Source organism: Ferdinandcohnia sp. SAFN-114 (assembly GCF_059415045.1).
In genome coordinates this window covers 1-55,466 of the sequence record NZ_JBPFDQ010000020.1, presented here as the reverse complement: position 1 = coordinate 55,466, position 55,466 = coordinate 1, and the positions used below count along the sequence as shown (strand labels likewise).

Annotated in this window: 74 protein-coding genes and 1 other annotated feature (1 of these 75 running past the window's edge); of the genes, 67 read left to right on the top strand and 7 right to left on the bottom strand. The window is 39.1% G+C overall.

Translation table 11 applies throughout. The features are described from left to right. The 61 genes from gltX to fni all read left to right on the top strand — a co-directional run. On the top strand, nt 1-143 hold the end of the coding sequence (gene gltX, locus ACR65M_RS08775; RefSeq protein WP_341329607.1) for a glutamate--tRNA ligase. Its footprint begins 1,315 nt before the window's first position; the window shows 143 of its 1,458 coding nt (coding positions 1,316-1,458); its start codon lies beyond the left edge, outside the window; the stop codon is at nt 141-143. Nucleotides 144-368: 225 nt separating this feature from the next. Further along, nucleotides 369-596, top strand: a complete 228-nt coding sequence (locus tag ACR65M_RS08770) for a hypothetical protein (protein WP_341329608.1) — start codon at nt 369-371, stop codon at nt 594-596. Nucleotides 597-785: 189 nt separating this feature from the next. After that, nucleotides 786-1,454, top strand: a complete 669-nt coding sequence (gene epsC / locus ACR65M_RS08765; RefSeq protein ID WP_341329609.1) for a serine O-acetyltransferase EpsC — start codon at nt 786-788, stop codon at nt 1,452-1,454. Beyond that, nucleotides 1,435-2,832, top strand: coding sequence for a cysteine--tRNA ligase (gene cysS / locus ACR65M_RS08760; protein ID WP_341329610.1), 1,398 nt, complete (start codon nt 1,435-1,437; stop codon nt 2,830-2,832). Before epsC ends, cysS begins: the two co-directional genes overlap by 20 nt. Before the next feature lie 3 nt (nt 2,833-2,835). Next, nucleotides 2,836-3,243: a Mini-ribonuclease 3 gene (locus ACR65M_RS08755; protein WP_341329611.1), complete on the top strand. Its 408-nt coding sequence runs from the start codon at nt 2,836-2,838 to the stop codon at nt 3,241-3,243. Between the two features lie 17 nt (nt 3,244-3,260). Continuing rightward, on the top strand, nt 3,261-4,004 hold the full coding sequence (gene rlmB, locus ACR65M_RS08750) for a 23S rRNA (guanosine(2251)-2'-O)-methyltransferase RlmB (RefSeq protein WP_440273108.1): 744 nt from the start codon (nt 3,261-3,263) through the stop codon (nt 4,002-4,004). A 5-nt stretch (nt 4,005-4,009) separates the two neighbouring features. Further along, nucleotides 4,010-4,519 (top strand): NYN domain-containing protein, encoded by a 510-nt coding sequence (locus tag ACR65M_RS08745; RefSeq protein WP_121448811.1) that lies wholly within the window; start codon nt 4,010-4,012, stop codon nt 4,517-4,519. Between the two features lie 292 nt (nt 4,520-4,811). Further along, nucleotides 4,812-5,465 carry an RNA polymerase sporulation sigma factor SigH gene (gene sigH / locus ACR65M_RS08740; protein WP_121448810.1) on the top strand — a complete coding sequence of 218 codons (654 nt, stop codon included), beginning with the start codon at nt 4,812-4,814 and terminating at the stop codon, nt 5,463-5,465. Between the two features lie 294 nt (nt 5,466-5,759). Next, on the top strand, nt 5,760-5,906 hold the full coding sequence (gene rpmG, locus ACR65M_RS08735) for a 50S ribosomal protein L33 (RefSeq protein ID WP_121448809.1): 147 nt from the start codon (nt 5,760-5,762) through the stop codon (nt 5,904-5,906). Between the two features lie 36 nt (nt 5,907-5,942). Next, nucleotides 5,943-6,125 (top strand): preprotein translocase subunit SecE, encoded by a 183-nt coding sequence (gene secE, locus ACR65M_RS08730; RefSeq protein WP_099364807.1) that lies wholly within the window; start codon nt 5,943-5,945, stop codon nt 6,123-6,125. A 146-nt stretch (nt 6,126-6,271) separates the two neighbouring features. Next, nucleotides 6,272-6,805, top strand: a complete 534-nt coding sequence (gene nusG, locus ACR65M_RS08725; protein ID WP_121448808.1) for a transcription termination/antitermination protein NusG — start codon at nt 6,272-6,274, stop codon at nt 6,803-6,805. 168 nt (nt 6,806-6,973) lie between these two features. Beyond that, on the top strand, nt 6,974-7,399 hold the full coding sequence (gene rplK / locus ACR65M_RS08720) for a 50S ribosomal protein L11 (protein ID WP_010285014.1): 426 nt from the start codon (nt 6,974-6,976) through the stop codon (nt 7,397-7,399). Between the two features lie 157 nt (nt 7,400-7,556). Further along, nucleotides 7,557-8,246 (top strand): 50S ribosomal protein L1, encoded by a 690-nt coding sequence (gene rplA / locus ACR65M_RS08715; RefSeq protein ID WP_341329613.1) that lies wholly within the window; start codon nt 7,557-7,559, stop codon nt 8,244-8,246. A gap of 62 nt (nt 8,247-8,308) precedes the next feature. After that, nucleotides 8,309-8,438, top strand: a sequence feature (ribosomal protein L10 leader region). Between the two features lie 76 nt (nt 8,439-8,514). After that, nucleotides 8,515-9,015: a 50S ribosomal protein L10 gene (gene rplJ, locus ACR65M_RS08710; protein ID WP_341329614.1), complete on the top strand. Its 501-nt coding sequence runs from the start codon at nt 8,515-8,517 to the stop codon at nt 9,013-9,015. A gap of 61 nt (nt 9,016-9,076) precedes the next feature. Next, nucleotides 9,077-9,439: a 50S ribosomal protein L7/L12 gene (gene rplL, locus ACR65M_RS08705; RefSeq protein ID WP_121448805.1), complete on the top strand. Its 363-nt coding sequence runs from the start codon at nt 9,077-9,079 to the stop codon at nt 9,437-9,439. Nucleotides 9,440-9,544: 105 nt separating this feature from the next. Next, on the top strand, nt 9,545-10,150 hold the full coding sequence (locus ACR65M_RS08700; protein WP_121448804.1) for a class I SAM-dependent methyltransferase: 606 nt from the start codon (nt 9,545-9,547) through the stop codon (nt 10,148-10,150). 451 nt (nt 10,151-10,601) lie between these two features. Further along, nucleotides 10,602-14,171 (top strand): DNA-directed RNA polymerase subunit beta, encoded by a 3,570-nt coding sequence (rpoB, locus tag ACR65M_RS08695; RefSeq protein WP_341329616.1) that lies wholly within the window; start codon nt 10,602-10,604, stop codon nt 14,169-14,171. A gap of 198 nt (nt 14,172-14,369) precedes the next feature. Next, on the top strand, nt 14,370-17,966 hold the full coding sequence (rpoC, locus tag ACR65M_RS08690; protein ID WP_341329617.1) for a DNA-directed RNA polymerase subunit beta': 3,597 nt from the start codon (nt 14,370-14,372) through the stop codon (nt 17,964-17,966). 142 nt (nt 17,967-18,108) lie between these two features. Then, nucleotides 18,109-18,357 (top strand): 50S ribosomal protein L7ae-like protein, encoded by a 249-nt coding sequence (locus tag ACR65M_RS08685; protein ID WP_121448801.1) that lies wholly within the window; start codon nt 18,109-18,111, stop codon nt 18,355-18,357. 106 nt (nt 18,358-18,463) lie between these two features. Then, a complete protein-coding gene (gene rpsL, locus ACR65M_RS08680; protein WP_099352736.1) occupies nt 18,464-18,886 on the top strand; it encodes a 30S ribosomal protein S12 in 423 nt (140 codons plus the stop codon). Between the two features lie 38 nt (nt 18,887-18,924). After that, nucleotides 18,925-19,395 (top strand): 30S ribosomal protein S7, encoded by a 471-nt coding sequence (rpsG, locus tag ACR65M_RS08675; protein ID WP_121448800.1) that lies wholly within the window; start codon nt 18,925-18,927, stop codon nt 19,393-19,395. Nucleotides 19,396-19,535: 140 nt separating this feature from the next. Then, nucleotides 19,536-21,614, top strand: a complete 2,079-nt coding sequence (fusA, locus tag ACR65M_RS08670; protein WP_341329618.1) for an elongation factor G — start codon at nt 19,536-19,538, stop codon at nt 21,612-21,614. A 119-nt stretch (nt 21,615-21,733) separates the two neighbouring features. After that, nucleotides 21,734-22,924 carry an elongation factor Tu gene (tuf, locus tag ACR65M_RS08665; protein ID WP_341329619.1) on the top strand — a complete coding sequence of 397 codons (1,191 nt, stop codon included), beginning with the start codon at nt 21,734-21,736 and terminating at the stop codon, nt 22,922-22,924. 363 nt (nt 22,925-23,287) lie between these two features. Then, entirely contained in the window at nt 23,288-23,596 is a 309-nt protein-coding gene (gene rpsJ, locus ACR65M_RS08660; RefSeq protein ID WP_003354783.1) for a 30S ribosomal protein S10, read from the top strand. A gap of 44 nt (nt 23,597-23,640) precedes the next feature. After that, a complete protein-coding gene (gene rplC / locus ACR65M_RS08655; protein ID WP_121448797.1) occupies nt 23,641-24,270 on the top strand; it encodes a 50S ribosomal protein L3 in 630 nt (209 codons plus the stop codon). Between the two features lie 25 nt (nt 24,271-24,295). After that, a complete protein-coding gene (rplD, locus tag ACR65M_RS08650; protein ID WP_121448796.1) occupies nt 24,296-24,919 on the top strand; it encodes a 50S ribosomal protein L4 in 624 nt (207 codons plus the stop codon). Further along, entirely contained in the window at nt 24,919-25,206 is a 288-nt protein-coding gene (rplW, locus tag ACR65M_RS08645; RefSeq protein ID WP_099352742.1) for a 50S ribosomal protein L23, read from the top strand. The genes rplD and rplW overlap by 1 nt, the downstream gene beginning before the upstream one ends. A gap of 26 nt (nt 25,207-25,232) precedes the next feature. Further along, nucleotides 25,233-26,063, top strand: a complete 831-nt coding sequence (gene rplB, locus ACR65M_RS08640; protein WP_341329620.1) for a 50S ribosomal protein L2 — start codon at nt 25,233-25,235, stop codon at nt 26,061-26,063. A gap of 57 nt (nt 26,064-26,120) precedes the next feature. Then, the gene (gene rpsS / locus ACR65M_RS08635) at nt 26,121-26,399 is read left to right on the top strand and encodes a 30S ribosomal protein S19 (RefSeq protein ID WP_121448794.1); all 279 of its coding nucleotides are present in this window, start codon (nt 26,121-26,123) and stop codon (nt 26,397-26,399) included. A gap of 17 nt (nt 26,400-26,416) precedes the next feature. Further along, nucleotides 26,417-26,758 carry a 50S ribosomal protein L22 gene (rplV, locus tag ACR65M_RS08630; protein WP_010285059.1) on the top strand — a complete coding sequence of 114 codons (342 nt, stop codon included), beginning with the start codon at nt 26,417-26,419 and terminating at the stop codon, nt 26,756-26,758. 3 nt (nt 26,759-26,761) lie between these two features. Then, nucleotides 26,762-27,418 (top strand): 30S ribosomal protein S3, encoded by a 657-nt coding sequence (rpsC, locus tag ACR65M_RS08625; RefSeq protein ID WP_121448793.1) that lies wholly within the window; start codon nt 26,762-26,764, stop codon nt 27,416-27,418. A gap of 1 nt (nt 27,419) precedes the next feature. After that, nucleotides 27,420-27,854, top strand: coding sequence for a 50S ribosomal protein L16 (rplP, locus tag ACR65M_RS08620; protein ID WP_010285062.1), 435 nt, complete (start codon nt 27,420-27,422; stop codon nt 27,852-27,854). After that, a complete protein-coding gene (gene rpmC, locus ACR65M_RS08615) occupies nt 27,844-28,041 on the top strand; it encodes a 50S ribosomal protein L29 (protein ID WP_010285065.1) in 198 nt (65 codons plus the stop codon). Before rplP ends, rpmC begins: the two co-directional genes overlap by 11 nt. 28 nt (nt 28,042-28,069) lie before the next feature. Further along, nucleotides 28,070-28,333 carry a 30S ribosomal protein S17 gene (gene rpsQ, locus ACR65M_RS08610; RefSeq protein WP_341329621.1) on the top strand — a complete coding sequence of 88 codons (264 nt, stop codon included), beginning with the start codon at nt 28,070-28,072 and terminating at the stop codon, nt 28,331-28,333. A 47-nt stretch (nt 28,334-28,380) separates the two neighbouring features. Beyond that, nucleotides 28,381-28,749 (top strand): 50S ribosomal protein L14, encoded by a 369-nt coding sequence (rplN, locus tag ACR65M_RS08605; protein WP_058000134.1) that lies wholly within the window; start codon nt 28,381-28,383, stop codon nt 28,747-28,749. Between the two features lie 37 nt (nt 28,750-28,786). Continuing rightward, on the top strand, nt 28,787-29,098 hold the full coding sequence (rplX, locus tag ACR65M_RS08600) for a 50S ribosomal protein L24 (protein WP_341329622.1): 312 nt from the start codon (nt 28,787-28,789) through the stop codon (nt 29,096-29,098). Nucleotides 29,099-29,122: 24 nt separating this feature from the next. After that, nucleotides 29,123-29,662: a 50S ribosomal protein L5 gene (gene rplE / locus ACR65M_RS08595; RefSeq protein WP_099352749.1), complete on the top strand. Its 540-nt coding sequence runs from the start codon at nt 29,123-29,125 to the stop codon at nt 29,660-29,662. 13 nt (nt 29,663-29,675) lie between these two features. Beyond that, nucleotides 29,676-29,861, top strand: coding sequence for a 30S ribosomal protein S14 (rpsN, locus tag ACR65M_RS08590; RefSeq protein WP_010285078.1), 186 nt, complete (start codon nt 29,676-29,678; stop codon nt 29,859-29,861). A gap of 30 nt (nt 29,862-29,891) precedes the next feature. After that, on the top strand, nt 29,892-30,290 hold the full coding sequence (rpsH, locus tag ACR65M_RS08585; protein WP_099352750.1) for a 30S ribosomal protein S8: 399 nt from the start codon (nt 29,892-29,894) through the stop codon (nt 30,288-30,290). A gap of 28 nt (nt 30,291-30,318) precedes the next feature. After that, nucleotides 30,319-30,855: a 50S ribosomal protein L6 gene (gene rplF, locus ACR65M_RS08580; RefSeq protein ID WP_121448792.1), complete on the top strand. Its 537-nt coding sequence runs from the start codon at nt 30,319-30,321 to the stop codon at nt 30,853-30,855. A 32-nt stretch (nt 30,856-30,887) separates the two neighbouring features. Then, complete coding sequence (gene rplR, locus ACR65M_RS08575) at nt 30,888-31,250, top strand: 50S ribosomal protein L18 (RefSeq protein WP_099364827.1); 363 nt, start codon at nt 30,888-30,890, stop codon at nt 31,248-31,250. Between the two features lie 22 nt (nt 31,251-31,272). Then, complete coding sequence (gene rpsE / locus ACR65M_RS08570) at nt 31,273-31,773, top strand: 30S ribosomal protein S5 (RefSeq protein ID WP_121448791.1); 501 nt, start codon at nt 31,273-31,275, stop codon at nt 31,771-31,773. Between the two features lie 12 nt (nt 31,774-31,785). Beyond that, the gene (gene rpmD, locus ACR65M_RS08565) at nt 31,786-31,968 is read left to right on the top strand and encodes a 50S ribosomal protein L30 (RefSeq protein ID WP_010285086.1); all 183 of its coding nucleotides are present in this window, start codon (nt 31,786-31,788) and stop codon (nt 31,966-31,968) included. Nucleotides 31,969-32,001: 33 nt separating this feature from the next. Then, nucleotides 32,002-32,442, top strand: coding sequence for a 50S ribosomal protein L15 (rplO, locus tag ACR65M_RS08560; RefSeq protein ID WP_099352754.1), 441 nt, complete (start codon nt 32,002-32,004; stop codon nt 32,440-32,442). After that, nucleotides 32,442-33,734, top strand: a complete 1,293-nt coding sequence (gene secY, locus ACR65M_RS08555; protein WP_121448790.1) for a preprotein translocase subunit SecY — start codon at nt 32,442-32,444, stop codon at nt 33,732-33,734. Before rplO ends, secY begins: the two co-directional genes overlap by 1 nt. A 59-nt stretch (nt 33,735-33,793) precedes the next feature. After that, nucleotides 33,794-34,444: an adenylate kinase gene (locus ACR65M_RS08550; protein WP_341329623.1), complete on the top strand. Its 651-nt coding sequence runs from the start codon at nt 33,794-33,796 to the stop codon at nt 34,442-34,444. Beyond that, nucleotides 34,445-35,191 carry a type I methionyl aminopeptidase gene (map, locus tag ACR65M_RS08545; RefSeq protein WP_341329624.1) on the top strand — a complete coding sequence of 249 codons (747 nt, stop codon included), beginning with the start codon at nt 34,445-34,447 and terminating at the stop codon, nt 35,189-35,191. A 170-nt stretch (nt 35,192-35,361) separates the two neighbouring features. Beyond that, entirely contained in the window at nt 35,362-35,580 is a 219-nt protein-coding gene (infA, locus tag ACR65M_RS08540) for a translation initiation factor IF-1 (protein WP_010285101.1), read from the top strand. Between the two features lie 32 nt (nt 35,581-35,612). Next, nucleotides 35,613-35,726, top strand: a complete 114-nt coding sequence (rpmJ, locus tag ACR65M_RS08535; RefSeq protein ID WP_003156543.1) for a 50S ribosomal protein L36 — start codon at nt 35,613-35,615, stop codon at nt 35,724-35,726. Between the two features lie 23 nt (nt 35,727-35,749). Further along, entirely contained in the window at nt 35,750-36,115 is a 366-nt protein-coding gene (gene rpsM, locus ACR65M_RS08530; RefSeq protein WP_010285107.1) for a 30S ribosomal protein S13, read from the top strand. 18 nt (nt 36,116-36,133) lie between these two features. Continuing rightward, nucleotides 36,134-36,523: a 30S ribosomal protein S11 gene (rpsK, locus tag ACR65M_RS08525; RefSeq protein WP_099352759.1), complete on the top strand. Its 390-nt coding sequence runs from the start codon at nt 36,134-36,136 to the stop codon at nt 36,521-36,523. A 313-nt stretch (nt 36,524-36,836) separates the two neighbouring features. After that, nucleotides 36,837-37,781, top strand: coding sequence for a DNA-directed RNA polymerase subunit alpha (locus tag ACR65M_RS08520; RefSeq protein WP_099352760.1), 945 nt, complete (start codon nt 36,837-36,839; stop codon nt 37,779-37,781). A gap of 119 nt (nt 37,782-37,900) precedes the next feature. Next, a complete protein-coding gene (gene rplQ / locus ACR65M_RS08515; protein WP_099352761.1) occupies nt 37,901-38,263 on the top strand; it encodes a 50S ribosomal protein L17 in 363 nt (120 codons plus the stop codon). 397 nt (nt 38,264-38,660) lie between these two features. After that, complete coding sequence (locus tag ACR65M_RS08510) at nt 38,661-39,500, top strand: energy-coupling factor ABC transporter ATP-binding protein (RefSeq protein WP_341329625.1); 840 nt, start codon at nt 38,661-38,663, stop codon at nt 39,498-39,500. Continuing rightward, nucleotides 39,476-40,351, top strand: coding sequence for an energy-coupling factor ABC transporter ATP-binding protein (locus ACR65M_RS08505; protein WP_341329626.1), 876 nt, complete (start codon nt 39,476-39,478; stop codon nt 40,349-40,351). The genes ACR65M_RS08510 and ACR65M_RS08505 overlap by 25 nt, the downstream gene beginning before the upstream one ends. After that, a complete protein-coding gene (locus tag ACR65M_RS08500; RefSeq protein WP_341329627.1) occupies nt 40,348-41,139 on the top strand; it encodes an energy-coupling factor transporter transmembrane component T family protein in 792 nt (263 codons plus the stop codon). The genes ACR65M_RS08505 and ACR65M_RS08500 overlap by 4 nt, the downstream gene beginning before the upstream one ends. An 11-nt stretch (nt 41,140-41,150) precedes the next feature. Then, nucleotides 41,151-41,912 (top strand): tRNA pseudouridine(38-40) synthase TruA, encoded by a 762-nt coding sequence (truA, locus tag ACR65M_RS08495; RefSeq protein ID WP_341329628.1) that lies wholly within the window; start codon nt 41,151-41,153, stop codon nt 41,910-41,912. A 163-nt stretch (nt 41,913-42,075) separates the two neighbouring features. After that, entirely contained in the window at nt 42,076-42,513 is a 438-nt protein-coding gene (gene rplM, locus ACR65M_RS08490; protein WP_341329629.1) for a 50S ribosomal protein L13, read from the top strand. A 20-nt stretch (nt 42,514-42,533) separates the two neighbouring features. After that, nucleotides 42,534-42,926 carry a 30S ribosomal protein S9 gene (gene rpsI / locus ACR65M_RS08485; protein WP_099352767.1) on the top strand — a complete coding sequence of 131 codons (393 nt, stop codon included), beginning with the start codon at nt 42,534-42,536 and terminating at the stop codon, nt 42,924-42,926. Between the two features lie 760 nt (nt 42,927-43,686). Beyond that, complete coding sequence (locus ACR65M_RS08480) at nt 43,687-44,499, top strand: squalene/phytoene synthase family protein (RefSeq protein ID WP_341329630.1); 813 nt, start codon at nt 43,687-43,689, stop codon at nt 44,497-44,499. 92 nt (nt 44,500-44,591) lie between these two features. After that, nucleotides 44,592-45,620: a type 2 isopentenyl-diphosphate Delta-isomerase gene (gene fni / locus ACR65M_RS08475; protein ID WP_341329631.1), complete on the top strand. Its 1,029-nt coding sequence runs from the start codon at nt 44,592-44,594 to the stop codon at nt 45,618-45,620. 105 nt (nt 45,621-45,725) lie between these two features. Here the strand turns inward: fni and ACR65M_RS08470 are convergent, their stop codons facing one another. The 5 genes from ACR65M_RS08470 to ACR65M_RS08450 form a co-directional block, all read right to left on the bottom strand. Beyond that, nucleotides 45,726-46,367: a response regulator gene (locus ACR65M_RS08470; RefSeq protein ID WP_341329632.1), complete on the bottom strand. Its 642-nt coding sequence runs from the start codon at nt 46,365-46,367 to the stop codon at nt 45,726-45,728. Nucleotides 46,368-46,379: 12 nt separating this feature from the next. Then, nucleotides 46,380-47,498, bottom strand: coding sequence for a GAF domain-containing sensor histidine kinase (locus ACR65M_RS08465; RefSeq protein ID WP_341329633.1), 1,119 nt, complete (start codon nt 47,496-47,498; stop codon nt 46,380-46,382). A gap of 66 nt (nt 47,499-47,564) precedes the next feature. Beyond that, a complete protein-coding gene (locus ACR65M_RS08460; RefSeq protein ID WP_341329634.1) occupies nt 47,565-47,930 on the bottom strand; it encodes a VOC family protein in 366 nt (121 codons plus the stop codon). 14 nt (nt 47,931-47,944) lie between these two features. Then, entirely contained in the window at nt 47,945-48,970 is a 1,026-nt protein-coding gene (locus ACR65M_RS08455) for an S-adenosylmethionine:tRNA ribosyltransferase-isomerase (RefSeq protein WP_341329635.1), read from the bottom strand. Nucleotides 48,971-48,973: 3 nt separating this feature from the next. Next, nucleotides 48,974-49,690, bottom strand: a complete 717-nt coding sequence (locus ACR65M_RS08450) for an SDR family NAD(P)-dependent oxidoreductase (RefSeq protein WP_341329636.1) — start codon at nt 49,688-49,690, stop codon at nt 48,974-48,976. Nucleotides 49,691-49,930: 240 nt separating this feature from the next. Here ACR65M_RS08450 and ACR65M_RS08445 point away from each other — a divergent pair, with 240 nt between their 5' ends. The 4 genes from ACR65M_RS08445 to salA all read left to right on the top strand — a co-directional run bounded on the left by ACR65M_RS08445 (nt 49,931) and on the right by salA (nt 52,774). Then, nucleotides 49,931-50,161, top strand: coding sequence for a hypothetical protein (locus ACR65M_RS08445; protein WP_121448775.1), 231 nt, complete (start codon nt 49,931-49,933; stop codon nt 50,159-50,161). A gap of 230 nt (nt 50,162-50,391) precedes the next feature. Then, nucleotides 50,392-50,835, top strand: a complete 444-nt coding sequence (locus tag ACR65M_RS08440; protein WP_121448774.1) for a DUF2521 family protein — start codon at nt 50,392-50,394, stop codon at nt 50,833-50,835. 66 nt (nt 50,836-50,901) lie between these two features. Beyond that, nucleotides 50,902-51,615: an N-acetylmuramoyl-L-alanine amidase CwlD gene (gene cwlD / locus ACR65M_RS08435; protein WP_341329637.1), complete on the top strand. Its 714-nt coding sequence runs from the start codon at nt 50,902-50,904 to the stop codon at nt 51,613-51,615. Between the two features lie 109 nt (nt 51,616-51,724). Continuing rightward, entirely contained in the window at nt 51,725-52,774 is a 1,050-nt protein-coding gene (salA, locus tag ACR65M_RS08430) for an iron-sulfur carrier protein/transcriptional regulator SalA (protein WP_341329638.1), read from the top strand. 52 nt (nt 52,775-52,826) lie between these two features. Here salA and gerD read toward each other — a convergent pair whose 3' ends face one another. Beyond that, on the bottom strand, nt 52,827-53,423 hold the full coding sequence (gene gerD, locus ACR65M_RS08425; protein WP_121448771.1) for a spore germination lipoprotein GerD: 597 nt from the start codon (nt 53,421-53,423) through the stop codon (nt 52,827-52,829). 149 nt (nt 53,424-53,572) lie between these two features. Here gerD and ACR65M_RS08420 point away from each other — a divergent pair, with 149 nt between their 5' ends. Further along, nucleotides 53,573-54,169, top strand: a complete 597-nt coding sequence (locus ACR65M_RS08420) for a KinB-signaling pathway activation protein (RefSeq protein WP_440273107.1) — start codon at nt 53,573-53,575, stop codon at nt 54,167-54,169. Nucleotides 54,170-54,198: 29 nt separating this feature from the next. Here the strand turns inward: ACR65M_RS08420 and pdaB are convergent, their stop codons facing one another. Beyond that, a complete protein-coding gene (gene pdaB, locus ACR65M_RS08415) occupies nt 54,199-54,963 on the bottom strand; it encodes a polysaccharide deacetylase family sporulation protein PdaB (RefSeq protein ID WP_341329640.1) in 765 nt (254 codons plus the stop codon). A gap of 144 nt (nt 54,964-55,107) precedes the next feature. On the opposite strand from pdaB, the gene ACR65M_RS08410 reads away from it, so the two are divergent. After that, nucleotides 55,108-55,338, top strand: a complete 231-nt coding sequence (locus ACR65M_RS08410) for a hypothetical protein (protein ID WP_440273106.1) — start codon at nt 55,108-55,110, stop codon at nt 55,336-55,338. Nucleotides 55,339-55,466 lie beyond the last annotated feature (128 nt).

Below are 55,466 nucleotides of genomic sequence, written 5' to 3'. Positions count from 1 at the left end.
GAACTGGACAAAAAGGTAAGAATCTTTTCATGCCAATTCGTGCGGCTGCAACAGGTCAACTTCATGGACCTGATCTGCCACAAGCAATTCATTTACTAGGAAAAGAAAAAATAATTTCACGCCTAATTAGTTTAATTAGTTAACATCTTGTTGAAAATGTAATATAGTATAGGTAATCAATTATATAATCTAAAAGTGTTGATAAGGAGAGTAAATAAGTGATTGACATTAAAGTATTTGCACGTTTCGGGCAAATATGAACAGAGAGAACCATCACCGGCTGAAAGTGGTTTATGGGAAACGCTTATTGAAATGCACCTTTGAGTCTTTTATCGAACCATTTTTATAATAGTGGTTCAAAAAGGAGGATGAAAAGGACCAAGAAGTTCAAGGCGGCGCAGTTTTGGGTAGCGGAGCGTATGGGTTTAATACGTGAGCAACGGAAAAACAAGCCAACGAAGAAATTCGATGTGTCATTTTCACCGGACTTTTTTGAACTTCCTGTAGTAGATAAAAGCGGAGTCTCACCGTTACGAGATGAAGTTGAGGTAATAGACACCATTGATTACCTAAACAGAGTGGAACCGCGCGATTAAGCGTCTCTGTGTTTTTACACAGGGGCGCTTTTTATTTTGGTGAAAAAGTATTGTCTAGCTTCAGCGCCTAGCCCCTCGAGGTCACAATCCAATCGCTTCTGAAGGCAAAGAGCACCTTCTGTCAGCGCTTGTCTTGTGCTGTTGGGGCTGAGCAAGGCGCTTACGCTTTTCTTATAAGGAGGGTTGATTGTGTTTAAGCGAATGAAAGAGGATATCGAAGTTGTGTTTGAACAGGACCCAGCTGCAAGAACCCATTTTGAAGTGATGCTGACTTATTCCGGATTGCATGCAATTTGGTCACACCGAGTCGCACATTTTCTTTATAAACGTAAGTTGTTTTTCTTAGCTAGAACTGTTTCGCAAATAAGTCGTTTTTTCACAGGAATTGAAATTCACCCTGGTGCAAAAATTGGCCGCCGATTTTTCATTGACCATGGGATGGGCGTGGTGATTGGTGAGACCTGTGAAATTGGGGATAATGTGACAGTGTTTCAGGGTGTAACCCTAGGTGGAACAGGGAAAGAAAAAGGAAAGCGGCATCCAACGATTAAGGACAATGCACTGATCGCAACAGGAGCCAAAGTATTAGGATCGATTACAATTGGAGAGAATTCAAAAGTAGGAGCGGGTTCAGTTGTTCTGCAAGATGTTCCTCCGAATTCCACTGTTGTCGGGATCCCTGGTAGGGTTGTAATCCAGGATGGTATCAAAGTTAGAAATAGCAAGGATTTAAATCACCGTGATTTACCAGATCCGGTTTTAGATAAAATCAGAGAACTAGAAAAAGAAATAGAAAGCCTAAAAGAGGTAATCCAACATAAGGAAGGAGCAACGGATAATGTCCATTCATCTTTATAATACGCTAACTCGGAAGAAGGAAGAGTTTAAACCACTTGAAGAAAATAAGGTAAAAATGTATGTGTGCGGTCCAACTGTTTATAATTATATCCATATTGGGAATGCACGTCCTGCCATTGTATTTGATACTGTTCGTCGTTATTTTGAATTTAGAGGCTACGATGTTCATTATGTATCCAACTTTACAGACGTTGATGATAAATTAATTAAAGCAGCAAATGAGTTAGGTGAAGAGGTACCAACTATTGCGGAGCGTTTTATCGGTGCTTATTTTGAGGATGTGTCTGCATTAGGATGCAAAAAGGCGGATGTTCATCCAAGGGTTACAGAGAATATGGATATTATTATTGATTTTATTCAAGCTCTCATCGAGAAAGGTTTTGCCTATGAATCTGAAGGCGATGTTTACTATCGTACAAGGGAATTCAAGGAGTATGGAAAGCTTTCTCACCAATCCATTGACGAACTGCGCGTGGGTGCAAGAATTGAAGTGGGGGATAAAAAGCAGGATGCCCTTGACTTTGTTTTATGGAAAAGTGCGAAGCCTGGAGAGATTTATTGGGAAAGTCCATGGGGTAATGGTCGCCCAGGTTGGCACATCGAGTGCTCGGCAATGGCTAAAAGATACTTAGGTGAAACAATTGATATTCACGCAGGTGGCCAAGACTTAGCGTTTCCACACCATGAAAATGAAATTGCACAATCCGAGGCAGTGAATGGAAAAACCTTTGCAAACTATTGGATGCACAACGGCTATATTAATATCGATAATGAAAAAATGTCAAAGTCTCTTGGAAACTTTGTATTGGTTCACGATATTATCAAAGACGTGGACCCACAGGTATTACGCTTTTTCATGCTGTCTGTCCATTATCGACACCCAATTAACTATAGTGTTGAATTACTAGAAAGCACAAAAAATGCATTAGAACGATTACGTACTTCTTACGCAAACTTAAAGCATCGTCTGCAAAGCAGTACGAATCTAACAAATGATGATGATACATGGCTAGAAAAAATCACTGCTTTCCGCAATGATTTCATTGAAGCAATGGATGATGATTTTAATACGGCAAACGCAATATCTGTATTGTTTGAGTTATCGAAACAGGCTAATTATTACTTGCAGGAAAAAAACACGGCAGAAAAGGTAATCGAAGCCTTTATCCAAGAATTCGAGGTATTATTTAATACACTAGGTCTTAAATTAGAAGATGAACAATTACTTGATGAGGAAATCGAAGAACTAATTGCAAAGCGAAACCAAGCACGAAAAGATCGCGACTTTGCTTTATCCGATCAAATTCGTGATCAATTAAAGGCAATGAATATTATTCTAGAAGACACTCCTCAAGGAACAAGATGGAAAAGAGGATAATAAATGAAGTTTTTATCAGACAACCAAATTGATAGCCATCAATTAAATAGTCTTGCCCTAGCTTATATGGGGGATGCCGTATACGAAATGTATGTACGGCATTACCTCTTGCAAAAGGGGAGTGTCAGACCCAATCAACTTCATAATCAGGCGAAGCGTTATGTATCGGCTAAAGCACAGTCGGCCGTAATCCATGAGATGCTTGATGAAGAGTTTTTTTCAGAGGAAGAAAAAGCTGTAATCAGAAGGGGTCGCAACGCAAAGAGTGGAACAGTTCCTAAAAATACAGATGTCCAGACATACCGATACAGTACCGCGTTTGAAGCGTTACTCGGCTTTCTCTTTCTACAAAATGATACTGACAGAATCCATTCGATTATTGAAGAGGCATTTCGAATTATCGAATCTTAAGAAAGGAGGAAAAAGAAATGGCTAGTGATTATATTATTGGAAAAAATCCTGTAATTGAAGCATTGAAATCTGAGCGTGACATCAATAAAATTTGGATTGCAGAGGGGTCCAACAGAGGGCAAATGAACCAAATTACTTCTCTTGCTAAAGAAGGTAACGTTTTGGTTCAATTTGTTCCGAAAAAAAAGATTGACCAGATGGTTGAAGGCAACCACCAGGGAGTTGTCGCACAAGTAGCGGCGTATGAGTATGCAGAAGTTGATGATATTTTAACAGCAGCCGAAAAGCGAAACGAAGCACCTTTTATCATCTTGTTAGATGAGCTAGAGGACCCTCATAACCTTGGTTCAATCCTTCGTACAGCTGATGCAGTTGGAGCGCATGGGGTAATCATTCCCAAAAGAAGAGCAGTAGGGTTAACAGCAACCGTTGCAAAGGCTTCAACAGGGGCGATTGAATATATACCAGTTGCACGAGTAACGAACTTAGCAAGAACGATTGATGAATTAAAGGACCGTGGGGTATGGATTGTTGGTACAGATGCGAAAGGAAAAGAAGATTATCGAAATGTTGATGGTAAAATGCCGATTGGCCTAGTTATTGGCAGTGAGGGCAGAGGTATGGGACGCCTTGTAAAAGAAAAATGTGATTTTCTTTTACATTTACCGATGCAGGGAAAAGTAACCTCTTTAAATGCTTCTGTTGCTGCTAGTCTACTTATGTATGAGGTTTATCGTAAGCGGAATCCGTTGGGAGAGTAAATTAAATGGATATTCTGCTGGTAGATGGCTACAACATTATAGGTGCATGGCCAGAACTACGTCATCTTAAAACAAAGGACTTTTCAGCAGCGCGTGATTTGTTAATCGAGAAGATGGCTGAATATCAGGCATATACAGGATTTAAGGTGATCGTTGTATTTGATGCACACCTCGTACCAGGAATTGAATCAAAAATGAAAAGTCGAAAAATCGAAGTTATTTTTACGCGTGAAAATGAAACGGCGGATGAACGGATAGAAAAGCTAGCACAACAATTAAATAATATTAAAACACAAATCCATGTAGCGACTTCTGATTATACCGAACAATGGCAGATATTTGGACAAGGTGCCCTAAGGAAATCGGCCCGAGAATTACTAACTGAGATGGAAGTAGTAGAGTCTGGAATTCAAAAAGACGTCAAGAAAACATATCAAGAAAAAAGTGTATCAAAAATACCACTTTCCGACGAAATTGCAGAAATATTTGAAAAATGGCGTCGAGGACAGCGTTGAGCGGGTTGACGCTTGGAAAAGCACTCCTGTATAATATTTCTAGAAGATGTTTAAAAAGTCGGATAAAAATGACGCGTCCAATTTCTTCGTTGGCTTGCTTTTGCGTTCCTCACGTATTAACTGCATACGTTCCGGTACTCAAAGCTTCACCGCCTCGAAATTCTTGGTCCTTTTCATCCTCTTTTTAAAATCGTAATTTTAGGATAAAGAATTTTACGAACATTACGTATTAACTTTATTCATTAGCGTTTTTGGCAAGAAACAACTTCTAAGGTAGGTCGGAGGGATCGGTGTGAGTTCAAGCTTCGATGATTATGGCAACAGATTATATTATGACCGACTAGATGATGAGGAAGTCGTGGAATTGGTCCATGCTGGTGAAAGTGAAGCATTGGACTATTTGATTAACAAGTATAGAAATTTCGTGCGTGCAAAGGCCAGATCATACTTTTTAATAGGGGCAGATCGTGAAGATATTGTTCAAGAAGGTATGATCGGGCTATACAAGGCAATTCGTGATTTTAAGGAGGACAAACTTTCCTCTTTTAAAGCGTTTGCAGAACTTTGCATTACACGTCAGATTATTACTGCAATCAAAACCGCGACAAGGCAGAAGCACATACCTCTTAATTCTTATGTTTCTTTGGACAAGCCGATATACGATGAAGAATCTGACCGTACATTAATGGATGTTATATCAGGTGCGAAGATTTTGGATCCTGAAGAATTAATCATCAACAGGGAAAAGTTTGATGACATAGAATTAAAAATGGCAGAGCTCCTAAGTGATCTAGAGCGTAAGGTATTATCCTTATATCTGGACGGAAGGTCCTATCAGGAAATATCAGAGGATTTAAATCGTCATGTGAAATCTATAGATAATGCTCTCCAACGAGTCAAACGTAAATTAGAACGGTACTTAGAAATTCAAGAGATTAAGTTATAAACGAAACCGTTTTTAACCATTATTTACAGTCAGGTCCTAGTATTGACATATAAATCATGCCTGTGTTACATTTTTAAGGAAATTGAGACATTTCTCATAAATAAAGATGCAAGCTGCATTTTAACTTTTATTCAGAAGTCCCTATCTTTTTAAGTGAAGGGCCGATAGGAGTAATGATATTCAATTCAGTGGGATGCACATACCATAACTGAATAAAGATAAGCCTCCGGCGGATGCCACGATTTTCATCGGGCGCAAATACGCCAAGGCGTATTTGATAGTGTAGGTGATAAAATGCGTAAAAAGGTAATTTTAGCCTGTGTGGAATGTGGTAGTAGAAATTATACGACCATGAAGAATAGCGCTTCAGCTGAACGACTTGAAATGAAAAAGTTTTGTAAGACTTGCAATTCTCACACGAATCATCGTGAAACGAAATAGATTAGGATTGTTTTGATAAAGTTGGAGGTTACATGGATGAAAAACATAACCAAGTTTTTTCGTGAAATTGTTCGAGAAATGAAGAAAACAAGCTGGCCGAAAAGAAAAGAACTCACACGTTATACAATTGTAACATTAACAACAGTAATTTTTGTATCGGTATTTTTTGCAGTGGTTGATCTTGGAATTTCCGAATTAATTCGTTTAGTACTTGAATAAACCCCGTTCACTCATGGTATAATGATGAATAGAGAACAAAGAGTGTTTACGAAAGCCCGGTTACGGGTTTTTTTAATTGCAAAAAATAGAATGTCAAGAATGTTTAAACCCAGTAAAGGGAGGGAAGGACAAGCAGTCCTAAACTTATGGAAAAGAATTGGTATGTTGTTCATACGTATTCAGGGTATGAAAATAAAGTAAAAGCAAATTTAGAGAAACGTGTCGAATCAATGGGCATGCAAGATAAAATCTTCCGCGTTATTGTTCCGGAAGATGAAGAAACTGATATCAAGAACGGAAAAAAGAAAATTGTTAAGAAGAAGGTATTCCCTGGTTATGTTCTAGTAGAATTAATCATGACAGATGATTCTTGGTATGTAGTACGTAACACTCCAGGAGTTACAGGTTTCGTTGGTTCTGCGGGTTCAGGCTCAAAACCAACACCACTTTTACCTGAAGAAGTAACATTCATCCTTAAGAGAATGGGAATGGATGAAAGACCTATTGATATTGATTTTGAACTAAAAGAAACAGTTCGTGTAAAAGAAGGTCCATTCACAAACTTTACAGGTGCTATCGAAGATTTAGATGTAGATAAGCAAAAGGTAAAAGTACTTGTCAATATGTTTGGTCGTGAAACCCCAGTTGAATTGGACTTTACACAAATTGAAAAAATCTAATGAAGAAAAACTTGATATTGTAAATCAAAAGTGGTAATATTGCATAGGTCAGTATGTCTCAAAATGTTGAGACTAACTATGCTAACGTTCTTTATTGATTATAAAGAATAGATGAGTGGGAGGGTAAAACCCTATTACCACATCACGGACTTTAAGGAGGTGTGTCTCGTGGCTAAAAAAGTAATTAAAGAGGTTAAATTACAAATTCCAGCGGGTAAAGCAAACCCAGCACCACCGGTTGGGCCAGCACTAGGTCAAGCAGGTGTTAATATCATGGGATTCTGTAAAGAGTTCAACGCTCGTACAGCAGAACAAGCTGGTTTAATTATTCCTGTTGTAATCACAGTTTATGAAGATCGTTCATTTACATTTATTACAAAAACTCCTCCTGCTGCAGTTCTTTTGAAGAAAGCAGCTGGTATTGAGTCTGGTTCTGGTGAACCAAACCGTAATAAAGTTGCAACAGTTAAGCGTGATAAAGTACGCGAGATTGCAGAAACAAAAATGCCTGATTTAAATGCAGCAAATGTTGAATCTGCAATGCGTATGGTTGAAGGTACTGCTCGTAGCATGGGAATTGTTATCGAAGACTAATTCCTATTTGTTACAATTTGTTCGGGGGTTGCGGATGGAACATTACTTTTCTTTCGTTCGCAACCTTTGTTCTGTCTAGCGTCAGTACATAAAATGTACTGTCACGCTTGGCGTGGGAGGTTATTCCGTTAAAACCACAATTGAGGAGGAAATTAAAATGGCAAAAAGAGGTAAAAAGTACGTAGAAGCTGCTAAATTAGTAGACCGTACAAAAGCTTACTCAGTTGCAGAAGCAATTGAATTAGTAAAGAAAACAAGTACAGCTAAATTTGATGCGACTGTAGAAGTTGCATTCCGTTTAGGAGTAGACCCTAAGAAAGCTGACCAACAAATTCGTGGTGCAGTTGTTCTACCAAACGGTACTGGTAAAACTCAACGTGTATTAGTTTTCGCTAAAGGTGAAAAAGCAAAAGAAGCAGAAGCTGCTGGAGCTGATTATGTTGGCGATAGCGAGTTCATCAACAAAATCAACCAAGGTTGGTTTGATTTCGATGTAATCGTAGCTACTCCTGACATGATGGGTGAAGTTGGTAAACTCGGTCGTGTATTAGGACCTAAAGGTTTAATGCCAAACCCTAAAACAGGAACTGTTACTTTTGATGTAACAAAAGCAATCAATGAAATCAAAGCTGGTAAAGTTGAATACCGCATTGATAAATCTTCAAACATTCACGTTCCTATTGGTAAGATCTCATTTGATGATCAAAAACTAATTGAGAACTTCACTACAATTTATGAAACTATGCTTAAGGTTAAACCATCTGCAGCAAAAGGAACTTACATGAAAAACGTTGCTGTATCATCTACAATGGGACCTGGCGTAAAAGTTGACGCTTCTACATTCTAATTAGAAAAAAGTGGATATTGACTTTTACAAGAGCATTTCATATAATAGATTTTGTTGTTAACAAATGAATAGCATTTGTACCGTAGACAGTAGGTGCTTCGATAGCTTAATTTTCCTACCGAGGTGTAGTATATATTACTTGATCATTACTACCTCTATGTCTACTCGACATAGAGGTTTTTTAATCTAGAAACGTGTTCTTCATGAACGCCCTCTAACACCGAACGGTTTCAAGTGTTGCGAAAATACTCACAGGAGGTGTAAAAGAATGAGTCATGCAGTAGAACAAAAGAAACAAATCGTAACTGAAATTGCAGACAAATTACGTGAAAGTAAATCAACTATCGTTGTCGACTATCGCGGTCTATCTGTTGCAGAAGTAACAGAACTACGTAAGCAACTTCGTGAGGCGGGCATTGATTTTAAAGTGTACAAAAACACATTAACTCGACGCGCTGCAGAACAAGCTGAACTTGCTGGTTTAAATGATGCATTAACAGGACCAAACGCAATTGCATTCAGTAATGAAGATGTAGTTGCTCCTGCTAAAATTCTTAATGATTTTGCGAAAAAGCATGAAGCATTAGAAATCAAAGCAGGTGTTATTGAAGGAAATGTTGCAACTCTTGAGGAAGTTAAAGCTCTTGCTGATCTACCATCACGCGAAGGTTTACTTTCTATGTTGCTTAGCGTACTTCAAGCTCCGATTCGTAACCTTGCACTTGCTACTAAAGCAGTTGCAGACCAAAAAGAAGAGCAAGGCGCTTAATCGTAATACAATTATACAATTCGAAATTCAAATAGGATAATTAACTAAGGAGGATTTTCTAATGACTAAAGAACAAATCATTGAAGCAGTTAAAAGCATGACTGTTTTAGAACTAAATGACCTAGTAAAAGCAATTGAAGAAGAATTTGGTGTAACTGCTGCTGCTCCTGTAGCTGTAGCTGCTGGTGGCGGAGCTGAAGCTGCTGCTGAGCAAACTGAATTTGATGTTGTATTAGCAGACGCTGGTGCACAAAAAATCAAAGTTATCAAAGTTGTACGTGAAATCACTGGTCTTGGCTTAAAAGAAGCTAAAGAACTTGTTGACAACACTCCAAAAGCAATCAAAGAAGGCGTTTCTAAAGAAGAAGCTGAAGAAGTTAAAGCTAAACTTGAAGAAGTTGGAGCTGGCGTAGAAGTTAAGTAATTTTAAGTAACGTAAGAAAAAGCTCGCTATTAAGCGGGCTTTTTTTATCAAGTATGAATGAAATGGGTATACTGTTCATATACTCTTATGTTGGGAGATATATTAATGGCCGAACATTACTATACTAGTAAACCCACTGTGGCAAGTAATCAAAAAACTCAAGTCTTTGTCTTAAAAGGAAACTCATTTTCTTTTACAAGCGATAGTGGAGTTTTTTCAAAAAATGAAGTTGATTTTGGATCTCGATTATTAGTGGAGGAGTTTAAAGCCCCTACAGTTCCTGGTCCGTTTTTAGATGTTGGTTGTGGGTATGGTCCGATTGGTCTTGCGCTTGCAAAAGTACATAATGATCGTCTTGTTGAAATGATTGATGTGAATGAACGGGCAATCGAGCTTTCAATAAAAAATGCGGAAATAAACAAGGTCACAAATGTTGATATACACCAAAGTGATCTATTTACAAGCGTGGAAAAACGAGGCTTTGCGGCTATTATTTCAAATCCTCCAATCCGCGCAGGGAAAAAAGTGGTGCATCATATCTTAGAAGAGAGCTATCAATATTTAGTTCCTGGCGGTGAATTGTGGGTTGTAATTCAAAAGAAGCAAGGGGCTCCTTCTGCAATTGAGAAGCTTGAGATGGTATTTGAAGAAGTAGAGATTGTTGAAAGAAAAAAAGGTTACCATATTATAAAAGCTAAGAGAACGAAATAATCTATATGGAAATTTCCACTTGACAAATGAAAAAATAAGTTGACTGCGTATTTCTCGTGTGGTAGCATTATATAATGCCGATATGTAGTTTTTCCATGTATAACTAAAAAATTAAATATATGTATAAATATAGTATGTATGGAAAAACTGATAAAATCAATAGTTTGTTTTTTAGAATTGTGGTTTTCATAGTAGAAACCCTTTTTCTTTTTGTCTATAAAATAGGCTTTTTTTCGGCTTGAAATAGCTTATTTTGGTCTTTTTAGACAAAGAAGAACAGCATTTATTTGGCTTGGAAAAGTCGGATTTGATAGGCTGCTTTATGTGTCCTATCATTTTGATTTGCGGTTTACTTCTTACTATTTATATTAGTTTATATGTAGGCTTTTATAACTAGTAAGTATTTATAAAATAGCAAGATTAATAACGCTTGATATGAGGGGTGAATGGGTTGATAGGTCAACTAGTTCAGTATGGACGACACCGCCAACGAAGAAGTTATGCTCGTATTAGTGAAGTTTTAGAATTACCAAATCTTATTGAGATTCAAACCTCTTCTTATCAGTGGTTTCTTGATGAGGGTCTTAGGGAAATGTTCCAAGATATTTCCCCAATTGAAGATTTTACAGGTAACCTATCTCTAGAGTTCATTGATTACAGTTTAGGTGAGCCAAAGTATTCTGTAGAGGAATCAAAGGAAAGAGATGTTACTTATTCAGCGCCACTTAGAGTAAAGGTGCGTTTGATCAATAAAGAAACTGGTGAAGTAAAAGATCAAGATGTATTTATGGGTGACTTCCCACTCATGACAGAAACAGGTACGTTCGTTATCAATGGTGCAGAACGTGTAATTGTTTCACAATTGGTTCGTTCACCAAGTGTTTATTTCAGTGGCAAAGTTGATAAGAATGGTAAACGCGGCTTTACAGCAACGGTAATACCAAACCGTGGTGCATGGTTAGAGTATGAAACAGATGCGAAGGATGTTGTATACGTTCGTATCGACCGTACTCGTAAATTACCGGTAACGGTCCTTTTGCGCGCGCTTGGGTTTGGCTCTGATCAAGAAATCATCGATTTATTTGGTGAAAATGAATATCTACGAAACACGCTTGAGAAAGACAACACAGAAAGTACAGAAAAAGCATTACTAGAAATATATGAACGTCTACGTCCTGGAGAACCGCCAACAGTCGAAAACGCAAAAAGTTTATTGGAATCACGCTTTTTTGATCCAAAACGTTACGACCTTGCGAGTGTAGGACGCTACAAAATCAACAAAAAACTTCATATTAAGAATCGTTTGTTTAATCAGCGTATTGCAGAAACGCTTGTTGATCCTGAAACTGGTGAGATTATCGTGGAAAAAGACACGCTTCTCGACCGCAGAACGCTAGACCGTATCATCCCGTACTTAGAGAATGGTATTGGTTTTAAAGCACTTCAGCCAGCAGGTGGTGTTATAGATGAAGAAATCACACTTCAGTCTATAAAGATTTACGCTCCAAATGACCCAGATGGCGAACAAGTCATTAATGTCATTGGTAATGCCTACATCGAAGAAGGCGTTAAGAATATTACACAAGCGGATATTCTTTCTTCAATTAGCTATTTCTTTAACTTGTTACATCAAGTTGGAGATACAGATGATATCGACCATTTAGGTAATCGTCGTTTACGTTCAGTTGGTGAGCTTCTACAAAACCAATTCCGTATCGGATTATCAAGAATGGAACGTGTTGTTCGTGAGAGAATGTCAATTCAAGATACGAATACAATCACTCCACAACAATTAATCAATATCCGTCCAGTGATCGCTTCTATTAAAGAGTTCTTTGGTAGCTCTCAGCTTTCACAATTTATGGACCAGACAAATCCATTAGCAGAATTAACACATAAACGAAGATTATCAGCATTAGGACCTGGTGGTTTAACACGTGAACGTGCAGGATTCGAAGTTCGTGACGTTCATTACTCTCACTATGGTCGTATGTGTCCGATTGAAACACCAGAAGGTCCAAACATCGGTCTAATTAACTCATTATCATCGTATGCAAAGGTGAATCGATTTGGGTTTATTGAAACTCCGTATCGAAGAGTTGATCCTGAAACAGGTAGGGTTACAGATAGAATTGATTACTTAACAGCAGACGAAGAAGATAACTATGTAACTGCTCAGGCAAATTCTCGTTTGGGTGAAAATGGTGAATTTTTAGATGAAGATGTAGTCGCTCGTTTCAAAGGTGAGAACACTGTTGTACACCGTGACCGAATTGACTATATGGATGTATCGCCAAAGCAAGTTGTTTCTGCAGCGACTGCATGTATTCCTTTCTTGGAAAACGATGACTCAAACCGTGCACTAATGGGTGCGAACATGCAACGTCAAGCTGTTCCACTTATGCAACCGGAAGCTCCATTCGTTGGTACAGGTATGGAGTATGTATCTGGTAAGGACTCAGGTGCAGCAGTAATTTGTAAACACCCTGGTATTGTTGAGCGTGTTGAAGCAAAACAAATCTGGGTTCGTCGCTATCAAGAAGTTGATGGTCAAAAGGTAAAAGGCGACCTTGATAAATACCGTCTATTAAAATTTATTCGTTCGAACCAAGGTACATGTTATAACCAACGCCCGATTGTTACAGAAGGCGATGAAGTTGTTAAAGGAGAAATCCTTGCAGATGGTCCTTCTATGGAAAAGGGTGAACTAGCATTAGGGCGTAACGTTCTTGTTGGTTTCATGACTTGGGATGGATATAACTATGAAGATGCCATCATCATGAGTGAAAGACTTGTAAAAGATGATGTTTATACATCTATTCATATTGAAGAATACGAATCTGAATCACGTGATACAAAATTAGGACCAGAAGAAATTACACGTGATATTCCAAACGTTGGGGAAGACGCATTACGTAATCTCGACGAGCGTGGAATTATCCGTGTTGGTGCTGAGGTAAAAGACGGTGACTTACTTGTAGGTAAAGTGACGCCAAAAGGTGTAACTGAACTTACAGCTGAAGAACGTCTATTACATGCCATTTTTGGTGAAAAGGCACGTGAAGTTCGTGATACTTCTCTTCGTGTACCACACGGTGGAGGAGGAATTGTTCTTGATGTGAAGGTATTCAATCGAGAAGATGGAGATGAATTACCACCAGGTGTAAACCAGCTTGTTCGTGTCTATATCGTTCAAAAACGTAAAATACACGAAGGCGATAAGATGGCTGGTCGTCACGGAAACAAAGGGGTAATTTCAAGAATCCTTCCGGAAGAAGATATGCCATACCTTCCAGATGGAACGCCAATTGACATCATGCTAAACCCATTAGGGGTTCCGTCACGTATGAACATCGGTCAGGTTCTAGAGCTGCACTTAGGAATGGCTGCTAGACAACTTGGTATTCATGTTGCGTCTCCAGTATTTGACGGTGCAACTGAAGAAGATGTTTGGGATACTCTAGAAGAGGCTGGAATGTCACGTGATGCGAAAACAGTTTTATATGACGGGAGAACGGGTGAACCGTTTGATAACCGAGTATCTGTTGGTGTCATGTATATGATTAAACTAGCACACATGGTTGATGACAAACTTCATGCTCGTTCAACTGGACCTTATTCTCTTGTTACACAGCAACCACTTGGTGGTAAAGCTCAGTTCGGAGGACAACGTTTCGGTGAAATGGAAGTTTGGGCGCTTGAAGCTTATGGTGCTGCATACACGCTACAAGAAATCCTGACAGTTAAATCCGATGATGTTGTTGGTCGTGTGAAGACATACGAAGCGATCGTGAAAGGTGAAAATGTACCTGAACCAGGTGTTCCTGAATCGTTCAAAGTATTGATTAAAGAACTACAGTCACTGGGATTAGATGTGAAGATTCTCTCAGGTGATGAAGAAGAGATTGAAATGCGTGATTTAGAAGATGATGAGGAAGCTAGTCAATCAGAGGGAATATCTCTTGATTCTGACCAACAAATCGACCCAGAATTAGAAAAGAACGCAGTAGTTAAGGAATAGATCTCATTATTCAGCAGTGGGTTATACTCCTGCTGAATAATGAATTAAGCCTCCGGCGGATGTCACGATTTTTCAAACAATTTTTCAAGTACGCTTGAAAACAATCGGGCGCAAGTACGCCAAGGCACGTTTTTTGATTGTCATTCAAAGCAAAGGTCAATTAGGGTAATCCTGTAGATCAAAAGGGAGGTAGGCCCCTTGCTAGATGTTAATAATTTTGAATACATGAGCATTGGCCTCGCTTCTCCAGATAAGATCCGTTCATGGTCTTTCGGTGAAGTGAAGAAGCCAGAAACAATTAACTATCGTACATTAAAACCAGAAAAAGATGGGTTATTCTGTGAACGAATCTTTGGACCACAAAAGGACTGGGAATGTCACTGTGGTAAATATAAACGCGTTCGCTACAAAGGTGTAGTCTGTGATCGTTGCGGCGTAGAAGTTACTCGTGCAAAAGTTCGTCGTGAACGCATGGGGCATATCGAACTTGCAGCACCAGTATCACATATTTGGTATTTTAAAGGAATTCCAAGCCGAATGGGACTTGTCTTAGATATGTCCCCTCGAGCTCTTGAAGAAGTAATCTACTTTGCTTCATACGTTGTAACAGAAACTGGAGATACTCCTTTAGATAAAAAGCAACTGCTTTCTGAAAAGGAATATCGTGCATACCGTGAAAAATACGGAAACACATTCCATGCTGCAATGGGAGCTGAAGCAATTAAAAAACTTCTTCTTGATATCGATTTAGAAAAAGAAGTAGATGGTTTAAAAGAAGAGTTGAAAACCTCTCAAGGACAAAGAAGAACTCGTGCAATTAAACGACTTGAGGTATTAGAGGCATTCCGTAACTCAGGCAATGAGCCTTCATGGATGATTCTTGATGTACTACCGGTTATTCCTCCTGAACTTCGACCAATGGTTCAGCTAGATGGTGGTCGTTTTGCAACTTCAGATTTAAACGACTTATACCGTCGTGTAATTAACCGTAACAATCGCTTAAAGCGTCTATTAGACTTAGGCGCACCAAGCATCATTGTTCAGAACGAAAAGCGTATGCTTCAAGAAGCGGTTGATGCACTGATTGATAACGGACGTCGTGGCAGACCTGTAACAGGTCCTGGTAACCGTCCATTAAAATCACTTTCACATATGTTGAAAGGTAAGCAAGGCCGTTTCCGTCAAAACCTTTTAGGTAAGCGTGTTGACTATTCTGGTCGTTCCGTAATTGTTGTAGGTCCGAACCTTAAAATGTATCAATGTGGACTACCAAAAGAGATGGCGTTAGAACTATTCAAACCATTTGTGATGAAAGAACTAGTTGAAAAAGGGCTTGCTCATAACATTAAGAGTGCGAAAAGAAAGATTGAACGTGTGCAACCAGAGGTATGGGATGTGCTTGAGTCAGTAATTAAGGAGCATCCGGTTCTCTTAAACCGTGCCCCTACATTGCACCGTTTAGGTATTCAAGCATTCGAACCTACATTAGTTGAAGGACGCGCAATCCGTCTTCACCCACTCGTATGTACTGCGTATAATGCAGACTTTGATGGTGACCAAATGGCGGTTCACGTACCACTTTCTTCAGAGGCGCAAGCTGAAGCAAGATTATTAATGTTGGCAGCACAAAACATTCTAAATCCGAAAGACGGAAAGCCAGTAGTTACACCATCGCAGGATATGGTATTAGGTAACTATTACTTAACTATGGAGCGTCCCGGCGCAGTAGGTGAAGGAATGGTATTCAAGGATACGAATGAAGCTATTCTTGCTTATCAGAATGGGTATGTGCATCTTCATACAAGAGTTGCGGTTCATGCTAGTTCCTTAAAGAACCCAACATTTACAGAAGAACAGAATAACATGTTGCTAATGACAACAGTAGGTAAGTTGATTTTTAATGAGATTTTACCAAAGTCATTCCCGTATATTAACGAACCTACAAAAACAAACCTTGAAGTGAAAACACCTGAAAAATATTTTGTTCCTAAAGGTGCGAATGTTAAAGAACTAATTCAAAATCTAGAACAGATAGATCCATTCAAGAAGAAAATACTCGGTAATATTATTGCTGAAATCTTTAAACGTTTTAAAATTACTGAAACCTCTAAAATGCTTGATCGCATGAAAGATCTTGGATTTAAGTATTCAACAAAAGCTGGAATCACTGTTGGTGTAGCAGACATTGTTGTATTAGCTGAAAAAGAAGAGATTTTAGCGACGGCACAATCAAAGGTTGATAACGTACTAAAACAATTTAGACGTGGTTTAATTACAGAAGATGAGCGTTATGACCGAGTTATCTCAATCTGGAGTGCGGCAAAAGATACAATTCAAGGTAAGCTAATGGCTTCACTTGATAAGCGCAACCCAATCTTCATGATGAGTGATTCCGGTGCCCGTGGTAACGCATCTAACTTTACACAGTTAGCTGGTATGCGTGGACTTATGGCGAACCCGGCTGGTCGTATCATTGAACTTCCGATTAAATCTAGTTTCCGTGAAGGTCTAACGGTACTAGAGTACTTTATTTCTACGCATGGTGCTCGTAAAGGTCTTGCAGATACTGCCCTTAAGACCGCTGACTCTGGTTACCTAACAAGACGTCTAGTAGACGTAGCACAAGATGTAATTGTACGTGAGGACGACTGTGGTACAGATCGTGGCTTACTTGTGAGCTCTTTAAAAGAGGGAACTGAAATTATCGAACCTCTAGAAGAGCGTCTCAATGGCCGTTATGCAAGAAAGAAAGTTGTTCATCCTGAAACAAATGAAGTGTTAGTAGCGGAAAACGAACTAATTACAGAAGATATCGCAAAAATAATTGTTGATGCTGGTGTTGAAGAAGTTACGATTCGCTCTGCGTTCACATGTAACACACGCCACGGCGTATGTAAAAAATGTTATGGCCGTAACCTAGCAACTGGATCAGAGGTTGAAGTTGGTGAGGCAGTTGGTATCATTGCAGCACAATCAATCGGTGAACCGGGAACACAGCTTACAATGCGTACATTCCATACCGGTGGGGTTGCAGGAGACGATATAACTCAAGGTTTACCTCGTATTCAAGAACTATTTGAAGCGAGAAATCCAAAAGGTCAAGCTGTTATCACAGAAATCAACGGTATTGTTACCGCGATTAATGAAATAAAAGACAGACAGCAAGAAGTTGTAATCCAAGGTGACGTAGAATCTCGTTCTTACACCGCACCATATGGCGCTCGTTTGAAGGTCGCTGAAGGTCAACAAGTTGAAAGTGGTCAGGTGTTAACGGAAGGTTCTGTTGATCCGAAAGAATTATTAAAGGTTACTAATACAACTGCTGTTCAGGAATACCTCTTAAAAGAAGTTCAAAAAGTATATCGTATGCAGGGTGTTGAAATTGGTGACAAGCACGTCGAAGTGATGGTAAGACAAATGCTTCGTAAGGTTAGGGTTACTGATGCAGGCGAGACAGATGTATTACCAGGTTCATTACTTGATATACATCAGTTCACGGATGCCAACACTAAGGTATTACTTGAAGGTAAAGCTCCTGCTACTGGTAGACCGGTACTTCTAGGTATTACTAAAGCTTCACTTGAAACTGATTCGTTCCTTTCTGCTGCGTCATTCCAAGAGACAACTCGTGTCCTAACTGATGCTGCAATTAAAGGAAAACGTGATGAGTTACTAGGACTAAAAGAGAATGTAATTATTGGTAAACTTGTTCCTGCAGGTACTGGTATGAATCGTTATCGACGAGCAGAACCGGTAGTTGTAGAGCAAGAAGAAGACACTGTTGGTGTTGAATAAAGGTTAGAAGAGCATATCTAAGATCACGGATGTCTACTACAAGCCCAAATAATTTTATTTACTTGTAGTTGACATCCCTCTCTTAGGGTGTTAATATATCTAAGGTGCTCCTTAAAACCTGTTACTTTGGAGGATATTTTAGATGTCTTATGAAAAAGTATCACAGGCAAAGAAGATTATTATAGGTACTAAGCAGGCAGTAAAAGCAATCCAAGCTGATATGGTAACAGAGATTGTTGTAGCAGAGGATGCTGATCGGCGTGTGATCAATAAAGTATTACAATTAGCCGAAGCACAACAAATTCCGATATCAAAGGTAGACTCGATGAAGAGGCTAGGAAAAGCATGTGGAATCGAGGTAGGAGCTTCTACTGTTGCGATAATTAATTAAAAACTGTTTTTGTGGAGGAATGAATCTACAAGAACTTTGTTTTTTGTAAAAAAATGAACCACCTGGATATGTGGTCTTGATGAAAGAAGAAGGGAGGAAACAAATAATGCCTACAATTAACCAATTAATTCGTAAGGGTCGCGAAAGCAAAGTTCAAAAATCCGACTCTCCAGCATTAAATAAAGGTTACAACAGCTTCAAAAAGTCACAAACTAATGCAACTTCACCTCAAAAGCGTGGTGTTTGTACACGTGTTGGTACTATGACTCCTAAGAAGCCAAACTCAGCACTTCGTAAGTATGCTCGTGTACGTTTAACGAACGGAATTGAGGTTACTGCTTACATCCCAGGAATTGGTCACAACTTACAAGAGCACAGTGTTGTACTAATTCGTGGTGGACGTGTTAAGGACTTACCAGGGGTACGTTATCACATCGTTCGTGGTGCACTTGACACTGCTGGTGTTAATAACCGTATGCAAGGTCGTTCTAAATATGGTACTAAGAGACCAAAAGCAGCTAAGAAATAATAGACTAACATATTTAAGATTGAAAGGAGGAAATATTAATGCCTCGTAAAGGACCTGTTACTAAAAGAGATGTATTACCAGATCCAATTTATAATTCTAAGCTTGTAACTCGCTTAATCAACAAAATGATGGTTGATGGAAAAAGAGGTAAATCACAAGCGATTTTATATAATGCGTTTGAACTAGTTCAACAACGTTCAGGTAAAGATGCTATGGAAGTGTTTGAACAAGCACTTAAAAACATCATGCCTGTACTAGAAGTAAGAGCACGTCGTGTAGGTGGTGCAAACTATCAAGTTCCTGTTGAAGTTCGCCCTGACCGTCGTACTACTCTAGGTTTACGTTGGTTAGTAAACTACGCTCGTCTTCGTGGAGAAAAAACAATGGAAGAGCGTTTAGCTAACGAAATTCTTGATGCAGCTAACAACTCTGGTGCATCAGTTAAGAAACGTGAAGATACTCACAAAATGGCAGAAGCAAATAAAGCATTTGCTCACTACCGTTGGTAATAATTTGATTCAGCTTTTGCTGGATTAAATTATAACTACGATAAAGGCCTTTAAATTAAACAGCTCTGTTAAGTAGATTAACAGAGCCATTCTTACAATAAAAAAATCATACTTAAACATTAGGAAGGAGAAAGACCCAAATGGCAAGAGAGTTCTCCTTAGAAAAGACTCGTAATATTGGTATCATGGCTCACATTGATGCTGGTAAAACAACAACAACTGAGCGTATCCTTTATTATACTGGTAAAATTCATAAAATCGGTGAAACACATGAAGGTGCTTCACAAATGGACTGGATGGAGCAAGAACAAGAACGTGGTATTACGATTACTTCTGCAGCAACTACTGCACAATGGAAGAATCACCGCGTTAACATCATCGACACACCAGGACACGTAGACTTCACAGTTGAGGTTGAACGTTCACTTCGTGTACTTGATGGTGCTGTAACAGTTCTTGATGCACAATCAGGAGTTGAGCCTCAAACTGAAACTGTTTGGAGACAAGCTACAACTTATGGTGTTCCACGTATTGTATTCGTAAACAAAATGGACAAGATTGGTGCTGACTTCTTATACTCTGTTAGCACATTGCATGATCGCCTTCAAGCGAATGCACATCCAATCCAATTACCAATTGGTGCAGAAGATCAATTCAGAGGTATCATTGACCTTGTTGAAATGAATGCAACATTTTATGGTAATGACCTAGGTACTGATATCGAAGTAGGTGAAATTCCTGAAGAATATCAAGACCAAGCAAACGAATATCGCGAAAAGCTTGTAGAAGCAGTTGCGGAATTAGATGAAGATTTGATGGAAAGATACCTTGGTGGAGAAGAAATCTCTAACGAGGAATTACGTGCAGCTATTCGTACAGCTACACTTAAGGTAGAATTCTACCCGGTAACATGTGGTACTGCGTTCAAGAACAAAGGTGTTCAAAAAGTACTTGATGCGGTTATCGATTACCTACCTGCTCCAACAGATGTTGCATCTATCCAAGGTCACCTGCCAGATACAGGTGAAGAAGTTGAACGTCATTCAGACGACAGTGAGCCATTCTCAGCTCTTGCGTTTAAAGTAATGACTGACCCATTTGTTGGTAAATTAACATTCTTCCGTGTATATTCAGGTACATTAAATTCTGGATCATATGTACAAAACTCAACTAAAGGCAAGCGTGAGCGTATCGGTCGTATCCTTCAAATGCATGCGAATAGCCGTCAGGAAATTTCAACTGTTTTTGCAGGGGATATTGCTGCAGCTGTAGGATTAAAAGATACTACAACTGGTGATACATTATGTGATGAGAAAGATTTAGTAATTCTTGAATCTATGACTTTCCCAGAACCAGTTATTCAACTTTCAGTTGAGCCAAAATCAAAAGCTGACCAAGATAAAATGTCTACAGCTTTACAAAAACTTCAAGAAGAAGATCCAACATTTAGAGCACATACTGATCAAGAAACAGGTCAAACGATCATCGCAGGTATGGGTGAGTTACACTTAGACATCCTAGTAGATCGTATGAAGCGTGAATTCAAAGTAGAAGCTAATGTTGGTGCTCCACAAGTTGCTTACCGTGAAACTTTCCGTCAATCTGCACAGGTTGAAGGTAAATTCGCTCGTCAATCTGGTGGACGCGGACAATACGGACACGTTTGGATCGAGTTCTCACCGAACGAAGAAGGTAAAGGTTTTGAATTTGAAAACGCAATTGTTGGTGGGGTAGTTCCACGTGAATATATTCCTGCTGTACAAGCTGGTCTTGAAGACGCTCTTGATAGAGGGGTTTTAGCCGGTTATCCATTAGTTGATATTAAAGCTAAACTTTATGATGGTTCATACCATGATGTTGACTCAAGTGAAATGGCGTTTAAAATTGCCGCTTCAATGGCACTTAAGAACGCTGCATCAAAATGTCAGCCTGTAATTCTTGAACCTGTTATGAGGGTTGAAGTTGTTATTCCTGAGGAATACATGGGAGACATTATGGGTGGTATCACATCTCGTCGTGGACGTGTTGAAGGTATGGAAGCACGCGGTAATGCGCAAGTAGTACGTGCGATGGTTCCACTATCTGAAATGTTTGGTTATGCTACTTCTTTACGTTCAAACACACAAGGTCGTGGGGTATTCACAATGCACTTCGATCATTATGAAGAAGTACCAAAATCAATTTCTGAAGAAATTATCAAAAAAAATAAAGGTGAATAATTGATTTTCGCCTTTACATCAAGTATAACTACTTATGTAGGCCTCGAAAGTGGGACAAACTCACTTTCGGGATATCATACTTAATATAAAAATAACTAATACTTAAGGAGGCTTTTCAAATGGGAAAAGAGAAATTTGACCGTTCGAAACCACATGCTAATATTGGTACAATTGGACACGTTGACCATGGTAAAACAACTTTAACAGCAGCTATTACAGCTGTTCTTGCTAAAAGAAGCGGTAAAGGTACTGCAATGGCTTATGATCAAATCGATGGTGCTCCAGAAGAGCGTGAGCGTGGAATCACAATCTCAACTGCACACGTTGAGTATGAAACTGACAACCGTCACTATGCACACGTTGACTGCCCAGGACACGCTGACTATGTTAAGAACATGATCACTGGTGCTGCTCAAATGGACGGCGGTATCCTAGTTGTTTCTGCAGCTGACGGCCCAATGCCACAAACTCGTGAACACATCCTTCTTTCTCGTCAAGTAGGTGTACCTTACCTTGTTGTATTCATGAACAAATGTGACATGGTAGACGACGAAGAATTATTAGAATTAGTAGAAATGGAAGTACGTGACCTTCTTTCTGAATATGAATTCCCTGGTGACGACATTCCTGTAATCAAAGGTTCTGCTCTTAAAGCTCTTGAAGGAGAAGCTGAGTGGGAAGAAAAAATTATCGAATTAATGGCAGCTGTTGACGAGTATGTTCCAACTCCAACTCGTGACACTGAAAAGCCATTCATGATGCCAGTTGAGGATGTATTCTCAATCACTGGTCGTGGTACAGTTGCTACAGGTCGTGTTGAGCGTGGACAAGTTAAAGTTGGTGACGTAGTAGAAATCATCGGTTTAACTGAAGAACCAAAATCAACAACTGTAACAGGTGTTGAAATGTTCCGTAAGCTTCTTGATTATGCTGAAGCTGGTGACAACATCGGTGCACTACTTCGTGGTGTTGCTCGTGAAGAAATCCAACGTGGTCAAGTACTTGCTAAGCCAGGTACAATCAAGCCACACACAAAGTTCAAAGCTGAAGTTTACGTATTATCAAAAGAAGAAGGTGGACGTCACACTCCATTCTTCTCAAACTACCGTCCTCAGTTCTACTTCCGTACAACTGATGTAACTGGAATTTGTAATCTTCCAGAAGGTGTAGAAATGGTAATGCCTGGCGACAACATCGAAATGACTGTTGAACTAATCGCTCCAGTTGCGATCGAAGAAGGAACTAAGTTCTCTATTCGTGAAGGTGGACGTACAGTAGGCGCTGGCGTTGTTGCTTCAATCCAAGAGTAATAATTCCAATATGTTTAGAAAACAGGCGGATGATTCCGCCTGTTTTTTTGTGAAATATATTCTATATATAATAGAAGAAACTCACAGCAGATTAGTTTCCAAAATCTAACGTAAAAATATATTGGGACTTTTGTTGAAATGTATACTGATGGTGTGTATAATTGAAAAAGTGCGAAAGACATGCATAAAACAAAGATTTATGTTGCATTTCGTATTTGGTTTCTGTATAATAGTCAATGTTGGTCTTTGACTGCGATGATGTGGAAGGTTGCTGATACACCCGGCCGCTTTGCCATGGCGAGTGTAAGGAAATTTCCACGGAGAAGGTCTATTTTAAAAGTAGGCGATAAAGGAGGGAAAATAATGGCAAAACAAAAAATTCGTATTCGTTTAAAAGCTTATGATCACAGAATTCTTGATCAATCTGCAGAAAAAATCGTAGAAACAGCAAAACGTTCTGGAGCAGCTGTATCTGGTCCAATACCACTTCCAACTGAGAAGTCTGTTTATACGATTCTTCGTGCTGTTCACAAGTATAAAGATTCTCGTGAACAATTCGAAATGCGTACACATAAACGCTTAATCGACATCGTTAACCCAACACCACAAACTGTTGATTCATTAATGCGTTTGGATTTACCATCTGGTGTTGACATTGAAATTAAACTTTAATTTTAAACTGAAATAAATTGTAAATATATTAGGAGGTGTGACTAATGACCAAAGGAATCTTAGGAAGAAAAATTGGTATGACTCAAGTATTTGTAGGTAACGGTGAGCTTATCCCTGTAACTGTAATCGAAGCTTCTCCGAACGTAGTTCTTCAAAAGAAATCAGTTGAAACTGATGGATATGAAGCTGTTCAAATCGGTTTTGATGATAAGAGAGAAAAGCTTTCAAACAAACCTGAAAAGGGTCATGCTGCAAAAGCAAATACTGCACCTAAGCGCTTCGTACGTGAATTACGTGGAGTTAACTTAGATGAGTTTGAAGTTGGTCAGGAAGTCAAAGTTGATATCTTCGCAGAGGGAGATATTGTAGATGTAACAGGAATTTCAAAAGGTAAAGGATTCCAAGGTGCGATCAAGCGCCACGGACAATCTCGCGGACCTATGAGTCACGGTTCACGTTATCACCGTCGTCCTGGTTCAATGGGACCTGTAGCTCCAAACCGTGTATTCAAAAACAAACTTCTACCTGGTCGTATGGGTGGGGACCGTATCACAGTACAAAACTTAGAGATCGTGAAAGTAGATACAGAACGTAATCTTCTTCTAGTAAAAGGTAATGTACCTGGTGCGAGAAAATCAGTTATTACAGTAAAAAGTGCTGTAAAAGTAAAATAATTTACTAGGAAAGGAGGACATTTGAATGCCTAAAGTATCATTGTATAACCAATCCGGTTCAGCTGTAGGAGAAATCGAATTAAACGATTCTGTATTCGGTGTTGAACCAAATAAACAAGTATTATTCGATGCAGTAATTATGCAAAGAGCTTCCTTACGTCAAGGAACTCACAAAACAAAAATCCGTTCTGAAGTAGCTGGCGGAGGACGTAAACCATGGCGTCAAAAGGGTACTGGTCGTGCTCGTCAAGGTTCTATTCGTTCACCACAATGGCGTGGCGGTGGAACAGTATTTGGTCCAACTCCAAGAAGCTATAGCTACAAATTACCTAAAAAAGTACGCCGTTTAGCGATCAAATCAGCATTATCTACTAAGGTGTTAGAGGAAAACATTCTAGTATTAGACAATCTAGTATTAGAAACTCCTAAAACAAAAGAAATGGTTGCGGTACTGAAAGGATTAAACGTTGATCGTAAAGCGTTAATCGTAACTGCAGATGCAAACGAAGCAGTAGAACTTTCAGCACGTAACATTCCTGGAGTAACAGTTGTTGTTGCAAATGGAGTAAATGTTCTTGATGTTCTTAACCATGATAAGCTTGTGATTACTAAAGCTGCGGTGGAAAAAGTAGAGGAGGTGCTCGCATAATGAAAGATCCTCGTGATATTATTAAGAGCCCTGTTATTACTGAACGTTCATCAGACCTTATGGCTGAAAAAAAATACACATTTGATGTTGACGTGAAAGCTAATAAAACCGAAGTTAAAGATGCTATTGAGCAAATTTTCGGTGTGACAGTTGAAAAAGTAAACATCATGAACTACAAAGGTAAGTTCAAGCGTGTAGGACGTTACAGTGGATATACAAATCGTCGCAGAAAAGCAATCGTTAAGTTAACTGCAGATAGCAAAGAAATCGAATTCTTTGAAGTTTAATTTTATAGAGAAGGAGGGAAATAGAGATGGCGATTAAAAAATATAAACCAACCTCTAACGGTCGTCGTGGTATGACAACATTAGACTTCGCTGAAATCACTACTGACAGACCAGAGAAATCATTACTTGCGCCTTTACACAAAAAAGGTGGACGTAATAACCAAGGTAAAATCACAGTACGTCATCAAGCTGGCGGACATAAGCGTCAATATCGTGTAATTGACTTTAAACGCGATAAAGATGGTATACCAGGACGCGTTGTTACGATCGAATATGATCCAAACCGTTCAGCAAATATTGCTTTAATTAACTATGCAGATGGAGAAAAACGTTACATTCTTGCTCCTAAAAACCTAAAAGTAGGTATGGAGGTAGTGTCAGGATCAGACGCTGACATCAAAGTAGGTAATGCACTTCCATTAGTTAACATTCCAGTAGGTACAGTAATCCACAACATCGAATTAAAGCCTGGTAAAGGTGGACAATTAGTTCGTTCAGCTGGAACTTCTGCACAAGTACTTGGTAAAGAAGGTAAATATGTTCTAGTTCGTTTGAATTCAGGTGAAGTTCGCATGATTCTAGCTACTTGCCGCGCGACAGTAGGTCAAGTTGGTAACGAACAACATGAACTAGTTAACATTGGTAAAGCAGGTCGTTCACGCTGGTTAGGTAAACGCCCAACAGTTCGTGGATCTGTTATGAACCCTAACGATCACCCACACGGTGGTGGTGAAGGTAAAGCACCAATCGGACGTAAGTCACCTATGACTCCATGGGGTAAACCAACTCTTGGATTCAAGACTCGTAAGAAGAAAAACAAATCAGATAAATTTATCGTACGTCGTCGTAAAAAATAACGGGATTGTGCTACGGTTCATCGGAACCGTAGGTCAATCACGAAGGGAGGTTCACTTATGGGACGCAGTTTGAAAAAAGGACCTTTTGTAGATGACCACTTAATGAAAAAGGTTGAAAATCAAAATGGATCTGAGAAGAAACAAGTTATTAAAACTTGGTCACGTCGTTCAACGATTTTCCCTCAATTCATCGGTCATACAATTGCGGTATATGATGGTCGTAAACATGTACCAGTCTATGTTACTGAAGATATGGTAGGTCATAAACTTGGTGAATTCGCACCAACTCGTACTTACAAAGGCCACGCAAGTGACGATAAGAAAACAAGACGTTAATGAGAGGAGGATTATCTATGCAAGCTAAAGCTGTTGCGAGAACAGTTCGTATTGCTCCTCGTAAAGTTCGTTTAGTAGCAGATTTAATTCGAGGCAAGCAAGTAGGTGAAGCAATCGCGATCCTACGACACACACCAAAGGCTGCTTCTCCTGTTGTAGAAAAGGTATTAAATTCTGCGATTGCGAATGCAGAGCATAACTACGAAATGGATGCTAATAACTTAGTTATTACTGAAGCATATGTAAATGAAGGTCCAACATTAAAAAGATTCCGTCCAAGAGCTATGGGACGTGCTAGTCAGATCAATAAGCGCACTAGCCACATTACAATCGTGGTATCAGAAAAGAAGGAGGGATAAGTAGTGGGTCAAAAAGTTAATCCAGTCGGACTGCGTGTCGGCATCATTCGTGATTGGGAGTCAAAATGGTACGCAGGTAAAGACTATGCAGATTTATTACATGAAGACCTTAAAGTTCGCGAATATATCGCAAAACGTTTAAGTGATGCTTCTGTATCAAAAATTGAGATCGAACGTGCAGCTAATCGTATTAACGTTACTGTCCATACTGCAAAACCAGGTATGGTTATTGGTAAAGGTGGTACTGAAGTTGAAGCACTTCGTAAAGCATTAAACCAATTAACTGGCAAGAGAGTACACATCAACATCCTTGAAATCAAAAAAGCTGATGTTGACGCAACTCTAGTAGCTGAAAATATTGCTCGTCAATTAGAAAATCGTGTTTCATTCCGTCGTGCACAAAAGCAAGCTATCCAACGTGCTATGCGTGCTGGTGCTCAAGGTATCAAGACACAAACTTCAGGTCGTTTAGGCGGAGCTGATATCGCTCGTGCAGAACACTACAGTGAAGGTACAGTTCCACTTCATACACTTCGTGCAGATATCGACTATGGTACTGCTGAAGCTGATACAACTTATGGAAAGATCGGCGTAAAAGTATGGATCTATCGTGGAGAAGTCCTTCCTACTAAGAAGAAGACTGTGGAAGGAGGAAAATAATATGTTATTACCAAAACGTGTTAAATACCGCAGAGAACACCGTGGAAAGATGCGTGGTCAAGCAAAAGGTGGTACTGAAGTACATTTCGGAGAATACGGTTTACAAGCTCAAGAAGCATCTTGGATTACAAACCGTCAAATCGAAGCTGCTCGTATCGCGATGACACGTTATATGAAACGTGGCGGTAAAGTTTGGATTAAAATTTTCCCATCAAAACCATATACAGCAAAACCTCTAGAAGTACGTATGGGTTCCGGTAAAGGTGCTCCTGAAGGATGGGTAGCTGTTGTTAAACCTGGTAAAGTTATGTTTGAAATTGCTGGTGTATCTGAAGAGATCGCTCGTGAAGCTCTACGCCTAGCATCTCATAAGCTACCAGTTAAAACTAAGTTCGTAAAACGTGAAGAAATTGGTGGTGAATCAAATGAAAGCTAATGAAATCCGTGACCTTACCACTGCCGAAATAGAACAAAAAGTAAAATCATTAAAAGAAGAGTTATTTAACCTTCGCTTTCAATTAGCTACTGGCCAACTTGAGAATACTGCACGTATTCGTGAAGTACGTAAATCAATCGCTCGTATGAAGACAGTAGTCCGCGAAAGAGAAATCGGTCGTAAATAATCGATAACCAGGAAGGAGGTCTACGATAGTGAGTGAACGTAACCAACGTAAAGTCTACACTGGACGTGTTGTATCTGACAAAATGGATAAAACAGTAACTGTTCTAGTAGAAACCTATAAGAAACATTCTCTTTACGGTAAACGCGTAAAGTATTCTAAAAAATTCAAAGCACATGATGAAAACAATGTTGCGAAAATCGGCGACATCGTTAGAATTATGGAGACTCGCCCATTATCTGCTACAAAACGCTTCCGTCTTGTTGAAGTAGTAGAAAAAGCAGTTATTATCTAAATATATATTGTTCGGATCAATCAATAATCCGAAGGGAGGTTTCATGAATGATTCAACAAGAAACTCGTTTGAAAGTTGCTGACAATTCTGGAGCACGTGAAGTACTAACTATTAAAGTATTAGGTGGTTCAGGTCGTAAAACAGCAAATATTGGTGATGTTATCGTATGTACAGTAAAACAAGCAACACCAGGTGGCGTTGTTAAAAAAGGTGATGTTGTTAAAGCTGTAATCGTACGTACTAAGCGTGGTGTGCGTCGTAATGACGGTACTTACATCCGTTTTGACGAAAATGCCTGCGTTATAATCCGTGATGACAAGAGTCCACGTGGAACTCGTATCTTCGGTCCTGTGGCACGTGAATTACGTGATAGCAACTTTATGAAAATTGTTTCATTAGCTCCAGAAGTATTATAATTCGAAATCGACTAGCCTTTAAGGAGGTGCGAAATAGATGCATGTAAAAAAGGGTGACAAGGTACAGGTTATTTCAGGTAAAGATAAAGGTAAACAAGGTGTGATCCTTGAAAGCTACCCTAAGAAAGACCGTGTTCTTGTAGAAGGCGTTAATATCGTAAAGAAACACTCAAAACCGTCTCAAGTGAATCCACAAGGTGGAATCATTAGCCAAGAGGCACCTATTCATGTATCAAATGTAATGCCATTAGATCCTAAATCTGGTACTCCAACACGTGTTGGTTACAAAGATGTTGATGGCAAAAAGGTACGTGTAGCAAAAAAATCTGGTGAAGTTTTAGATAAATAGTAAACAAAGAAAGGAGGTACTTACATGAACCGCCTAAAAGAAAAATTTCAAAAAGAAATTACACCTGCTCTAATGAGCAAGTTTAACTATAAGTCTGTTATGCAGGTTCCGAAAGTAGAAAAAATCGTGATCAACATGGGTGTTGGTGACGCAGTTCAAAACTCTAAAGTATTAGATAACGCAGTAGAGGAGTTAGCAGCTCTAAGTGGTCAAAAGCCAGTTGTAACTAGAGCTAAGAAATCTATCGCTGGTTTCCGTCTTCGTGAAGGTATGCCAATCGGTGCTAAAGTTACATTACGTGGTGAACGTATGTATGATTTCTTAGATAAGCTTGTTTCTATCTCACTTCCTCGTGTACGTGACTTCCGTGGTGTATCAAAGAAATCTTTTGATGGCCGTGGTAACTACACTTTAGGTGTAAAAGAACAATTAATTTTCCCTGAAATTGATTACGATAAAGTAAGTAAAGTTCGTGGTATGGATATCGTTATCGTAACAACTGCAAATACTGACGAAGAAGCTCGTGAGTTATTAACAGCGTTCGGTATGCCGTTCCAAAAGTAAAGGAGGCGAAAACGTGGCTAAGAAATCAATGATTGCGAAACAAAAACGCACACAGAAATTTAAAGTACAAGAGTACACTCGTTGCGAACGTTGCGGCCGTCCACACTCTGTATTACGTAAATTTAAATTATGCCGTATTTGTTTCCGTGAACTAGCTTATAAGGGTCAAATTCCTGGTGTAAAAAAAGCAAGTTGGTAAACCCCGAATTGGGAAGGAGGTAAAAATACTATGGTGATGACAGATCCAATTGCAGATATGCTTACTCGCATCCGAAATGCGAACATGGTTCGTCATGAGAAACTTGAAATCCCTGCATCTAATATCAAAAGGGAAATCGCCGAAATTCTAAAGCGTGAAGGTTTCGTTCGTGACGTTGAATATATTGAGGATGATAAACAAGGTATTATCCGTATCTTCTTAAAGTACGGTGCAAACAATGAGCGCGTAATTACTGGTCTTAAGCGTATTAGTAAGCCTGGTCTACGTGTTTATGCAAAATCTAACGAAGTACCACGTGTGTTAAACGGTTTAGGAATCGCGATCGTTTCAACTTCACAAGGTGTGTTAACTGATAAAGAAGCTCGTCAAAAGCAAGCCGGCGGAGAAGTATTAGCTTACGTTTGGTAATAGCTTGAAAAGAATGGAGGTGTAGTACATGTCACGTATTGGTAAAAAACCAATCGAAATACCATCAGGTGTTACTGTAACATTCAACGGTAATACTGCTACTGTTAAGGGACCAAAGGGCGAGTTAACTCGTGCTTTCCATCCTGATATGCAAATCAATGTTGAAGAGAACGTAATTAACGTTACTCGCCCAACTGATAATAAAGAACACCGTGCTCTTCACGGTACAACTCGTAGTCTTTTAGGGAACATGGTTGAAGGTGTATCCAAAGGTTATGAAAGAGGTTTAGAGCTAATCGGGGTCGGATACCGTGCTCAAAAATCTGGTAACAAACTTGTTCTAAACGTTGGATATTCTCATCCAGTGGAAATCGTTCCAGAGGCTGGTGTAGAAATCGATGTACCTTCTAACACAAAGATCGTTGTTAAAGGTATCGATAAAGAACGTGTTGGAGCGTTAGCTGCTAATATTCGTGGTGTACGTCCGCCTGAGCCTTATAAAGGAAAAGGTATTCGCTACGAAGGTGAATTTGTACGTCGTAAGGAAGGTAAAACTGCGAAGTAAGCCTTTTTAGGTAAAAGAAAGGAGAGACGTAAATGATTACGAAACAGGATAAAAATGCAGTTCGTAGAAAAAGACATGCTCGTGTTCGTTCTCGTGTTTCAGGAACTGCTACTCGTCCTCGCCTAAATGTGTTCCGCTCAAATAAACACATTTACGCTCAATTAATCGATGATGTGAACTCAGTAACAATCGCAAGTGCTTCTACATTAGATAAAGAACTTTCTGTTGAAGGTGCTGGTAACGTAGATGCAGCTACAAAGGTTGGAGAACTAGTTGCAAAACGCGGAATTGAAAAAGGAATCAAAGAGGTTGTATTCGACCGCGGAGGTTACCTATATCACGGACGTGTTAAAGCACTAGCAGATGCTGCTCGTGAAGCTGGATTACAATTTTAATAAAAAAGGAGGGACATTATAGATGCGTCGCATTGATCCAAATAAATTAGAACTTGAAGAACGCGTAGTTACCGTTAACCGTGTAGCTAAAGTTGTTAAAGGTGGTCGTCGTTTCCGCTTTGCAGCACTAGTTGTTGTCGGTGATAAGAACGGACATGTTGGTTTTGGAACTGGTAAAGCTCAAGAAGTTCCAGATGCAATTCGTAAAGCAATTGAAGATGCTAAAAAGAATCTTGTTTCTGTACCAATGGTTGGAACAACAATTCCTCACCAAGTAATTGGTCAGTTTGGAGCAGGTGAAGTACTATTAAAACCTGCATCTGAAGGTACTGGAGTTATCGCTGGTGGACCAGTTCGTGCGGTATTAGAACTTGCTGGTATCGGTGATATCCTTTCTAAATCATTAGGAACAAATACTCCTGTAAATATGATTCGTGCTACAATAGAAGGATTAACTCAATTAAAGCGTGCTGAAGAAGTAGCTAAGTTACGTGGTAAATCAGTAGAAGAACTGTTAGGATAGGAGGGAAAACACATGTCAAAGAAATTAGAAATCACCCTCACTCGCAGTGTCATTGGACGTCCTGAAGACCAACGTGTAACTGTTCGTACTCTTGGATTGAAAAAATTACATCAAACTGTTGTTCATGATGATAATGCTGCGATTCGCGGTATGATTAATAAAGTTGCTCACCTAGTTACGGTTAAAGAACAATAATCGAATTTTTTTCTGAAATAAGGAGGTGCCCAAATGAAACTTCATGAATTACAACCGGCTGAAGGTTCTCGTAAAACACGTAATCGTGTAGGACGTGGAACTGGTTCAGGTAATGGTAAAACATCTGGTAAAGGTCATAAAGGTCAAAAAGCGCGTTCTGGTGGCGGTGTTCGTCCTGGATTTGAAGGTGGTCAAACCCCTCTATTCCAACGCTTACCAAAACGTGGTTTTACAAACATCAATCGCAAAGACTTTGCAATTGTTAACCTAGAAACATTAAACCGTTTCGAAGACGGAACAGAAGTTACACCTGAACTTTTAATTGAAACTGGCGTTGTAAGTAAACTTAATGCTGGTGTTAAGATCCTTGGAAAAGGTACTCTTGACAAAAAGCTAACAGTTAGAGCTCACAAATTCTCCTCTACTGCTCAACAAGCTATTGAAGCTGCTGGCGGAAAAACTGAGGTGATTTAATGTTTCAAACAATCTCCAATTTTATGCGCGTTGGTGATATAAGAAACAAGATTATATTCACCTTACTAATGTTAGTAGTATTTCGAATCGGCACCTTTATTCCAGTACCAAATGTAAATGCCGATGTTTTAAAAGCGACTGATAGCAATACAGCGTTTGGCCTTTTAAATACATTTGGTGGTGGAGCATTGTTTAACTTCTCAATCCTTGCAATGGGGATCATGCCTTACATTACTGCTTCAATTATTATTCAATTGTTGCAAATGGACGTTGTTCCTAAATTTACGGAATGGTCTAAGCAAGGAGAAGTTGGACGTCGTAAATTGGCACAATTTACTCGTTATGGCACGATCGTGCTCGGTTTTATCCAAGCATTAGGTATGTCATACGGTTTTAACAATATGTCAAACGGGATGTTAATTGAAAATCCAAACATAGGTACTTACCTGCTAATTGCTGTAGTTCTTACTGCCGGAACAGCATTTTTAATGTGGTTAGGTGAACAGATTACAGCTAAAGGTGTTGGTAACGGAATTTCAATTATTATCTTTGCTGGTATTGTTGCCGGAATTCCTACGGCTGTAAATCAATACTATGTACAACAGTTTGAAGATGCTGGAGACCAATTATTCTTACGTATCATTACTGTTGTATTATTGTTAATTGCCGTTATAGCTGTGGTTGTAGGTGTAATATTCGTACAACAAGCTTTACGAAAAATTCCAATCCAATATGCAAAGCGATTAGCTGCTAATAGCCCGGTTGGAGGTCACTCTACTCATTTACCTTTAAAAGTAAATGCGGCTGGTGTTATTCCTGTAATCTTTGCAGTTTCCTTCATTATTACACCACCAACGATTGCTTCGTTCTTTGGTCCTAATGCGGTAACTGAATGGATTCAAAAATATTTTGATTATACTCAGCCTGTTGGGATGATCATATATATTGCACTAATCATTGCGTTCACATATTTCTATACATTTGTTCAAGTTAATCCTGAGCAAATGGCTGATAATTTAAAAAAGCAAGGCGGTTATATTCCAGGGATTCGCCCAGGAAGAAATACGCAAGAGTATGTAACGAAAATTCTATATCGATTAACATTTGTTGGTTCTATTTTCTTAGCAGCTATTTCTGTTCTTCCTGTATTCTTTATAAAATTTGCGAATTTACCGGAGTCTTTACAAATTGGTGGAACGAGCTTGCTCATCGTTATCGGTGTTGCACTCGAGACAATGAAGCAACTTGAAAGTCAACTTGTAAAACGCCATTATAAAGGATTTATCAAATAAGGTACTGGGAATACAATTCCCAGCACCTCTAAGATAAAGAGGCTGAGGGGGCAAATCACTTGAACTTAGTATTAATGGGGCTTCCGGGTGCTGGTAAAGGTACTCAAGCTGAAAAAATCGTAGAAAAGTACAATATCCCTCATATCTCTACGGGAGATATGTTCCGTGCTGCAATAAAAGATGGAACAGAACTAGGGCTTCAGGCAAAGTCTTTTATGGATAAAGGTGAGCTTGTTCCTGATGAAGTTACGATCGGAATTGTCCGTGAACGATTAAGCAAAGATGATTGCAATAATGGTTTCTTACTTGATGGATTTCCACGTACAGTTCCACAAGCAGAAGCACTTGAGACAATTCTTACTGATCTCGATAAAAAGATTGATTATGTAATTAACATTGAAGTCAATTCTGAAATCTTACTTGAGAGATTAACTGGTCGACGAATTTGTAAGGAATGTGGTTCTACTTACCACTTAGTATTTAACCCACCGGCTCAGGAGGGTAAATGTGATAAATGTGGCGGTGAACTTTATCAACGTGCAGATGATAATGCGGAAACTGTTGGAACTCGTCTACAAGTAAATATCGAGCAGTCAAAGCCACTTCTTGACTTTTATCAGGAAAAGGGATATCTTCGCAATATCAATGGGCAACAAGAAATAAACAAAGTTTTTGGTGATGTAGAGGAGCTTCTTGGGGGATTACAATAGATGATTATTTGCAAGTCACCAAGGGAAATCGAAATTATGCGCGAGGCTGGAAAGATCGTCGCATTGACGCACCAAGAACTACAACAATATATTACTCCAGGGATTTCTACGAAAGAACTGGATACAATTGCTGAAAAGTTTATTCGTGGATTTGATGCAATTCCTTCTTTTAAAGGGTATAATGGTTTTCGCGGTAGTATCTGTACCTCTGTTAATGAAGAGTTGGTGCATGGTTTGCCAGGTGATCGCGTTTTACAAGATGGAGATATTATTAGTATCGATATCGGGGCGCAATACAATGGCTATCATGGTGACTCAGCTTGGACATATCCTGTAGGTACGATTCATAAGGAAAATCAAAAACTTCTTAGTGTAACCGAAGAATCCCTTTATCGAGGATTAGAGGAAGCAAAACCTGGTGTGCGTCTTTCAAATATTTCTCATGCAATCCAAGTTTATGTCGAAGCGAACAATTTCTCGATCGTTCGAGAATATGTTGGTCACGGTGTGGGCAAAGAATTACATGAGGAGCCGCAAATTCCACATTATGGTCCTCCTAATAAAGGACCACGTTTAAAACCAGGAATGGTACTTGCCGTTGAACCGATGGTAAATGCAGGTAGTCGATACGTGAAGACGTTAGCAGATAACTGGACTGTTGTAACAGTCGATGGCAAAACGTGTGCGCATTTTGAACATACGATTGCTATTACAGAAACAGGGTATGAGATCTTAACAAAATTGTAAGGCACAAACCCTATTCATTAGAATAACATTCATCTAATTTTTGATTACGTATCTCCGGAAGTTCAGAGCAGTATTAAGGAAACTGGTCGATGGCAAACGTAAAGCAATGTTAGTGTGTATCGAGTTTGTCAATGAGCAAGTTACTGATTTGAAGAAGGGAGAACATTCCAATGGCGAAAGACGATGTAATTGAAGTTGAAGGTACTGTTGCTGAAACATTACCTAATGCAATGTTTAAAGTTGAATTAGAGAATGGTCATACTGTTTTGGCCCATGTTTCTGGTAAAATTCGCATGCACTTTATTCGTATTTTACCCGGAGACAAGGTAACGGTTGAATTATCACCTTATGACTTGACTCGCGGTAGGATTACGTACCGTTTTAAATAAATGCGCTCCGAACTATCAAGGAGGTTTGAAAAATGAAAGTGAGACCATCAGTAAAACCTATCTGCGAAAAGTGTAAAGTTATTCGTAGAAAAGGTAAAGTAATGGTAATTTGTGAAAACCCAAAACATAAACAAAAACAAGGCTAATTAATAAGGAGGTGTACGTCTAAATGGCACGTATTGCTGGTGTTGATATTCCGCGTGAAAAACGTGTGGTTATATCTTTAACATATATTTTTGGAATCGGACGTCCAACTGCACAAAAAATTCTTGCAGAAGCTGGTGTTTCTGAAGATACTCGCGTTCGCGATCTTACTGAAGACGAATTAAACAAGATTCGTGACATCGTTGACCGCTACAAAGTAGAAGGTGACCTTCGTCGTGAAGTTTCACTTAACATCAAACGTTTAATCGAAATTGGTTCTTACCGTGGTCTACGTCATCGTCGTGGATTACCTGTAAGAGGTCAAAATACAAAAAATAACGCTCGTACACGTAAAGGACCTCGTCGTACTGTAGCAAACAAGAAGAAATAGTAAGGGAGGTAATGGATAATGGCACGTAAAACGAATACTCGTAAACGTCGTGTAAAAAAGAATATTGAATCTGGTGTTGCACACATCCGTTCAACATTCAACAATACGATCGTAACAATTACAGATGCACACGGAAATGCAATTTCTTGGTCAAGTGCTGGTGCTCTTGGTTTCAAAGGTTCACGTAAGTCTACTCCATTTGCTGCACAAATGGCTGCTGAAACAGCTGCTAAAGCATCAATGGAACATGGTATGAGAACTCTTGAAGTAACTGTAAAAGGCCCTGGTGCAGGACGTGAAGCTGCAATTCGTGCTCTTCAAGCTGCTGGTCTTGAAGTTACAGCTATTAAAGATGTTACTCCAGTACCACATAACGGATGTCGCCCACCAAAACGTCGTCGTGTATAACATAATTACAAATACGACAAGACATATTTGATCTTTTTCTGTATAAGATTTTTTATCCATGGCTATAATGGATTAATGGGTTTTGATAAACTTTTTTACTGTGTAAGGAAGCTTCAAATACTTTCTTATCTTATAAGTGTAACAAAGGCGTGAGTGAGTATTTCTTGCAAATCGCCGTGTTTTCTTTATAAGTTCTTTACAGAATAATCGAGTTGTTGTGCACAGTTAGGGAACTTAACTTTTGGGAATTTCGGTTAGACGTCTTTGATCATGGTCTAGCCGAGGTTTCGACGTTTTGAAGGAGGGTTTATAAATGATCGAAATTGAAAAACCAAAAATCGAAACGGTTGAAATCAGCGAAGATGCCAATTATGGTAAATTCGTCGTCGAGCCACTTGAGCGTGGATATGGAACAACTTTGGGTAACTCCTTACGTCGTATCCTATTATCTTCTCTCCCTGGTGCCGCTGTTACGTCTATCCAAATAGATGGGGTACTGCATGAGTTCTCAACAATCGAAGGCGTCGTCGAAGATGTAACATCTATTATCTTAAATGTGAAGAAATTAGCTCTTAAAATCTACTCAGATGATGAGAAGACTCTTGAGATTGATGTTCAAGGTGAAGGTCCAGTTAAAGCTTCTGACATCACGCATGACAGTGATGTTGAAATCTTAAACCCAGATCTACACATTGCAACACTTGCTAAGGATGCACATTTTCGTGTGAGATTAACTGCAAAGCGCGGACGAGGATATTCTCCAGCTGATGCAAACAAGCGTGATGATCGACCAATCGGTGTTATTCCGATTGACTCCATCTATACACCAGTTGCACGTGTTAATTACCAAGTGGAAAATACACGTGTTGGACAGGTCGCGAACTTTGACAAACTGACTTTTGATGTTTGGACAGACGGCAGTACTGGTCCGAAAGAAGCGATTGCACTAGGTGCGAAAATCCTAACAGAACATTTAAATATTTTTGTAGGATTAACAGATGAAGCTCAAAATGCAGAAATTATGGTTGAAAAAGAAGAGGATCAAAAAGAGAAAGTCCTCGAGATGACAATTGAAGAATTGGATCTCTCAGTTCGTTCATATAACTGCTTAAAGAGAGCAGGAATTAATACGGTTCAAGAGCTTGCTCATAAAACTGAAGAAGATATGATGAAGGTACGTAACCTTGGTCGTAAATCTTTAGAAGAAGTTAAGGCTAAACTAGAAGAGCTTGGTTTAGGCTTACGTAAAGATGACTGACTCGGTTTGAATTATGCGAATTAGAGGCATCTTTCTCATCACGAAAGTCTATTGTTACAAGAGCCTAGTTATCTAATGCTTTGTCTTTCATAATAATTCAACAAAGGAGGGAATACCTCATGTCATACCAAAAACTAGGACGTACAAGCGCGCAACGTAAGGCGTTATTACGTGACCTTACTACTGACTTAATCATCAACGAGCGTATCGAAACAACTGAAGCTCGCGCGAAGGAATTAAAATCAGTTGTAGAAAAAATGATTACATTAGGTAAGCGTGGTGACCTTCACGCTCGTCGTCAAGCTGCATCTTATATCCGTAATGAAGTAGCAAACGAAGAGACTGGTCAAGATGCGCTACAAAAATTATTCAGTGACATCGCAACTCGCTATGAAGAGCGTCAAGGTGGATACACTCGTATCATGAAAATCGGACCTCGTCGTGGTGACGGTGCTCCAATGGTTATCATTGAATTAGTTTAATTTTATTTTTCTTTTAAGGGCGGGACAGTTTTTCAAACTGGTCTAAGCCCTTTTTATTTTACATTCATTATTTTTCGAAAAAGATAGAATTATCTATAAATAGTATACTACAATCCTATTTGAACGTACTATGTATAGCGCTTTTCCTAAAAGTTAGGAATAATGCGTTCTAATTCCCTTGACAGATAAGGAAGAAACGAATAATTTTTAAGGTAGTAAGTTGGATTAAGAAATAATATTATTTCTATGGAAATAATTTTATATAGCGATTAGATTAAATAAAATTAAGACGTCTGCGAATGGCGTGGATTTTTAAATGAGTGTTTTCGAGCAATACCAAGAAGTTTTAGGCGATATTCGCCTAGCGTATTTGATAAGAAGGTAGAGGGGGATGAGAATGGGCGAGAACCTTTTAGTCGTTGACCAGATAAGCTATCAATATGCAGAAAATGCTAGCCCCGCACTAGAAAATCTATCATTCTCTGTTCAAAAAGGAGAGTGGCTTGCGATTGTAGGTCATAACGGTTCTGGAAAATCAACCCTAGCACGTATTCTCAATGGGTTATTGTTACCTCAAACCGGTGCAGTAACAATTGAAGGAGTACAGCTAAATGAAGATTCAATTTGGGATTTTCGAAGGAAGATTGGGATGGTCTTTCAAAATCCAGATAATCAGTTCGTTGGAACAACTGTACAAGATGATATTGCTTTTGGAATGGAAAACAACGGGATCCCACGAGAAACGATGGCTTCACGAATTGAAAGAGTTATTGATATGGTTAATATGAGGGATTTTCTAGAACATGAACCGCACCAACTCTCAGGTGGTCAAAAACAGCGAGTTGCAATTGCTGGTGTTCTTGCTGTTCAACCAGATTTAATCATCTTGGATGAGGCAACCTCTATGTTAGATCCAATCGGTCGTACAGAGGTTCTAGAAACAATAAGAGAAATTAAAAATGAAAGTCAGATTACAGTTATGTCAATTACCCATGACTTAGAGGAAGCAGCAAGAGCCGATCGAATTATAGTAATGAACCAGGGGCAATTGTTCGCAGAAGGGAAACCTGAAGAGATTTTTGCGTTAGATGATAAGCTTGTAGAAATAGGTTTGGATTTACCCTTTTCTGTAAAAGTATCTAAAAAACTACGAGCAATCGGTGTTCCGCTCTCTAAGAATCATATAACAGAAGAAGGCTTGGTGGATGAGTTATGGACATTACAATTGAAAATTTAGAACATCGCTATCAGATTCGTTCACCATTTGAAATGCTAGCCTTATATGATGTTAATGCACATATCAAATCTGGTTCATACACCGCTATAATCGGTCATACGGGTTCTGGAAAATCAACCATCCTCCAGCATTTAAATGGACTCTTGCAGCCAACCTCAGGATCAATCACCATTGGAGAACGAACAATTAGTTCCAAACAAAAAGAAAAAAAACTTAAGTCATTACGCAAGAACGTTGGGGTTGTATTCCAATTTCCCGAACATCAACTTTTTGAGGAAACGGTTGAGAAAGATATTTGCTTTGGACCGCTGAACTTTGGGGTACCATTAGAAGAAGCTAAGAAAAGAGCTAGACAAACCATAAAAATGGTCGGTCTATCTGATGAATACTTAATGAAGTCACCCTTTGATTTAAGTGGGGGACAAATGCGGCGAGTTGCGATCGCAGGAATATTGGCAATGAACCCACAGGTTTTGGTCTTGGACGAGCCTACTGCCGGGCTAGACCCAAGGGGGCGGTTTGAGATTATGGAGATGTTTTACAAACTTCATAAAGAAAACGGTCTAACAACAGTTCTTGTAACCCATAGTATGGAAGATGCATCCCGTTACGCTGATCAAATACTTGTCATGGAAAAAGGAACGATAAAATTCCAAGGAAGTCCTGTAGAGATATTCTCAAAACCTGAACAAGTTCTTCATTTAGGATTAGATGTCCCTGAGGCAGTTAGATTAAAAGGACTGCTCGAAGAAAAGTTAGGAATTGAAATTCCGCGAGCAGCTAGTCTGTCGGTAGATGAAATTGTTCAATATGTAGGAAATGCCCTTAAAGATAAGGGGGTCCTGAAATGAACATTATTATAGGTCGTTATATACCTGCACATTCTCTGATTCACCAAATGGATCCTAGAGCAAAGCTATTATTAATTTTTTTCTATGTGTTTATCGTCTTTTTAGCTAATTCAGTTCTTACCTATGTACTATTAGGGATTTATACCTTAGGAATTGTATTACTAACAAAGGTTCAATTACGCTACATTTTGTCGGGATTAAAACCAATTTTGTGGGTTATTCTCTTTACATTTATCCTTCATATTTTTTTAACTAAAGAAGGAGACTTATTAGTCGACTTTGGTTGGCTACAAATTTATGAAGGTGGCGTAACACAAGGGATTTTTATTTCGTTACGGCTATTATATTTAATTATTATGACTACAATATTAACATTAACAAGTACTCCGATTGAAATCACTGATGGCATGGAAAGCTTATTAGCACCATTTAAAAAAATCGGCCTCCCTACACATGAGCTTGCGTTAATGATGTCGATTTCACTTCGATTTATTCCGACATTAATGCAAGAAACAGAGAAAATCATGAAGGCACAAGCTGCAAGAGGGGTCGAATTTACGAGTGGACCGATAAAAGATCGCATGAAGGCGGTTGTTCCTTTATTAATTCCGTTGTTTATAAGTTCATTTAAACGGGCAGAAGAACTGGCTATTGCGATGGAAGCAAGGGGTTATCGTGGCGGAGAAGGACGTACAAAATTACGAGTGCTACAGTGGCGAGGCCTCGATACACTTATGTTAGTCTTACTATTTGCAATGGCAGTGGTTTTATTTTTACTACGAGGATAATGAGGAGAAAAATGAGAAGGTACAAATGCATCATATCCTATGATGGAACCCATTTTTCAGGGTATCAGGTACAACCGAATAAACGAACTGTGCAATCTGCCTTTGAACTTGCTTTACAGAAAATGCATAAAGGAGAACAGGTGAAAACAGTAGCTTCTGGTCGAACAGATGCAACTGTACATGCCCGTGGACAGGTTGTTCATTTTGATTCACCATTATCTATTCCAGTCGAAGGCTGGAAACGAGCTCTAAATTCGATGCTCCCTGAAGACATCCGGGTTCGATCTGTTGAGGAAGTTGATCCTGACTTTCATGCACGTTTTGATGTGAAGGCGAAGGAATATCGGTATCGATTGTTGATGAGTGAAGAGCCTTGCGTTTTTAAACGTAATTTTACTTATCATTATACTTTTCCAATAGATCTTCATGCAATGAGAGAAGCGTCATTACGATTATTAGGCACACATGATTTTACGAGTTTCTGTGCTTCAAAAACGGAAGTACAAGATAAAGTTCGAACCATATACGAGATTCATATTGAAAGTCATGATGATGAACTTATTTTTTCGTTTATAGGAAATGGATTCTTATATAATATGGTAAGAATATTAGTAGGCACGTTACTAGAAGTCGGAAGAGGCCAAAAAGACCCAAGTATGATGGAAGCCATTCTTTCCGGAAAAGACAGATCGCTTGCAGGAAAGACCGCGCCAGGTCAAGGATTATACCTTTGGCAGGTTTTCTACGAAGAGTGGAAGGGTATAGGAAGCTGAAAGATCGTTATAACAACTAATCCTGGTGTAACATTTTCTTGACATTACATCCTGAAAGTTATATTATATTTTAGTATGATATTTAAACACCACGTTAAAGCCCCGGAACTTTAATCGTGATTAAATACAAAATGAAACGTTAGTGAAATTAGGAGGGAAATTCATGCGTACAACATTTATGGCTAATGCTAGCAATATAGAGCGCAAATGGTATGTTGTAGATGCTGCAGGCAAAACTTTAGGTCGTTTATCAACTGAAGTTGCAACATTACTTCGTGGAAAACACAAACCAACTTACACACCACATGTTGACACTGGTGATAATGTAATCATCATCAATGCTGAAAAAATCGAATTAACTGGTAATAAATTAAATGACAAGATTTACTACCGTCACAGTCAATTCCCAGGTGGTTTAAAATCAAGAACGGCATTAGAAATGCGTACAAACTATCCAACAAAAATGCTTGAACTTGCAATCAAAGGAATGCTTCCAAAAGGTTCACTTGGTCGTCAAATGGCTAAGAAATTGCACGTTTATGCTGGAAGCGAACATCCACATCAAGCACAACAACCTGAAGTTTACGAACTTCGCGGTTAATTAATAAGGAGGGTATTAATTTGGCACAGGTACAATATTATGGCACTGGTCGTCGTAAAAGCTCCGTTGCACGTGTACGTTTAGTTCCTGGCGACGGACGCATCGTAATCAACGGTCGTGACATTGCAGACTATATTCCATTCGAAGCTTTAAGAGAAGTTGTAAAACAACCTCTAAACGCTACTGAAACTTTAGGTAATTATGACGTTCTTGTTAACGTTAATGGCGGAGGATACACTGGTCAAGCTGGCGCTATCCGTCACGGTATCGCTCGTGCATTGCTACAAGCTGATCCTGAATTCCGTCCAGCATTAAAATCTGCAGGACTATTAACACGTGATCCGCGTATGAAAGAACGTAAGAAATACGGTCTTAAAGGCGCTCGTCGTGCACCTCAGTTCTCAAAACGTTAATTTTGGCGTTTCAAGACTCTTTTCACTTTTGTGGAAAGGGTCTTTTTTGTGTATTGATTTAATGAAGTGTATAAAGAGTTCGATTTAATTCGGATATCCTACTCAAGCTCCGAATTTTGGACAGTGAGTCCGATTAGTTTTGTGAATGAGTCCGAATTATGGGTGTATTTTGACACGAATCCCATTATTTCATTAAGTGGTGTATGAATCAGGTGTGTATATTCAGACAGAGTTTGTATATTTTGAGGAAGAGTCCGAATCAAGAGTGTATTTGGACACGAACCTCAATGTTTTATCAAGTGGTCCTAATCAAGGGTGAATTTGGACACGAACTTCAAGGTTTCATCATGCTGTGTCCGAATCAAGCACTTATCCGGACAGAGCGCTAGTTTTTTTTAGAAGAAGTGTCTAAATCAAGTGGTATTTAGACACGAACCCCAGGATTTCATCAAGCTGTGTCTGAATCAATGGAAAACAGCGTGAGGTTTACTAAGTACTCGATCAGAGTGGATATAATAAAGCATGCGACGTTCAACTAATTTTGGAACAAAAAAGTCATGAGTTAGGGGAATAATACAATTATTCTTATAAGATTAGCGATGATAATTAATACAAATAAGCAAGTTATAGCGAAAAAAGCAAAGAGGGCCACTAGTCAAAAAAAGTCTCACTTTTAAATTTGGTAGTTCTTACAATGACCAACTTTCATGAATGTTATGTATAATGAATGTTAAAGGCTTGTAAATAGGAGGTTTGAAAAATGAGTGGGTTTCCTAAAGATGCGATGCGTATGCTAAAAGAGACGAGTCGTACATTTTATATTCCGATTACTTTTTTGCAAAAAGAGTTGAAGTATTCGGTTGCATCTGCTTATTTAGTATTTCGTGCGATTGATGAAATTGAAGACCATGAAGAGATAGACAATGATGTGAAATATACAGTTTTAGCAAAGTTAAGCGATTTATTTAAACAACCATTCGATAATGAAGAATATCTAAGAATACTTGGACCAATAAGAGATAAAATGCCTGAAGTGACAATTCGTTTAGAAGAGTGGTTACAGGCATGTCCGAAGGATGCTTTGACGATAGTTACCAACGCTGCTGGTGAGATGGCATTAGGAATGGCAAAATGGTCAAAAGCAAATTGGAGTATTCGTACACGTGAAGATTTGGATGACTATACATATTACGTTGCAGGACTTGTTGGAGTGATGCTATCAGATCTTTGGGAGCATTACGGCGGAGAAAAAACCGATCGGGAATTAGCGATTGGTTATGGTCGTGGACTTCAGGCTGTAAATATCTTGCGCAATCAGAAGGAAGATTTGGACGAACGTGGTGTAAGTTTTGTTCCTGACGGTTGGAATCGTGCGGACTTATTCGAATACGCTGAGGAAAACTTGGCAAAAGCAGATTTGTATATGAAATCTCTTAAAAGGAAAAGCATTATTTTATTTTGTCGTCTACCTCTTGCTCTGGCACACAAAACGTTACAAGCATTGAAGGATGGTCGGGAGAAAATGACGCGTGCTGAAGTAGAGCAAACAGTGGAAGAAGTACAGACCAAATAGGACAATGGTTCTTTAGACTTAAGACAGTGTTTGCTGTGGCGTAACATGAGTGTGTGATCATTTTGAATTTAGAATAAGGGCAGGTGTTGGTGATGGCCAACTCAATTGAGGAAAGAAAATCTCAACATATTCAAATTACTCTGAACGAGAAGGTTACGGGGGATTCAATTTCAACTGGATTAGAGAAGCTTGTGTTTGTTCATAATGCACTTCCTGAAATTGATTTTGATGAAATCTCTATTAAAACCACATTCCTTGGCTTTGAATGCCAAACTCCGTTTCTCATCAGTTCGATGACGGGTGGGACAGGCCTTGCGGAGGCGATTAATCGAAACTTGGCTATTGCTGCTGAGGAAAGGGGTTGGGCTCTGGCACTCGGATCAACCCGGGCGCTGCTTGACAGTGACGGACATGCTTCCTCTTTTCAGGTAAGGGAGTATGCACCAAGCGTCCCAATCATAGCTAACTTAGGAGCTGTTCAGCTAAATTTCGGATATGGAGTCGAGGAATGCAGGCGAATTATCGAGATCACCGATGCAGATATGCTCGTTCTTCATTTGAACAGTATCCAAGAAGTGATTCAAGATAATGGAGATACGAATTTTAAAGGGTTATTAAAGAAGATTGAACAACTATGCAAAACACTGGAGGTTCCCATCGGGGTCAAAGAAGTCGGATGGGGAATTGATGATCAAACGGCTAGAAAGTTAGTTGATGCAGGAGTTGCGTTTATTGATGTTGCAGGAGCCGGTGGGACTTCTTGGAGCCAGGTTGAAAAATTCAGGTCTAATGACTCCATTCGGCGGGTTGCTGCGGAGGCATTCAGCGAATGGGGGATTCCAACGGTGGAATCAATCAGAATGGTTCGAGGTGAAATTGGTGAACGTTCATTGATTGCTAGTGGTGGAATGCAGACAGGTCTAGATGCTGCAAAAGTCATCGCATTGGGGGCCGATCTTGTCGGGTTCGGACGATCTATCCTGAAAGAAGCGACCCAGAGCGTGGAAGATGTAGTTGAAGTAATGAAAATTCGGGAAATGGAACTAAGAATGTCAATGTTCGGAATCGGTGCGGCAAAGATTCAAGAGCTTAAGGACACCCCAAGGTTAAAGGGGAAATGATCAGACGTCCTGCGATAATGTCATAGTTTCATCTTTTGTTTATAATGAAGGACTCTCAACAATTGGTTGGGAGTCTATTTTGAGTAATTAAAAATTTCTTCTACTTTAGTCGACTAACTGATTTTTGACTGCAAAAAGGGCTGCCTGTGTCCGGTCCGCTAATTCGAGTTTTGCCAATAGGTTTGAAACATGGGTTTTGACTGTTTTTTCAGTGATGAATAAGGAGCTTGCAATTTCCTTATTGCTTTTTCCTTTGGCAATTTCCTTTAACACATCTACTTCCCTTTTAGTTAATGCCTCAAATACATGTTTCGCCTGGTTCCTGTTAGAGGATAAATTGGCCAGGAGGTGCGAGGTTGCTTTTGGATGAATCTGATTTTCACCGCCCATGATTCTTTTAATTGAAGATATCAGCTCATCGGGCTCAATATCTTTTAATTGATACCCAGACGCTCCAGCTTCCAGGGCAGGTATGACGTGGTCTTGATCAGAAAAACTAGTCAACATCATGATTTTGATTTCAGGTTGTTCCTTTTTGATTTCTCTTGTTGCCTGAATACCGTCCATCTCAGGCATTACTAAGTCCATGAGAATTAATTCTGGTTTTAATAATTTCGCTTGTTTAATGGCCTCTTTCCCATTTGCTGCTTCTCCGACAATCATCATATCTCTTTGTGTACGGAGGAAAAAAACGAGGCCCCGCCTGACGACATGATGGTCGTCTACTACTAATATTCGTATACTCATTTACTTATCCCCCTAAAGCGGGATCTGGACCTGTATTTCTGTTCCAATTCCCGGCTTACTTTGTAAAGAAAAAGTCCCGTTTAAGCTTTCCGTCCTTGTTTTCATATTTCGTAACCCCAACGAGAGTATTTCGCGATCTACTTCATAGTGGAAGCCGCATCCCTTATCCCTAATGTTCATTTTTACACCGGCTTCAGAAGCTTGTAATTCTAATTCTACTTCAGTTGTCTGTGAATGTTTTTTACAATTGGCCAGAGCCTCCTGCCCAATACGCCACAAGGATTCTTCTACTTTTCCGGATAGGTTAACTGCACCTGTCAGCTTTGTTTTGATAGAAAGGCCTAACATCTCAGCATAGCTTCGTAAGGCGCTAACAAGACCATTTTCAAGTCCTTCTGGACGTAGCTGCCAGATTAATGCTCTCATTTCTCCAAGTGCTTCTTGTGCCATATCTTGTATATAGGTGAACGTTTGCTGGACTTCATTGATTTCCGTCAACTCAACCCCAGCCCTTGCGGTAAGACTTAATGAAAAGAGGAGTTGATTTACTGAGTCGTGAAGGTCCCGTGCCAAACGGTTTCGCTCAGCAACGAGCGCTGTATTTTGCTCACGTTGGGTAAGTTTAATTCTTTTTAAGGCAGTTCCGATTTGGTAGGCTACTGCTTCTAGCAGTGCGAGTTCATTTTTCTCGAAATTTGTTTTGTTTGGAGCACCTACATTTAAGATCCCAAACCTTTCTTGGCCAGCACGAAGCGGGACGGTGGCGTGATGAGTCAGACCACCTGTTTCTCCGGCTTCTTCATCAAGAGCATCTTCAATTCGTTTACATTCGATAATATTCGTTGCTTTATTGAGTTGTTGATTATTGTACTTGTTTACACACCAGCACTTACCATGGCACATGCGTCGCTTATGATCATTGGCTAAAGCGGGCGGCAGGGCTTCATCAGCAATAAGATGATGTTTGCCATCGTCATCAATTAAAAATATCCAACCTGTTTGAAGGCCAGTTACTTGAAGAAGTTTTTTCAAGACAACCTTCAATACTTCTGTTGTATCTGTTCCTTCGTTTAAAAGCTCAGCTATCTCTTTTAAAATGTTGAGTTGTTGATATCTATCCTTACCAGACATTGTTTCTCCCTCCGCCACGAAGTATCTGCTTCCATTATACAGTATTTCTAATTTTCAGACTCCGGTTTATCTAATAAGTTTACTGTTAGCACTCGAAACCTGCAATAATTCTACTATTTCTTGATTAGGCCCTTCATAGAAGACTGTTTGCCACCCATTATCAAGTTCATAGGGTCCTTCCATTTTACGGAGTGTTTTAGATTTGGCCATTACATCAGTCAAATTATTGACCTCAAAACAGATATGAGTGTTTAACTGATTTTCTTCATTACTAGAGACTAACTCAAGTCGAAAGTCACCTAAAGTTAAAAATACAATTTCTTCTTCCATGAATATAAAATGTGATTCTTCCTCAAAACCGAATTGGCTTTTATAAAATTCAATCGATTTTCTAAGATGACTGACATTAACGCCAATATGATGAAGTTTCATGGCTAAACCTCCATTTATATAATCAAATTCATATCACCGAATTCATGCCATAAATAACCTGCATCAATGGCATGGCCGTAAGCCTGGAGAAGATGCTGTTTAGAAATAAAGGCGGTAAGCATATCAAGATGGCTAGCCTCTGGCTCATGTAACCCCGTTATGATTCCGTCAGCAATTCTTAGAGGAAAGTGCTCATTGATATATAAATTTGTTACCCCTGAAAGTTCACCCGATATCGCATACGTTTCAAGTGTTCTAACTACGGTTGTACCAACGGCTATAATTCTTTTACCAGCAGTTTTTGTCGCAATAATCTTTTGTTGGGTCTGTTCAGATATATGGTATTCCTCTTCGTTCTCTTCTGGAGTTTGGTGCCACTTGTCATCAAGCAAATAACTAAGCCCAGTATGAAGTTGAATAAAATCAACCTGAATTCCTTTTTGCTTTAGTGTAAATAACAGTTCCCAGCTAAAGGCTCTACCAGCTGAGGGCATCTCGACTGAGCCGGGATGGCTTGCGAAAACCGTTTGATAATAATCCAAATCCCAGGGGTGATTGATATATTCGTAACGAACAGGTTCTCCGAGGCTATAGAACATGTTTAATAGGTCGGAACCTTTCTTCTCAAACTTCAATATTGCTAGTGGAGTTTTCTCCTTTAGACCAATTACCATTGCCGAAAGCTCAGGTGCAAATATAAAAATGTCACCAATCTTTGTATAATCCTGAACAATGAGTGCCTCCCATGTATCTTCAGTAATTCGTCTGGCCAGCCTAACTTCGACGTTGGCTCTCATTTTCCCGTTACTTAGATTCTTTGCTTGGAAAACTGCTGGTATGGTGCGGCTATTATTTAAAATAACAAGGTCTCCTGGCTGTAAATATTCAGGTAAATTGAAGAAAAGGTCATGTTGGATCTTACCGTAATTCCGGTCAAGCGCCATCATCCGGACGTGATCTCTTCTGATGCCACGCTCTTCAGGTGGAAGGGATGCATTTAGTTCATTTGGAAGGTAAAAATCTAGAGTGTTGTCTACCATGTCCTACCCCTCCTCCTCAGATTGGGCTGAGAATCGTTTTCCATTAATGCTTTTTGCTCGATCAGATGCTAAATATAAGAATATATCAACGACTTCTTCAGGTTTTGCTAACGGATAATCGCAATCTGGAACAGCGAGTTTGTGCATGTCAGTGTCCATTTCGCCAGGGTCGACCATATTAATCCGAATTCCAGTCTCACTAAATTCATCGGCCCATGTTTGGGTAATGCCTTCTACAGCGAATTTAGAGACCCCATACGCTCCCCAGCCTGCATAACCAATGTGACCAGCCTCTGAAGTAACATTGATAATGGAACCTTGGTTCCGTTCAAGCATACTTAAGGAAACCCTTTTTGTAACTAGAAAAGTTGATACTGCATTTACTCTTAATACTTCAGCAAAGTCTTCTTCAGGATAATCAAGGAGTAGTGGCATTGGGCTCGGGCCTAACATAGAAGCATTGTTAATCAAAACATCAATCTGTCCATAAGCCGCCTCGGTAACTGAAACGAATCGATCTACATCTTGGGAGCGGGAAACATCAGCGGTAACTGCAACTACTTTTGCCCCTAAACTCTCTGCTTCTAGCTTGACTTTTAATAAATCACTTTCTGACCTTGCACAAATTGAAAGTTTTGCTCCTTCCTTGGCAAAAGCTAATGTCAGTGCTCTCCCTAAACCCTTTGAAGCACCAGTAATCATTACAACTTTATTTTTCATTCTTTATCTCTCCTTTTAGCTATCGATGGTTTAAGCATACCGATTTCTGAAAAATCCTTCTTCGTAAAAAAGCTTGAATTTTTCTACGACTTTTGGATGAGATAATCTCCTTATTCAATTGAGGATAGGAGGAATAGTGCCGATATTGGACAACCTTTCGTCAAAATTCAGGTTATTTCGAGCAACCTGGCTACATAAGATTAGTTAAGAATGTACACAAATTGAAAGGGTAGGTGGAGAATGAGTCGAATCCAAAAATCAATGCTAGGTGCTTTTATTGGTGCTTCTTCGGCAGGTATGTGGTTGGTTGTCGATCTTTTACTTCCGGAACCAATCGGGGACTACTTATTGTTTTTCATAATGGGGGTAGTCCATATGGTCATTGGCTGGCAAGTGGCAAGGCTTGTTGGAAAACAAAAAGAAAGTCCATCATTGGAAGGGCAAGATAGTCTTAATACATCCGATATATAGAAGTGAAGGCTCTCAGATTTTATGATTGAGGGCCTTAAACATATCTAACTGCAAGCACCATCGTTTTTTTTGAAAGGTGCACCTTCTGTCAGCACTGTTTGTCGCCAATAAACGAGCTGTGCATATCTTGAGTATGCATAGTTTATTTTGGAAGTTAAGGTAGTTTGTGTTTGGCGCATGTTTACGCGGGTGCGGTAGGAAACTATCTGTCAAAGGGGGTTTCTTATACGATGAATGTAATTACAACCTTCAAGGAAAAGCGGAAAGAGAAGCAGATCAAGTATGAACGGAAAATGTTACGTGAGCTTTCATTAGAAGACTTAAAGAAGAATGTCGTCGACTCATTTAGTAGCTTTTTTAGAATGGACTCTATACTTGGCAGTGCCATTGAAGAAGGCTGTATTGATGTTGCAATAGAAGCATATTTATTAGGAGCTAAATATAGCAAATTTGGTTATTATGGAGAATCAGTAGAAGAAGTGCGGATGCGCTGCTACCGATTTGAAAAGAATCTAATTGATGCGTTATATGAGTTCATTTGCTATTGGGGGCATATTGGCGACCAAGGCTTCGTCAATGAGTCACTTTACTATGCATGCGAATACTATGTAACCTATTGGTGGACGGAAGGTTTTCAGAAAGGAGAAAAAAGATACCGGCTAAAATTGCATTAGAATTTTTAATCATATATACTCTCCTTGTCCCATATATTTAACTTAGGGACATGCAGGAGGTAAATGATGAATAAGAAACTTAAAATTGCTGGTATCCTATTGGGAGCTGTTATTTTATTTTTATTTATACAATATCGATTTATGGACAAAGATGTTTGGGATCCGTGGAGTCTACCCTTATCAGGGAAGGTAATTATAATTGACCCTGGTCACGGTGGCCCAGATGGGGGTGCCGATAATGGCGACGTACAAGAAAAAGACATTGCCCTCGAAATCTCAAAGAAGCTCCGTGACTACCTACAGCAACAGGGTGCTTTTGTACAAATGATACGGGAAGAAGATACAGATTTAGCCCCTGATGGAATGAGAGGATACAGTAAACGGAAGACTGAGGATTTGAAGAAACGAGTTCAAATCATCAATGAATCAGATGCGGATTTATTTATTAGTATTCATTTAAATGCCATTCCATCTCCTCGATGGAGAGGTGCACAAACTTTTTATTTTAGTACTTACAAGGAAAATGAGGCAGTAGCCAAGTTTATTCAAGACGAGCTTCGAAACAATCTCGGAAATACAACACGACAAGCCAAAGCGATCAATGGTGTTTACTTATTAAAAAGTGCGAAAAAACCTGGAGCACTTGTAGAGGTAGGATTCCTTTCAAATCCGGATGAAAAAGCCCTACTAGTTCAAGATAAATACCAAGACAAGGTCGCAGCCTCCATTTACACAGGAATCAACCGCTATTTCTCCAATGAATCAAATCCACCTGAATAAGAAGGTGGTTTTTTTATGTAGCTATGACACTCCTCACACTGTAATTTGGGACAGGTATGGTATAATGAGGTTGAGTGAAACCGAATACAGTAATTAGGTGGTGTTTGTTATGTTAACTGAGCAACAAGTGAAGGAAGTATTATATCAACTGCAAGATCCATTCTTACATAGAACATTCGAGGAAACGAATGCAATCAAAGAAGTTAAAATAAAAGAAGAAAAGAAACATGTTAGCGTAAAAATTGCTTTATCAAAGACTGGTACTGGTGAGCAACTACAGCTTCAATCTACAATTGTAAATGCCTTAAAACAAGCGGGAGCAGAATCTGTAGGTCTTCGATTTACTGACTTATCGCCAGAGGAACTGGCGAAATTTAAGGCTGAATCAGCGGAAGAATCAGCTCCTTTATTATCTCCAGTAAATCAAACGACCTTTATTGCGGTAGCAAGTGGTAAGGGTGGTGTTGGTAAATCTACCGTTTCTGTAAACTTAGCGGTGTCTTTAGCTAGACTTGGTAAAAAGGTCGGTATTATTGATGCAGATATTTACGGATTCAGTGTTCCCGACATGATGGGAATTACAAAGCGCCCTGTCGTCCGAGGCGAAAAGATTATCCCTGTTGAAAGAAAAGGGGTTAAAGTCATTTCAATGGGCTTCTTTGTGGAAGACAATTCACCCGTTATTTGGCGTGGTCCAATGCTCGGAAAAATGTTAAATAACTTCTTTAATGAAGTTGAATGGGGAGATCTAGATTACTTAGTTCTAGACTTACCGCCTGGTACAGGTGATGTAGCACTAGATGTTCATACTATGCTTCCTCATTGTAAAGAAATTATAGTAACAACACCACATCCTACAGCTGCATTTGTAGCTGCCAGAGCGGGTGCAATGGCTTTACGTACAGAACACGAAGTACTTGGTGTTATTGAAAATATGTCTTATTTTGAAAGTAAAGTAACAGGCGAAAAAGAATATGTGTTTGGTAAAGGCGGCGGAGAGAAACTTGCGGAAGAGCTTCAAACATCCTTGCTAGGAAAAATTCCATTAGGTCAGCCTGATTGGAATGATGAGGACTTTGCCCCATCTGTTTACGACGAAAGTCACCCAACTGGAAAGATCTATAACGAAATTGCAAAACGAGTAATTGATGCTATTTAAATTAAAAAGAACCTCCTGAGTTTCAGGAGGTTCTTTTATATAGGAAGGAGGGTTAGCTATTTCCAGTTCCTTCTCCTTCATCTTTTTTCGCTTTTTCTTCTTTTTGCATATCCTCAGCTGCTTTAATGAGAATATCTTCAATTTTAGCTTTATATAACGGACTTTCAAGTGTTTCACTGATGACTGTTTGAAGATGTTTTCTGTATTCTTGGCTTTTCAGAACATCCATGAATTGTTCTTCCATCTCAGGATTTTTCAAGATGTCCATCATCATTTTTTGATAGTCGGGATCCTTCATCAAGTCCTTAATGAGCTTTTCGTGCTCCGTTTGCATACTCTTTGCAAAGTCTTCTACAAACTTGGTATCCTCAAACGTCTTTTTCCAAAACTCAACCCCGTTGTCAGAGGTAAGAGTTTCACGGATGGCATCTTTAACAACGACTTGGTCCATGACGAGATGCTGCTTTATTCTTTCATCTCGCATGAGTTCTTCAACTGCCTTTTTACCGTCATCGGTTTTCAATATATCGACAACCATTTTTTTTGTTTCTTCATAATCCATTCGGTTTTGTTCGACATTTGCTGGGGCACACCCAACTATTACTAATAGAAAACTAAAAATGAGGAGGAGCGACATCCATTTTCTCATTTATAAAGCTCCTTTCATAAGGGATCCTTAGTTGTTAATATGCTTTTTTTTGTTAAAAAATATTCACTGATTGGATGGTGAGAAACTGGCATTTATCCCCGACATTTTGGTACAATCATATTTGAATATAAAGAGTGGGGGATTTTGTCGTGAAAAGTCGAAATTGGGTAAGGTTATTTCTATCTACCTTACTAGTAGGCGCCATTAGTGGAATCATTACTGGATTTGCTGTTAAATGGAGTGAATATAAAGATTTATTTATAGCTTCGGATTACGTCGAAATACTTATGGTTGCATTTTGGCTCGTCGGAGTTGGATTTACTTTTAGTATTATTAGCCAAATGGGTTTCTTTGCCTATTTATCAGTTCACCGATTTGGACAAGGGATGTTTAAAGGTGCATGGAATCCTGCTCAAGTAGTATTGATTGCTTTTGTATTATTTGACTTAATTTATTTCCGTATTCAAGTATTTGCAACCGAGGGTGAGAGTATCTCCTCATATGTATGGGTTCCAATAGGTATATTAGTTTTCTCATTAATCATTGCATACTTTAAAAGCAGACAGACCAATCGTAAAGCATTCATTCCAGCTGTATTCTTTATGTTTGTTGTTACTGTAATTGAATGGGTGCCAGCAATTAGGGCAAATGATGAAAGTTGGCTGTACCTAATGATTTTTCCTCTCTTAATTTGCAATGCGTATCAATTATTGATACTTCCAAAATTAACAAAACAAAAAAGCTGACCCTATGGGATCAGCTTTTTTACTACAATTCATTCGACAACTTCACTTTTTACATCCGCATTATTTAGCATGTCGCTAACTGTTACAAATGACAGGCCTTTACCTTTAATTCCTTTCAATACTCCAGGAAGTGCTTCCGCAGTCTGTTTAGCTGAATCTGAAGCGTGGAATAAAATAATGTCTCCACTCTTTACCCTGCCTATAACATTGCTTGTTATTTTAGCTACACCTGGATTGTTCCAATCATTTGAATCAATACTCCAGTGAATGAGAGTATATCCAAGAGAATCCAAGACCTTTACTACTCTAGAGTCAAAATTTCCATCAGGTGTTCTAAAGAAGGAAATAGTTTTGACACCCATTTTCTTAAATGCATCTTGGGCCTTATAGACATCCTTTTTAATTTGGACATCCTCTAATTCAGTATAGTTTTTATAATCATATCCTTTAATGCCAATCTGGTGCCCGTCTTTCACAATCCGTTCAACTATCTGCGGGTGGCGCTCAGCCCACGAAGCGGATAGGAAGAAGGTCGCATTTGTTACACCTGAATTTTTTAAGGTATCGAGAATCGGTAAGGCCTTCGTGTCTCCCCAACTAATATTAAAAGTAAGTGCAACTGTCTTTTCGCTTTTTTCTCCTGAATAAATCACTCGTGGGCCGTTTTCGGTTGAAAAAACAGGAGCAATATTGCCTTTTTCTATATAAAAGATACTGGCGGTAAATAATGAAGCGAAAAGAATAATTAATGTTTGCTTAATCCTCTTGCTACTAAGGATGTAGAAAAAATTCATATTTATCCTCCTTGTCCAAAGAATCTTCTGTCTAAATAATATGCTTGTCATCCAATTTTATGTGCAAATATCTTCGTAAAAATCGATTCATAAAATAACTAAATCTGGTAATAACTAGAATTACAACAAACATGAGGTGAAACTATGATTGGATTATTAGTTGATCAGGTGGAAGTCAAAGAATTAGAATACCTTCTAAAAAGAGAGATGGACGAAATATTGTTTGATGTAGAAGATGCACGAATAGACCATATAGTAAAACGTGCAATGGAAGAAAGATATCAGATCTTATTTCGCTTATTTAAAAGAATTGCTGATCCATCAGAGTGCAGTAGGTATATTCGCACAAAGAAACTAAACAGTAAAAAGGGTTAGATAGAGGGGCAGAGGATTATATCAGGCTAATATGGTCCTCTTTTAATATTTGGCTGTGTTAAATTTTAATGTTGATATTCATTATAAAATTAGGGATACCTAAATGGTTCCCTAACTTTTGTAATTTG

Excerpts from the sequence above, each read along its gene's own strand:
- secY (WP_121448790.1), top strand. The coding sequence starts at position 32,442 with ATGTTTCAAACAATCTCCAATTTTATGCGCGTTGGTGATATAAGAAAC.
- rpsJ (WP_003354783.1), top strand. The coding sequence starts at position 23,288 with ATGGCAAAACAAAAAATTCGTATTCGTTTAAAAGCTTATGATCACAGA.
- ACR65M_RS08465 (WP_341329633.1), bottom strand. The coding sequence starts at position 47,498 with ATGTCTGGTAAGGATAGATATCAACAACTCAACATTTTAAAAGAGATA.
- rplR (WP_099364827.1), top strand. The coding sequence starts at position 30,888 with ATGATTACGAAACAGGATAAAAATGCAGTTCGTAGAAAAAGACATGCT.
- rplF (WP_121448792.1), top strand. The coding sequence starts at position 30,319 with ATGTCACGTATTGGTAAAAAACCAATCGAAATACCATCAGGTGTTACT.
- fusA (WP_341329618.1), top strand. The coding sequence starts at position 19,536 with ATGGCAAGAGAGTTCTCCTTAGAAAAGACTCGTAATATTGGTATCATG.
- ACR65M_RS08770 (WP_341329608.1), top strand. The coding sequence starts at position 369 with ATGAAAAGGACCAAGAAGTTCAAGGCGGCGCAGTTTTGGGTAGCGGAG.
- map (WP_341329624.1), top strand. The coding sequence starts at position 34,445 with ATGATTATTTGCAAGTCACCAAGGGAAATCGAAATTATGCGCGAGGCT.
- rplM (WP_341329629.1), top strand. The coding sequence starts at position 42,076 with ATGCGTACAACATTTATGGCTAATGCTAGCAATATAGAGCGCAAATGG.
- rpmJ (WP_003156543.1), top strand. The coding sequence starts at position 35,613 with ATGAAAGTGAGACCATCAGTAAAACCTATCTGCGAAAAGTGTAAAGTT.
- rplQ (WP_099352761.1), top strand. The coding sequence starts at position 37,901 with ATGTCATACCAAAAACTAGGACGTACAAGCGCGCAACGTAAGGCGTTA.
- ACR65M_RS08505 (WP_341329626.1), top strand. The coding sequence starts at position 39,476 with ATGGACATTACAATTGAAAATTTAGAACATCGCTATCAGATTCGTTCA.
- rpmC (WP_010285065.1), top strand. The coding sequence starts at position 27,844 with ATGAAAGCTAATGAAATCCGTGACCTTACCACTGCCGAAATAGAACAA.
- ACR65M_RS08700 (WP_121448804.1), top strand. The coding sequence starts at position 9,545 with ATGGCCGAACATTACTATACTAGTAAACCCACTGTGGCAAGTAATCAA.
- rpsS (WP_121448794.1), top strand. The coding sequence starts at position 26,121 with ATGGGACGCAGTTTGAAAAAAGGACCTTTTGTAGATGACCACTTAATG.
- ACR65M_RS08500 (WP_341329627.1), top strand. The coding sequence starts at position 40,348 with ATGAACATTATTATAGGTCGTTATATACCTGCACATTCTCTGATTCAC.
- ACR65M_RS08450 (WP_341329636.1), bottom strand. The coding sequence starts at position 49,690 with ATGAAAAATAAAGTTGTAATGATTACTGGTGCTTCAAAGGGTTTAGGG.
- nusG (WP_121448808.1), top strand. The coding sequence starts at position 6,272 with ATGGAAAAGAATTGGTATGTTGTTCATACGTATTCAGGGTATGAAAAT.
- rplE (WP_099352749.1), top strand. The coding sequence starts at position 29,123 with ATGAACCGCCTAAAAGAAAAATTTCAAAAAGAAATTACACCTGCTCTA.
- secE (WP_099364807.1), top strand. The coding sequence starts at position 5,943 with ATGAAAAACATAACCAAGTTTTTTCGTGAAATTGTTCGAGAAATGAAG.
- rpsK (WP_099352759.1), top strand. The coding sequence starts at position 36,134 with ATGGCACGTAAAACGAATACTCGTAAACGTCGTGTAAAAAAGAATATT.
- rplV (WP_010285059.1), top strand. The coding sequence starts at position 26,417 with ATGCAAGCTAAAGCTGTTGCGAGAACAGTTCGTATTGCTCCTCGTAAA.
- ACR65M_RS08480 (WP_341329630.1), top strand. The coding sequence starts at position 43,687 with ATGAGTGGGTTTCCTAAAGATGCGATGCGTATGCTAAAAGAGACGAGT.
- rpsM (WP_010285107.1), top strand. The coding sequence starts at position 35,750 with ATGGCACGTATTGCTGGTGTTGATATTCCGCGTGAAAAACGTGTGGTT.
- ACR65M_RS08520 (WP_099352760.1), top strand. The coding sequence starts at position 36,837 with ATGATCGAAATTGAAAAACCAAAAATCGAAACGGTTGAAATCAGCGAA.
- ACR65M_RS08455 (WP_341329635.1), bottom strand. The coding sequence starts at position 48,970 with ATGGTAGACAACACTCTAGATTTTTACCTTCCAAATGAACTAAATGCA.
- rlmB (WP_440273108.1), top strand. The coding sequence starts at position 3,261 with ATGGCTAGTGATTATATTATTGGAAAAAATCCTGTAATTGAAGCATTG.
- ACR65M_RS08445 (WP_121448775.1), top strand. The coding sequence starts at position 49,931 with ATGAGTCGAATCCAAAAATCAATGCTAGGTGCTTTTATTGGTGCTTCT.
- rpsL (WP_099352736.1), top strand. The coding sequence starts at position 18,464 with ATGCCTACAATTAACCAATTAATTCGTAAGGGTCGCGAAAGCAAAGTT.
- rplB (WP_341329620.1), top strand. The coding sequence starts at position 25,233 with ATGGCGATTAAAAAATATAAACCAACCTCTAACGGTCGTCGTGGTATG.
- gerD (WP_121448771.1), bottom strand. The coding sequence starts at position 53,423 with ATGAGAAAATGGATGTCGCTCCTCCTCATTTTTAGTTTTCTATTAGTA.
- rplO (WP_099352754.1), top strand. The coding sequence starts at position 32,002 with ATGAAACTTCATGAATTACAACCGGCTGAAGGTTCTCGTAAAACACGT.
- rpsH (WP_099352750.1), top strand. The coding sequence starts at position 29,892 with ATGGTGATGACAGATCCAATTGCAGATATGCTTACTCGCATCCGAAAT.
- rpmD (WP_010285086.1), top strand. The coding sequence starts at position 31,786 with ATGTCAAAGAAATTAGAAATCACCCTCACTCGCAGTGTCATTGGACGT.
- ACR65M_RS08460 (WP_341329634.1), bottom strand. The coding sequence starts at position 47,930 with ATGAAACTTCATCATATTGGCGTTAATGTCAGTCATCTTAGAAAATCG.
- rplP (WP_010285062.1), top strand. The coding sequence starts at position 27,420 with ATGTTATTACCAAAACGTGTTAAATACCGCAGAGAACACCGTGGAAAG.
- truA (WP_341329628.1), top strand. The coding sequence starts at position 41,151 with ATGAGAAGGTACAAATGCATCATATCCTATGATGGAACCCATTTTTCA.
- infA (WP_010285101.1), top strand. The coding sequence starts at position 35,362 with ATGGCGAAAGACGATGTAATTGAAGTTGAAGGTACTGTTGCTGAAACA.
- pdaB (WP_341329640.1), bottom strand. The coding sequence starts at position 54,963 with ATGAATTTTTTCTACATCCTTAGTAGCAAGAGGATTAAGCAAACATTA.
- ACR65M_RS08755 (WP_341329611.1), top strand. The coding sequence starts at position 2,836 with ATGAAGTTTTTATCAGACAACCAAATTGATAGCCATCAATTAAATAGT.
- ACR65M_RS08510 (WP_341329625.1), top strand. The coding sequence starts at position 38,661 with ATGGGCGAGAACCTTTTAGTCGTTGACCAGATAAGCTATCAATATGCA.
- ACR65M_RS08745 (WP_121448811.1), top strand. The coding sequence starts at position 4,010 with ATGGATATTCTGCTGGTAGATGGCTACAACATTATAGGTGCATGGCCA.
- ACR65M_RS08470 (WP_341329632.1), bottom strand. The coding sequence starts at position 46,367 with ATGAGTATACGAATATTAGTAGTAGACGACCATCATGTCGTCAGGCGG.
- rplJ (WP_341329614.1), top strand. The coding sequence starts at position 8,515 with ATGAGTCATGCAGTAGAACAAAAGAAACAAATCGTAACTGAAATTGCA.
- rpsE (WP_121448791.1), top strand. The coding sequence starts at position 31,273 with ATGCGTCGCATTGATCCAAATAAATTAGAACTTGAAGAACGCGTAGTT.
- rpsG (WP_121448800.1), top strand. The coding sequence starts at position 18,925 with ATGCCTCGTAAAGGACCTGTTACTAAAAGAGATGTATTACCAGATCCA.
- rplW (WP_099352742.1), top strand. The coding sequence starts at position 24,919 with ATGAAAGATCCTCGTGATATTATTAAGAGCCCTGTTATTACTGAACGT.
- rplL (WP_121448805.1), top strand. The coding sequence starts at position 9,077 with ATGACTAAAGAACAAATCATTGAAGCAGTTAAAAGCATGACTGTTTTA.
- rplN (WP_058000134.1), top strand. The coding sequence starts at position 28,381 with ATGATTCAACAAGAAACTCGTTTGAAAGTTGCTGACAATTCTGGAGCA.
- rplD (WP_121448796.1), top strand. The coding sequence starts at position 24,296 with ATGCCTAAAGTATCATTGTATAACCAATCCGGTTCAGCTGTAGGAGAA.
- rplA (WP_341329613.1), top strand. The coding sequence starts at position 7,557 with ATGGCAAAAAGAGGTAAAAAGTACGTAGAAGCTGCTAAATTAGTAGAC.
- ACR65M_RS08440 (WP_121448774.1), top strand. The coding sequence starts at position 50,392 with ATGAATGTAATTACAACCTTCAAGGAAAAGCGGAAAGAGAAGCAGATC.
- ACR65M_RS08685 (WP_121448801.1), top strand. The coding sequence starts at position 18,109 with ATGTCTTATGAAAAAGTATCACAGGCAAAGAAGATTATTATAGGTACT.
- rplX (WP_341329622.1), top strand. The coding sequence starts at position 28,787 with ATGCATGTAAAAAAGGGTGACAAGGTACAGGTTATTTCAGGTAAAGAT.
- ACR65M_RS08410 (WP_440273106.1), top strand. The coding sequence starts at position 55,108 with ATGATTGGATTATTAGTTGATCAGGTGGAAGTCAAAGAATTAGAATAC.
- rpmG (WP_121448809.1), top strand. The coding sequence starts at position 5,760 with ATGCGTAAAAAGGTAATTTTAGCCTGTGTGGAATGTGGTAGTAGAAAT.
- cwlD (WP_341329637.1), top strand. The coding sequence starts at position 50,902 with ATGAATAAGAAACTTAAAATTGCTGGTATCCTATTGGGAGCTGTTATT.
- tuf (WP_341329619.1), top strand. The coding sequence starts at position 21,734 with ATGGGAAAAGAGAAATTTGACCGTTCGAAACCACATGCTAATATTGGT.
- cysS (WP_341329610.1), top strand. The coding sequence starts at position 1,435 with ATGTCCATTCATCTTTATAATACGCTAACTCGGAAGAAGGAAGAGTTT.
- rplC (WP_121448797.1), top strand. The coding sequence starts at position 23,641 with ATGACCAAAGGAATCTTAGGAAGAAAAATTGGTATGACTCAAGTATTT.
- fni (WP_341329631.1), top strand. The coding sequence starts at position 44,592 with ATGGCCAACTCAATTGAGGAAAGAAAATCTCAACATATTCAAATTACT.
- salA (WP_341329638.1), top strand. The coding sequence starts at position 51,725 with ATGTTAACTGAGCAACAAGTGAAGGAAGTATTATATCAACTGCAAGAT.